This is a genomic window from Marinobacter sp. 2_MG-2023 (assembly GCF_030546935.1).
Taxonomy (GTDB): Bacteria; Pseudomonadota; Gammaproteobacteria; order Pseudomonadales; family Oleiphilaceae; genus Marinobacter.
In genome coordinates this window covers 1-57,671 of sequence record NZ_JAUOPH010000008.1, presented here as the reverse complement: position 1 = coordinate 57,671, position 57,671 = coordinate 1, and the positions used below count along the sequence as shown (strand labels likewise).

54 protein-coding genes (1 of these 54 running past the window's edge) are annotated in these 57,671 nt (G+C 54.3%); 23 read left to right on the top strand and 31 right to left on the bottom strand.

Translation table 11 applies throughout. The features are described from left to right. On the bottom strand, positions 1-954 hold the 5' portion of the coding sequence (locus tag Q4501_RS17795; RefSeq protein ID WP_303597607.1) for a DUF2066 domain-containing protein. 369 nt of this gene lie to the left of the window's left edge; only the first 954 of its 1,323 coding nucleotides appear in the window; the start codon lies at positions 952-954; the stop codon falls past the left edge of the window. A gap of 211 nt (positions 955-1,165) precedes the next feature. Here Q4501_RS17795 and purM point away from each other — a divergent pair, with 211 nt between their 5' ends. From purM to Q4501_RS17780, 3 genes are all read left to right on the top strand, one after another. Further along, positions 1,166-2,230: a phosphoribosylformylglycinamidine cyclo-ligase gene (gene purM, locus Q4501_RS17790; protein WP_303597606.1), complete on the top strand. Its 1,065-nt coding sequence runs from the start codon at positions 1,166-1,168 to the stop codon at positions 2,228-2,230. Then, positions 2,227-2,889 (top strand): phosphoribosylglycinamide formyltransferase, encoded by a 663-nt coding sequence (gene purN / locus Q4501_RS17785; RefSeq protein ID WP_303597605.1) that lies wholly within the window; start codon positions 2,227-2,229, stop codon positions 2,887-2,889. The genes purM and purN overlap by 4 nt, the downstream gene beginning before the upstream one ends. Before the next feature lie 81 nt (positions 2,890-2,970). Further along, positions 2,971-3,723 carry a DUF3108 domain-containing protein gene (locus Q4501_RS17780; RefSeq protein ID WP_303597604.1) on the top strand — a complete coding sequence of 251 codons (753 nt, stop codon included), beginning with the start codon at positions 2,971-2,973 and terminating at the stop codon, positions 3,721-3,723. Here the strand turns inward: Q4501_RS17780 and Q4501_RS17775 are convergent. The 4 genes from Q4501_RS17775 to apbC all read right to left on the bottom strand — a co-directional run bounded on the left by Q4501_RS17775 (position 3,720) and on the right by apbC (position 7,547). Next, positions 3,720-5,000 (bottom strand): valine--pyruvate transaminase, encoded by a 1,281-nt coding sequence (locus Q4501_RS17775; RefSeq protein ID WP_303597603.1) that lies wholly within the window; start codon positions 4,998-5,000, stop codon positions 3,720-3,722. The genes Q4501_RS17780 and Q4501_RS17775 overlap by 4 nt on opposite strands. A gap of 29 nt (positions 5,001-5,029) precedes the next feature. Beyond that, complete coding sequence (locus tag Q4501_RS17770; RefSeq protein ID WP_303597602.1) at positions 5,030-5,629, bottom strand: YjaG family protein; 600 nt, start codon at positions 5,627-5,629, stop codon at positions 5,030-5,032. Beyond that, positions 5,626-6,192 carry a dCTP deaminase gene (dcd, locus tag Q4501_RS17765; protein WP_303597601.1) on the bottom strand — a complete coding sequence of 189 codons (567 nt, stop codon included), beginning with the start codon at positions 6,190-6,192 and terminating at the stop codon, positions 5,626-5,628. Before dcd ends, Q4501_RS17770 begins: the two co-directional genes overlap by 4 nt. Before the next feature lie 254 nt (positions 6,193-6,446). Continuing rightward, positions 6,447-7,547, bottom strand: a complete 1,101-nt coding sequence (gene apbC / locus Q4501_RS17760; protein WP_303597600.1) for an iron-sulfur cluster carrier protein ApbC — start codon at positions 7,545-7,547, stop codon at positions 6,447-6,449. A 138-nt stretch (positions 7,548-7,685) separates the two neighbouring features. On the opposite strand from apbC, the gene metG reads away from it, so the two are divergent. From metG to nth, 8 genes are read left to right on the top strand one after another with little or no spacing between them, the layout of a single operon-like run. Then, a complete protein-coding gene (gene metG / locus Q4501_RS17755) occupies positions 7,686-9,725 on the top strand; it encodes a methionine--tRNA ligase (RefSeq protein ID WP_303597599.1) in 2,040 nt (679 codons plus the stop codon). A 53-nt stretch (positions 9,726-9,778) separates the two neighbouring features. Next, complete coding sequence (gene rsxA, locus Q4501_RS17750; RefSeq protein WP_303597598.1) at positions 9,779-10,360, top strand: electron transport complex subunit RsxA; 582 nt, start codon at positions 9,779-9,781, stop codon at positions 10,358-10,360. A gap of 15 nt (positions 10,361-10,375) precedes the next feature. Then, entirely contained in the window at positions 10,376-10,948 is a 573-nt protein-coding gene (gene rsxB, locus Q4501_RS17745; RefSeq protein WP_303597597.1) for an electron transport complex subunit RsxB, read from the top strand. Beyond that, positions 10,948-12,786: an electron transport complex subunit RsxC gene (gene rsxC / locus Q4501_RS17740; RefSeq protein WP_303597596.1), complete on the top strand. Its 1,839-nt coding sequence runs from the start codon at positions 10,948-10,950 to the stop codon at positions 12,784-12,786. The genes rsxB and rsxC overlap by 1 nt, the downstream gene beginning before the upstream one ends. Positions 12,787-12,807: 21 nt before the next feature. Continuing rightward, on the top strand, positions 12,808-13,860 hold the full coding sequence (gene rsxD / locus Q4501_RS17735; protein ID WP_303597595.1) for an electron transport complex subunit RsxD: 1,053 nt from the start codon (positions 12,808-12,810) through the stop codon (positions 13,858-13,860). 3 nt (positions 13,861-13,863) lie between these two features. Continuing rightward, positions 13,864-14,565: an electron transport complex subunit RsxG gene (rsxG, locus tag Q4501_RS17730; RefSeq protein ID WP_303597594.1), complete on the top strand. Its 702-nt coding sequence runs from the start codon at positions 13,864-13,866 to the stop codon at positions 14,563-14,565. 2 nt (positions 14,566-14,567) lie between these two features. Beyond that, on the top strand, positions 14,568-15,281 hold the full coding sequence (locus tag Q4501_RS17725; protein ID WP_303597593.1) for an electron transport complex subunit E: 714 nt from the start codon (positions 14,568-14,570) through the stop codon (positions 15,279-15,281). 28 nt (positions 15,282-15,309) lie between these two features. Beyond that, positions 15,310-15,948 carry an endonuclease III gene (gene nth / locus Q4501_RS17720; protein WP_303597592.1) on the top strand — a complete coding sequence of 213 codons (639 nt, stop codon included), beginning with the start codon at positions 15,310-15,312 and terminating at the stop codon, positions 15,946-15,948. Positions 15,949-16,013: 65 nt separating this feature from the next. Here nth and Q4501_RS17715 read toward each other — a convergent pair whose 3' ends face one another. From Q4501_RS17715 to Q4501_RS17635, 17 genes are all read right to left on the bottom strand, one after another. Beyond that, on the bottom strand, positions 16,014-16,589 hold the full coding sequence (locus Q4501_RS17715) for a chalcone isomerase family protein (RefSeq protein WP_303597591.1): 576 nt from the start codon (positions 16,587-16,589) through the stop codon (positions 16,014-16,016). Between the two features lie 218 nt (positions 16,590-16,807). Next, entirely contained in the window at positions 16,808-17,818 is a 1,011-nt protein-coding gene (gene rpoS, locus Q4501_RS17710) for an RNA polymerase sigma factor RpoS (protein ID WP_303597590.1), read from the bottom strand. Between the two features lie 157 nt (positions 17,819-17,975). Continuing rightward, positions 17,976-18,770 carry a peptidoglycan DD-metalloendopeptidase family protein gene (locus Q4501_RS17705; protein ID WP_368498015.1) on the bottom strand — a complete coding sequence of 265 codons (795 nt, stop codon included), beginning with the start codon at positions 18,768-18,770 and terminating at the stop codon, positions 17,976-17,978. Positions 18,771-19,090: 320 nt separating this feature from the next. Then, entirely contained in the window at positions 19,091-20,014 is a 924-nt protein-coding gene (locus tag Q4501_RS17700) for a DUF368 domain-containing protein (RefSeq protein WP_303597630.1), read from the bottom strand. 74 nt (positions 20,015-20,088) lie between these two features. Continuing rightward, positions 20,089-20,745, bottom strand: coding sequence for a protein-L-isoaspartate(D-aspartate) O-methyltransferase (locus Q4501_RS17695; protein ID WP_303597588.1), 657 nt, complete (start codon positions 20,743-20,745; stop codon positions 20,089-20,091). Beyond that, complete coding sequence (surE, locus tag Q4501_RS17690; RefSeq protein WP_303597587.1) at positions 20,742-21,512, bottom strand: 5'/3'-nucleotidase SurE; 771 nt, start codon at positions 21,510-21,512, stop codon at positions 20,742-20,744. The genes Q4501_RS17695 and surE overlap by 4 nt, the downstream gene beginning before the upstream one ends. A gap of 58 nt (positions 21,513-21,570) precedes the next feature. Further along, a complete protein-coding gene (gene truD, locus Q4501_RS17685; protein ID WP_303597586.1) occupies positions 21,571-22,668 on the bottom strand; it encodes a tRNA pseudouridine(13) synthase TruD in 1,098 nt (365 codons plus the stop codon). Next, positions 22,665-23,144 carry a 2-C-methyl-D-erythritol 2,4-cyclodiphosphate synthase gene (gene ispF, locus Q4501_RS17680; RefSeq protein WP_303597585.1) on the bottom strand — a complete coding sequence of 160 codons (480 nt, stop codon included), beginning with the start codon at positions 23,142-23,144 and terminating at the stop codon, positions 22,665-22,667. The genes truD and ispF overlap by 4 nt, the downstream gene beginning before the upstream one ends. Positions 23,145-23,170: 26 nt before the next feature. After that, positions 23,171-23,872: a 2-C-methyl-D-erythritol 4-phosphate cytidylyltransferase gene (gene ispD / locus Q4501_RS17675; RefSeq protein WP_303597584.1), complete on the bottom strand. Its 702-nt coding sequence runs from the start codon at positions 23,870-23,872 to the stop codon at positions 23,171-23,173. A 150-nt stretch (positions 23,873-24,022) separates the two neighbouring features. After that, a complete protein-coding gene (locus Q4501_RS17670; protein WP_303597583.1) occupies positions 24,023-24,295 on the bottom strand; it encodes a septum formation initiator family protein in 273 nt (90 codons plus the stop codon). Between the two features lie 206 nt (positions 24,296-24,501). Further along, complete coding sequence (gene eno, locus Q4501_RS17665; protein WP_303597582.1) at positions 24,502-25,797, bottom strand: phosphopyruvate hydratase; 1,296 nt, start codon at positions 25,795-25,797, stop codon at positions 24,502-24,504. A gap of 195 nt (positions 25,798-25,992) precedes the next feature. Further along, positions 25,993-26,838, bottom strand: coding sequence for a 3-deoxy-8-phosphooctulonate synthase (kdsA, locus tag Q4501_RS17660; RefSeq protein WP_303597581.1), 846 nt, complete (start codon positions 26,836-26,838; stop codon positions 25,993-25,995). A 2-nt stretch (positions 26,839-26,840) separates the two neighbouring features. Beyond that, entirely contained in the window at positions 26,841-28,469 is a 1,629-nt protein-coding gene (locus Q4501_RS17655; RefSeq protein ID WP_303597580.1) for a CTP synthase, read from the bottom strand. Positions 28,470-28,556: 87 nt separating this feature from the next. Then, on the bottom strand, positions 28,557-29,897 hold the full coding sequence (gene tilS, locus Q4501_RS17650) for a tRNA lysidine(34) synthetase TilS (RefSeq protein ID WP_303597579.1): 1,341 nt from the start codon (positions 29,895-29,897) through the stop codon (positions 28,557-28,559). After that, positions 29,881-30,834, bottom strand: a complete 954-nt coding sequence (gene accA / locus Q4501_RS17645) for an acetyl-CoA carboxylase carboxyl transferase subunit alpha (RefSeq protein ID WP_303597578.1) — start codon at positions 30,832-30,834, stop codon at positions 29,881-29,883. Before accA ends, tilS begins: the two co-directional genes overlap by 17 nt. Positions 30,835-30,991: 157 nt before the next feature. Next, entirely contained in the window at positions 30,992-34,474 is a 3,483-nt protein-coding gene (gene dnaE / locus Q4501_RS17640) for a DNA polymerase III subunit alpha (protein ID WP_303597577.1), read from the bottom strand. 48 nt (positions 34,475-34,522) lie between these two features. Beyond that, positions 34,523-34,936: a TlpA disulfide reductase family protein gene (locus Q4501_RS17635; RefSeq protein WP_303597629.1), complete on the bottom strand. Its 414-nt coding sequence runs from the start codon at positions 34,934-34,936 to the stop codon at positions 34,523-34,525. A 126-nt stretch (positions 34,937-35,062) separates the two neighbouring features. On the opposite strand from Q4501_RS17635, the gene arsC reads away from it, so the two are divergent. Genes arsC through Q4501_RS17615 form a run of 4 tightly spaced genes read left to right on the top strand, consistent with a single transcriptional unit; the run spans position 35,063 to position 38,309 of the window. Beyond that, positions 35,063-35,416 (top strand): arsenate reductase (glutaredoxin), encoded by a 354-nt coding sequence (arsC, locus tag Q4501_RS17630; RefSeq protein ID WP_303597576.1) that lies wholly within the window; start codon positions 35,063-35,065, stop codon positions 35,414-35,416. Between the two features lie 31 nt (positions 35,417-35,447). Then, entirely contained in the window at positions 35,448-36,053 is a 606-nt protein-coding gene (gene wrbA, locus Q4501_RS17625; RefSeq protein ID WP_303597575.1) for an NAD(P)H:quinone oxidoreductase, read from the top strand. Positions 36,054-36,105: 52 nt separating this feature from the next. Further along, a complete protein-coding gene (locus tag Q4501_RS17620; protein ID WP_303597574.1) occupies positions 36,106-36,465 on the top strand; it encodes a DUF2069 domain-containing protein in 360 nt (119 codons plus the stop codon). Positions 36,466-36,494: 29 nt separating this feature from the next. Further along, positions 36,495-38,309 (top strand): GspE/PulE family protein, encoded by a 1,815-nt coding sequence (locus Q4501_RS17615; protein ID WP_303597573.1) that lies wholly within the window; start codon positions 36,495-36,497, stop codon positions 38,307-38,309. Between the two features lie 30 nt (positions 38,310-38,339). Here Q4501_RS17615 and Q4501_RS17610 read toward each other — a convergent pair whose 3' ends face one another. The 9 genes from Q4501_RS17610 to smrA all read right to left on the bottom strand — a co-directional run bounded on the left by Q4501_RS17610 (position 38,340) and on the right by smrA (position 45,965). Continuing rightward, on the bottom strand, positions 38,340-39,395 hold the full coding sequence (locus Q4501_RS17610; protein WP_303597572.1) for a DUF3080 domain-containing protein: 1,056 nt from the start codon (positions 39,393-39,395) through the stop codon (positions 38,340-38,342). Positions 39,396-39,415: 20 nt separating this feature from the next. After that, complete coding sequence (gene mtnC / locus Q4501_RS17605; protein WP_303597571.1) at positions 39,416-40,105, bottom strand: acireductone synthase; 690 nt, start codon at positions 40,103-40,105, stop codon at positions 39,416-39,418. Further along, positions 40,102-40,662: an acireductone dioxygenase gene (locus Q4501_RS17600; RefSeq protein ID WP_303597570.1), complete on the bottom strand. Its 561-nt coding sequence runs from the start codon at positions 40,660-40,662 to the stop codon at positions 40,102-40,104. Before Q4501_RS17600 ends, mtnC begins: the two co-directional genes overlap by 4 nt. Continuing rightward, the gene (locus tag Q4501_RS17595; RefSeq protein ID WP_303597569.1) at positions 40,659-41,285 is read right to left on the bottom strand and encodes a methylthioribulose 1-phosphate dehydratase; all 627 of its coding nucleotides are present in this window, start codon (positions 41,283-41,285) and stop codon (positions 40,659-40,661) included. Before Q4501_RS17595 ends, Q4501_RS17600 begins: the two co-directional genes overlap by 4 nt. Positions 41,286-41,288: 3 nt before the next feature. Beyond that, positions 41,289-42,314, bottom strand: a complete 1,026-nt coding sequence (locus Q4501_RS17590) for an XdhC family protein (RefSeq protein WP_303597568.1) — start codon at positions 42,312-42,314, stop codon at positions 41,289-41,291. Beyond that, positions 42,307-44,511 carry a xanthine dehydrogenase family protein molybdopterin-binding subunit gene (locus tag Q4501_RS17585; protein ID WP_303597567.1) on the bottom strand — a complete coding sequence of 735 codons (2,205 nt, stop codon included), beginning with the start codon at positions 44,509-44,511 and terminating at the stop codon, positions 42,307-42,309. Before Q4501_RS17585 ends, Q4501_RS17590 begins: the two co-directional genes overlap by 8 nt. 1 nt (position 44,512) lies before the next feature. Continuing rightward, positions 44,513-45,037: a (2Fe-2S)-binding protein gene (locus tag Q4501_RS17580; protein ID WP_303597566.1), complete on the bottom strand. Its 525-nt coding sequence runs from the start codon at positions 45,035-45,037 to the stop codon at positions 44,513-44,515. 92 nt (positions 45,038-45,129) lie between these two features. Next, positions 45,130-45,321: a hypothetical protein gene (locus Q4501_RS17575; protein WP_303597565.1), complete on the bottom strand. Its 192-nt coding sequence runs from the start codon at positions 45,319-45,321 to the stop codon at positions 45,130-45,132. Positions 45,322-45,383: 62 nt separating this feature from the next. Beyond that, positions 45,384-45,965 carry a DNA endonuclease SmrA gene (gene smrA, locus Q4501_RS17570; protein ID WP_303597564.1) on the bottom strand — a complete coding sequence of 194 codons (582 nt, stop codon included), beginning with the start codon at positions 45,963-45,965 and terminating at the stop codon, positions 45,384-45,386. Positions 45,966-46,148: 183 nt separating this feature from the next. On the opposite strand from smrA, the gene Q4501_RS17565 reads away from it, so the two are divergent. The 8 genes from Q4501_RS17565 to Q4501_RS17530 all read left to right on the top strand — a co-directional run bounded on the left by Q4501_RS17565 (position 46,149) and on the right by Q4501_RS17530 (position 57,534). After that, entirely contained in the window at positions 46,149-48,065 is a 1,917-nt protein-coding gene (locus tag Q4501_RS17565; RefSeq protein WP_303597563.1) for a putative nucleotidyltransferase substrate binding domain-containing protein, read from the top strand. Positions 48,066-48,082: 17 nt separating this feature from the next. Further along, on the top strand, positions 48,083-48,790 hold the full coding sequence (locus Q4501_RS17560) for a PolC-type DNA polymerase III (protein WP_303597562.1): 708 nt from the start codon (positions 48,083-48,085) through the stop codon (positions 48,788-48,790). Between the two features lie 211 nt (positions 48,791-49,001). Further along, complete coding sequence (locus Q4501_RS17555; RefSeq protein ID WP_303597561.1) at positions 49,002-49,265, top strand: DUF4212 domain-containing protein; 264 nt, start codon at positions 49,002-49,004, stop codon at positions 49,263-49,265. A gap of 4 nt (positions 49,266-49,269) precedes the next feature. After that, entirely contained in the window at positions 49,270-51,036 is a 1,767-nt protein-coding gene (locus Q4501_RS17550; protein ID WP_303597560.1) for a sodium:solute symporter family protein, read from the top strand. A gap of 97 nt (positions 51,037-51,133) precedes the next feature. After that, positions 51,134-51,640 (top strand): hypothetical protein, encoded by a 507-nt coding sequence (locus tag Q4501_RS17545; RefSeq protein ID WP_303597559.1) that lies wholly within the window; start codon positions 51,134-51,136, stop codon positions 51,638-51,640. Between the two features lie 52 nt (positions 51,641-51,692). Beyond that, on the top strand, positions 51,693-55,211 hold the full coding sequence (locus tag Q4501_RS17540; RefSeq protein ID WP_303597558.1) for a PAS domain-containing hybrid sensor histidine kinase/response regulator: 3,519 nt from the start codon (positions 51,693-51,695) through the stop codon (positions 55,209-55,211). Then, positions 55,208-56,857, top strand: a complete 1,650-nt coding sequence (locus tag Q4501_RS17535; RefSeq protein ID WP_303597557.1) for a response regulator — start codon at positions 55,208-55,210, stop codon at positions 56,855-56,857. The genes Q4501_RS17540 and Q4501_RS17535 overlap by 4 nt, the downstream gene beginning before the upstream one ends. Then, positions 56,854-57,534: a sensor histidine kinase KdpD gene (locus Q4501_RS17530; RefSeq protein WP_303597556.1), complete on the top strand. Its 681-nt coding sequence runs from the start codon at positions 56,854-56,856 to the stop codon at positions 57,532-57,534. Before Q4501_RS17535 ends, Q4501_RS17530 begins: the two co-directional genes overlap by 4 nt. Positions 57,535-57,671 lie beyond the last annotated feature (137 nt).

Genomic DNA, 57,671 nt, shown 5'->3' with positions numbered 1-57,671 from the left:
CGCACCAACACTTACAACGGGAGTCAGCCCCTCAAGCACCTTGCTGGCGTTTCCGTAGTCAGCAACCGACGTTACGCCGCGTAAAACAATATCAACCCGCGGCAAGTCTCCAACTTCACCGGCAGCAACCGCATAACGATCGGCATACAGCTCCGCCCAGCGATTTACCAGCGCCTCTGCCAGGGCTTCCCGGCTAGCAGCACTGACCGATTCCTCACTACCATTAAGGCTTGCCCCCTCAAATACCCAACCGGCACGCCATTGCCCCCCAGAGCGGCTCACTCGCACCAGCGCGAGTACATCATGTTCAACACCTTCTGAAGCATTACGCACTCGACCTGTGAACTGCCCCCAGATATCGGAAAGCAACTCGCGGTTGCCACTGAACTCTTCTGGCGGCAGTGTTACAGGCAAGCCCCGCTCCCGGGCAGCACGGGCGAATGCCGCTGACCATATGCCACTTTCACCCTGATCCGCCTGGCCGCTGCCATTACCTGTAACCAGCTGGCGAACACCGCGATCTTCCACTGCCACCCACGCAAGAGTCAGAGGGCGATTAGCACCCCAGACCGGCGCATCAACGGATGCCAGAGCCCGGTTCACGCCTACAGCGCCGAAGGCCATGCTGAGCCGGCTATTGCCATTCGCGCCGCGAAGCACTTGATAGGACAGCAGCAAGGATTCCGCGTCTTCGAGCAGAGCCTGCACTCCGTCCAGCGCAAGCACCTCACGGGTGCCCGAAATCCGCACAAAGACCCGAGCCAGTCCATCGGAATACCCCTTGGCCAGCTCACGCGGCCCGGAGCCGGCTACCGGAACTTCAACCGAATAAAGGCCGGACACTGTCACAGCAGTTGCGGGAGCCGGCACGAAGGCCAACATGAACGCACAAAAAACGGCAAGCCATACGGCTGGCGTCGGCTTAACAACCGGGATTTGGTCTGGTACTGGCATGAAACACCCTGCAGTTCGCGTTAATGGCGAACAGGATACACCATGCCCCGGAGCCTTAGTAGCCGGCCCAGGTTTAAGAAATGCAATCTTGACCGCCTGAGGGAGCACTACCACACGAATCAGCAGCCGCTCACGGCGATTGCACTTGGAGCCCTACACCGCACCTGCTAAAATCCGCCGCCTGACCCACTGGCCAACGGTTAAGAACACCATGAGCGAACAAAAGCCTTCCCTGACCTACCGCGATGCCGGCGTCGATATTGATGCCGGTAATGAACTTGTCAGCCGTATCAAGGAAACCGCCGCACGCACGCGACGCCCCGAGGTTCTGGGAGGTCTTGGCGGTTTCGGCGCCATGGTGGCCATTCCGGCTGGATACAAGGAACCTGTTCTTATATCGGGCACCGATGGCGTCGGCACCAAGCTGCGGCTGGCAATGCAGCTTGGCAAGCATGACAGCATTGGTATCGATCTCGTGGCCATGTGCGTTAACGACCTTATTGTCGGCGGCGCCGAACCTTTGTTCTTTCTCGACTACTACGCCACTGGCAAACTCAATGTAGATATAGCCGCGAACGTGGTTGCAGGTATTGGTCAGGGCTGCGAGCAGGCTGGCTGTTCATTGGTAGGTGGTGAAACCGCAGAAATGCCCGGTATGTATGAAGGTGACGACTACGATCTGGCCGGTTTCTGTGTTGGCATTGCAGAACGCAGTGAAATCATCGATGGCAACAAGGTGCAAGCCGGCGACGCCCTGCTGGCCATTGAATCTTCTGGGCCCCACTCGAACGGCTACTCGCTGATCCGTAAAATCCTCGAAGTAAGCAAAGCCGATCTCGAGCAGCCTGTTGGTGACTCTACCCTGGCAAATGCCCTGATGGCACCCACCCGCATCTATGTGAAAAACCTGCTGCAACTGATCCGTGAAGTTGATGTGCGCGCACTCTCTCACATTACCGGTGGTGGTTTGCCGGAGAACATTCCCAGAGTTCTTCCGGAAGGCATGGTAGCTGCCATAGACACCGAAAGCTGGGACCTGCCCCCGGTATTTCAGTGGCTGAAGGACGCGGGTGGTGTAGCCAGTGAGGAAATGTACCGCACATTTAACTGTGGTATTGGCATGATCGTTTGTGTACCAGAGGATCAGAAAGATCTCGCTCTGGATACTCTTAAGGCGCTCGGTGAAAAAGCCTGGCAGGTGGGCCAGATTGAAAGAGCGGACGATTCCGAAAAAGATGCAGTCGTGCGTTACGCACCGGGGCTGCTCTCAGCATGAAGGCCGATCAACCGACTCTTCCCCGAATTCTGGTTCTGGCCTCAGGTAGCGGAACCAATTTTCAGGCGCTAATCGACGCTAGCCGGGAACGGGATTTTCCCGGCCAGATCATTGCTTTAGGCTGCAACCAACCCAAAGCTTTTGCACTGGAACGCGCTGGCCAGGCCAACATCGAGACGTTTGTCGTTAACCACAAGAATTTCGGCTCCCGCGAAGAGTTCGATGCGGCGCTCATGGCCCACATCCTTCGCCACAACCCGGATCTGATCGTACTTGCCGGGTTCATGAGAATCCTGACAACCGATTTCGTTCGGGCGTTTCGTGGCAAACTGGTGAACATCCATCCGTCGTTACTGCCAAAATACACAGGGCTGAACACTCACCAGAGAGCCCTGGATTCAGGCGACCGCACTCATGGGGTTTCTATCCACTTCGTTACCGAAGAACTCGACGGGGGGCCGGTAATAGCTCAGGCCGAGGTGGCGGTGTCACCCGAGGATACGGCAGAAACTCTCGCTGAAAAAGTTCAGGCCAAAGAGCATTTGCTATACCCGATTGTGGTGCGCTGGTTCTGTGAAGGCAGAATTCAGCTGGGCGGAGAACAGGTAATGTTCGATGGTCAGGCTTTGGCGGCGCCAATGCGACTCCCGGACAATTAAGCGCCTTACCAGACTGTCACCCCGTAATGCCCGCTGAGCCGCTAGACTTTCAGCATTCATGAAGGATTGGAGGTCAACCAGATGTATTCAGCACGACAGACGATGCCCGCCCCCGCAAAAGGCCGGATGATATTTCTGCCGCTTTTGGCCATGATCGCACTGCTCCTGGGCACGGCCGCAAAAGCCGAAACGAGCCCGGGCTTGTTTCCATTTGAGGTGAGCTTTGATGCTGAACTGGATAAAGGCCTGTCCCTCAATGGCACCGCCAAACGCATCCTGACCTCCCAAGGCAATGAGGTCTGGCTATATCGTACGGACGTGAATTCGTTCATTGCTGATATTGATGAATCTCTGATCTTCAAATGGGAAAACGGCCAGGTCATTCCACTCAGATACCGCTATCGCCTGTCGGGATTCCTTATTAAAGACAGAGAACAGTCCATCGATTTTGATTGGAAAAGTGGAATCGCCACAGGGGAGTACCGTGAAAAGCCTTTCCGGATCGAGTTGGCAGAAGGCAACCTCGACCCTCTTGGCTTCCAGCTCCAGTTACATCAGGACATCCGGAGCGGCGAGCGGGAAATGGAATACCAGGTTGTGGACCGCGGCAGGGTTGATAGCGAGCGCTTTTCGGTGGTGAGTGATGACGCCAGCCGCACGGATGGCAACCAGTCCTCTTACCTTAAAGCCGAAAAAATTCGTGAAAATTCCCAGCGGGAAACGCTGATGTGGTTCGACCCGGACAATAGATACCTTCTGGTTCGCCTGCTTCAGGTCGAACCCGATGGCAGTCGTTACGAGCTCAAGCTCAAGGACGTGGATCTGGGAGATTAAACCTCCCGATCCGCTTCTGCCCACACAGCCTTTACCTCATCCGCAATAATTCGCAGCCCCTGCGCCACACGCTCATCATCCTGCGAATAGGTTACGCGCAGACATTCGTGGCGATGCCGCCAATCATCGTTTTCCGGTAGCCCCGGGAAGAAATAATGGCCCGACACCACCAGCACACCCCGGGCTTTTAACCGCTGGTAAAGCTCAAGACTGGTAATGGGCAAATCGGGGAACCATAGCCACAGAAACATCGCGCCTTCCGGCTTATGAACGTACCAGCGGCAGCTGTCCTCACCCATAGCCTCACGGAAGGCTGATACAGCAAGCTCCATTTTTCTCTTGTAAAACGGACAGACCACATCGCGGCTCAACGACAGGATCTCGCCAGAACGCACCAGCGGCTCGGCGAGCATGGCTCCGAAACTTCCTGTTGCCAGGTTCATGATCGCGTTAATGCCCGACAAGGCTTTGATCACCGGCTCGGCAGCAATCACTATACCTATTCGAGCTGCCGGCAAGCCAAGCTTGGAAAGGCTCAGGCACAGGATAATCTGATCATTCCAGGTGGGTTTGGCATCCACGAACAACAAGCTCGGGAAAGGCGTGCCATAGGCCCCGTCGACGATCAGCGGCACATCATGCTGGCGCGCCATCTGTTCCAGCCGGGCCATTTCCTCATCGGTAACCACGTTGCCGGTCGGGTTGGTCGGCCGGGACACGCAAATGGCACCGGTCTCTCCAGTCACTTCTACCGCATCAAAATCCACTCGATACTTGAATTCGTGGGCGTCGGTGAACGAAATATCCGGCTGCACAGCATGAAACAGACCCGGCTCGATACCGGCATCTGCATAGCCGATATACTCAGGTGCCAGTGGCAACAATATGTGCTTGCGCTGGCCTTCACCGTAATCGCCACCGAACATGTTAAACAACATGAAGAACGCTGCCTGGCTGCCATTGGTGAGCGCAATATTACCGGGCTTAAGATCCCAGCCGTATTCGCGGCTTAGCAGCTCCGCAAGGGAAGCAATGAACTGCTTTTCGCCTTGAGGGGGATCGTAAATACCAACCAACCGGCGAACGTCGCTTTCACTCTGGCTCATGTCAGCGAGAATTTGCTGTACCCGTTTCTGTATCTCAGGGATGTGTCCAGGGTTGCCGCCGCCCATCATGATCATGTCGTCGCCAGACGCCATTGCGTTGCCCAGGTCATCCATTAACGAGGTTATACCAGCGTCCGCGGTAAATTTGCGACCAAAAGTAGAAAGCTTCATTGGGTTTTGTCCGTGTGATCAATGGGGCTTCAATCCCCCAGCGAGATACCTAGATTGCTGACGCCTTCGTTTGCGGCGTCTTCCCGGAGCTCGGTGATAAAAAGTTCCAGTGGCGTGCGTTGGCGCTTGAGGGCCAGCACCAGGTCGCGTTGGAAGGTTTTGTCTTCTTTCATCAGCGGATGAGAATCCAGCAAGCGCACTAGCTCGTCTTCTTCGAGCCCTTCACCTTCAGACAATTCTATAAAGCTCATAACGGTGGCGGTCGCCAGCTGCGATGCTTCTGTGGCCCGGTGTTTCGAAGGATTCAGACGATTCAGCAGTGCCTGCTCCAGCAACTGGCAAAAATCAAACGCCGGGTAAACACCATAAGCGTCGTAAGCTTCGACATCCGGAGACAGAGTTTCGAGTTTCGCCAGCAGTTGCGGGATAGCTGTTTCTGTTACATCTTCCTGGAGCGTGCCCCAGGCAAGATCCAGAATCTGGTGCATTTTGCCGCCGGTTTTCAGACCAACCGCTTCGGCAAACAGCGCATAATTCGGGAATGAACGCTCGGCAAGAGCCAGCAGGAAGGCGCATTCACGCCATCCCTGCAGTTGTGAAACAGCTTTGAGAAACTGGTTGGCGTTCATGTTTTTGGAAGGGTCACGCCGGTCTGGCCAAAATATTTACCGCCCCGGTCTTTGTAGCTTGTTTCACAAACTTCGTCAGACTCGAAGAATAGCATCTGGGCGATGCCTTCATTCGCGTAAATTTTAGCCGGCAGGTTGGTGGTGTTGGAAAACTCTAGGGTTACGTGGCCTTCCCACTCTGGCTCCAGCGGGGTCACATTTACAATGATGCCGCAGCGTGCGTAGGTGGACTTACCCAGGCATACGGTGAGAACGCTGCGGGGGATGCGAAAGTACTCGACGGTACGTGCAAGTGCAAAAGAGTTCGGCGGGATGATGCAGACGTCGCCGGTGAAATCCACGAAGCTTTTTTCGTCGAAGTTTTTAGGGTCAACGGTGACGGAGTGTACGTTGGTGAAGATTTTGAATTCGTTGCTGCAGCGTACGTCGTAGCCGTAACTGGAAGTGCCGTAGGAGATAATCCGGCCTTTTTCAGTTTCACGAACCTGACCGCTTTCGAAGGGTTCGATCATGCGATGCTCTTCAGACATCCGGCGAATCCACTTATCGGCTTTGATGCTCATGGCGAAGTCTCGTATCCACTGGGAAAATTGGGGCGTAGTTTACCTGTTCAGTTGGGTTCTGTCGAAGCTTCGCTGTGTGGCCTCGAGGGTTCTGGTCTTGGGGCTGGGGTCACAGAAAGGCGCTCCAAAAACCGCTACGAGCACATCCATGTGCGCTTGTCTCCGGCCGTCCTTGGCCTACGACATTTTCGGAGCGCCTTTCCTGCGCCCGCGAACGCGCCTGGGTGCTGACAGCCACGCAAATCAGCTCTGAATTAATGCGACTTCACGGACACGCTAGAGATAGCGCCACTGAGGTTGCGCTCCCTTGTCGAAAGCTCTGCACCAACCCGGCGCGCGATATCGCGGTAGCGCAGCGCCACTTCCGACTCCGGCTCTGCCACTACCGTGGGTTTACCGCCATCGGTCTGCTCCCGGATAGTCATGTGCAGGGGCAATTGGCCGAGCAATGTTGTTTCATATTCGTCGGCAATTCGCTCGCCACCGCCGTCACCAAACAGGTGTTCTTCATGGCCGCAGTTACTGCAGATGTGGACGCTCATGTTTTCCACAACGCCAAGCACGGGAATTTCGACTTTGCGGAACATTTCGATGCCGCGTTTGCCGTCAAGCAAGGCAATATCTTGAGGGGTAGTGACGATTACGGCACCGGTGACAGGGACTTTCTGGGCCAGGGTAAGCTGGATGTCGCCGGTGCCCGGAGGCATATCAACGATAAGGTAGTCGAGTTCATCCCACAGTGTTTGCTGTAACAATTGCATCACCGCGCCGCTGACCATGGGACCGCGCCAGACCATGGGGGTTTTGTCGGTGGTCACGAAGGCCATGGACATGGCCTGAAGGCCGTGGGCCTCCATTGGCAGGAAGTATTTTTCTTCCCGCACACCCGGGCGTTTGTTTTCGGGCACGCCGAGCATCATGCCAATGCTGGGGCCATAGATGTCGGCATCGAGTACACCTACCCGCGCGCCTTCTGCCTGCAGCGCCAGGGCGAGATTGACGGCGGTGGTGGATTTGCCCACGCCGCCTTTGCCGGAGGCGACGGCTATGATGTTTTTGACACCGGGAACGGACGGAAGGTCTTTCTGAACTTTATAAGAATGGATCTTTTGGGCCACATGTACGTCGGCACTTTCGACACCGTCAACGCTTTCGAGCGCATTGGCAACCAGTTGTTTCAGGCCGCCTGCAATGCCTTTTGACGGATAAGGCAACTCGATCATCAGGGTCACATGGCCTGCTTCGTCGGCCGCCAGCGATTTAACGGCACCAAGGTCGTATAGATCCTTTTGCAGGTACGGATCTCGGTATTCACGAACGGCCGCCTGCAGCGCCTGCTCTGAAATCTGTGTCATCTGGCTCTCCGGAATAAGTTCATGCGGCTTTTCAGCATGAAAACAGGTGTTTCGGGTGAAAATTATTTGCTTGAAAGGTATCATCTGTGCCCGTTTCTGACCATACAACCCTTATCCGATGAAAGGTTTGGACACACCATGACGCAAGCGAGTTCAAAGCAACAGCGCGATATTCTGGTTACCAGCGCACTGCCCTACGCCAATGGCCCCATTCACCTGGGTCATCTGCTGGAATACATCCAGACTGATATCTGGGTGCGCTATCAGAATATGCGAGGCCACACTTGCTACTACGTTTGCGCAGATGACGCCCACGGCACTGCCATCATGCTTCGTGCCGAGCGGGAGGGCATTACGCCCGAGCAGCTGATCGACCGGATCCGTGAGGAGCACCAGCAGGATTTCAGCGGCTTTCACATCCGTTTTGATAACTACTACACCACCCATTCGGAAGAGAATCGTTATTTTTCCGAATACATCTATCGGCAGTTGCAGAAGAACGGCAAGATCGCGACCCGAATGATCACTCAGTCCTTTGACCCCGAGAAAAACATGTTTCTTGCGGACCGGTTTATCAAAGGCACTTGCCCGAAATGCAAAGCAGACGATCAATATGGCGACAACTGCGAGGTCTGTGGTGCAACTTACACGCCTGCCGAGCTGATCAATCCGCGCTCTGCTGTTTCCGGCGCTACGCCGATCGAGAAGGAGTCGGAGCACTACTTCTTCAAACTGCCTGAGTTTACGGACTTCCTGACCAAGTGGACGCGCAGCGGTGCGCTACAGCCACAAGTAGCCAACAAACTGGCTGAGTGGCTCGACGCCGGCCTTCAGGAGTGGGACATCAGCCGTGATGCGCCCTATTTCGGCTTTGAAATCCCCGATGCGCCCGGTAAGTTCTTCTATGTTTGGCTGGACGCCCCCATTGGCTATCTGGCGAGCTTCAAAAACCTGTGTAACCGGGATGATATAGATTTCGAGCACTTCTGGAAGGTCGACTCCACCGCCGAGGTTTATCATTTTATCGGCAAGGACATCATTAACTTCCACGCTCTGTTCTGGCCAGCGATGCTGCATGACGCGGGCTTCCGCACGCCAACGGCCGTATGGGCCCACGGATTCGTGACGGTCAACGGCAAAAAGATGTCCAAGTCCCGGGGCACCTTCATTATGGCTCGGACCTATCTGGACCACCTGAACCCGGAATATCTGCGTTACTACTTTGCCGCCAAACTAACCGGTGGGGTGGACGACATGGACCTGAACCTGGAGGACTTTGCTGCCAGGGTTAATTCGGATCTGGTAGGCAAGGTGGTCAACATTGCCAGTCGCAGCGCGGGCTTCATTACCAAGCGCTTTGATGGAAAGCTTGGCGAAGTGACCGAACACGACAAACTGAAAGAGTTTATTGATGCCGGCACGGAACTTGAGTCTTTCTATGAGGCCCGGGAATTCGGCCGTGCAATGCGCCGCATCATGGAGTTGGCCGATATCGCCAATCAATATGTAAACGATGAACAGCCCTGGGTTATTGCCAAACAAGAAGGCCAGGATGAACAGTTGCAGGCCATCTGTACCAATGCCCTCAACATGTTCCACCTGTTGATGATTTACCTTGCTCCTGTGCTCCCAGAGACTGCCAGGGCCTCCGAAGACTTCCTGAACACGAAGCTGGACTGGAACGATCGCGGTGCAAGGCTGGAGAACCACAGCATCAACAAGTTCAAGCCGCTGATGAATCGTGTGGACATGGCGCAGATTGAAAAAATGCTGGATGCATCCAAAGAGGAAATGCCTGCAGCCACTGGAAAGCCCTCAGCCTCAGCGCCCGAAAAGAGCGAAGCGATTGCTGCCGAAATTGAATTTGATGATTTCGCGAAAGTGGATCTTCGAGTCGTTAAAATAGTCAAAGCAGAGCATGTTGAAGGCGCAGACAAGCTTCTCCGCCTGACCCTTGACCTGGGGCATGGCGAACGCAACGTGTTTGCTGGTATCAAGTCAGCCTACAACCCTGAGGATCTTGAAGGCCGTCTTACGGTGATGGTCGCCAACCTCAAACCCCGGAAGATGAAGTTCGGCATGTCTGAGGGCATGGTTCTGGCGGCAGGCCCAGGCGGCAAGGATATCTTTATTCTCTCTCCGGATTCAGGCGCGACCCCTGGCATGCGGGTGATGTAAACATGGATCGAGGCGCCACGCCCCGATGGTGAAATGATGATGACGATGTAACGATGACAGAGTATTTACTGATATTGGTCAGCACCATCCTGGTGAACAACTTCGTGTTGGTCCAGTTTCTTGGCCTGTGCCCCTTCATGGGGGTTTCAGGCAAACTGGAAACGGCTATGGGCATGTCCCTGGCCACAACCTTTGTGCTGACCCTGTCATCCGTCTGCAGTTATCTTGCCTACACCTACCTGCTGGAACCTCTGGATCTGGCGTTTCTGAAAACCATCACCTTCATCCTTGTAATTGCCGTAGTCGTTCAATTCACAGAGATGGTGGTTCGCAAAACCAGCCCACTGCTCTATCGTGTGCTGGGCATTTTTCTTCCTCTGATCACCACCAACTGCGCCGTACTTGGCGTCGCACTTCTTAACCTGAATAAAAACAACAACTTCGTTGAATCAGTACTCTACGGCTTTGGCGCTGCCGCTGGTTTTTCCCTGGTACTCGTACTGTTCGCCGCAATGCGCGAGCGCATTGCCGTTGCAGACGTACCCCTTTCCTTCCGGGGTGCAGCCATTGGCATGGTCACCGCAGGGTTGATGTCACTGGCGTTTCTGGGCTTTACCGGCCTGGTCAGCGTTTAACGGAGGCGCGCTTTTATGTGGACAGGCATTCTGATCGCCGTTCTGGTTCTGCTTGCCCTCGCTCTGGTTTTCGGGGGCTTGCTGGGCTTTGCCTCTGAGCGCTTCCGGGTTGAAGGTAACCCTCTGGTGGAACAGATTGATGCCTTGCTGCCGCAGACCCAGTGCGGCCAATGCGGGTTTCCCGGCTGCCGCCCCTATGCCGAATCTATTGCCGAGGGTGGTGCCATCAACAAGTGCCCTCCTGGCGGTGAGTCCACGATCAAAGCGCTGGCAGATTTGCTGGATGTAGAGCCCCAGCCGCTGGATGCCGAACACGGCGTAGAACAAGCGAAGCGCGTTGCTGTGATACGGGAAGATGAATGCATTGGCTGCACCAAATGCATCCAGGCCTGCCCGGTGGACGCTATTCTGGGTGCTGCAAAACATATGCACACAGTCATTGAAAGTGAATGCACAGGCTGTGATCTGTGCGTGGAGCCCTGCCCTGTTGACTGCATTGATATGATCACCATTGAACCCGATATCAGGGGCTGGACACAGCCTGCACCCGAAATTATTGCAACAGACCGGCAGGAGGCCCACGCCTGATGCCCTCTACGATCAAGCTTTGGGATTTCAGTGGCGGTGTTCATCCTGCAGAGCGCAAGAAGCTTTCAACCACCCGTGCCATTCAGCACGCTGGCGTCCCCGGGCAACTGGTGCTGCCTCTGCAACAACACATTGGGGAACCCGCCGAACCCATTGTCGCGGTGGGTGACCGGGTACTGAAAGGCCAGAAGATAGCCGATGTCAGCCACGGTATGGGTGTCCCCGTGCATGCACCCACGTCCGGTGTAATTGAAAACATCGGTGACCGCCCAGTACCACATCCGTCTGGCATGACAGACAAATGCATCGTTCTGAAGCCGGACGGCAAGGAAGAGTGGTGCGAGCGTTACCCGCTTAGCGACTATCGCAAGCTCGACCGGGACCAGGTTCTGGACGCAATTCACTCAGCCGGTATATCAGGTATGGGTGGTGCTGGTTTTCCGACAGACATCAAACTGAAGCCAAGCCGGGATCGCAAGGTCGACACACTGATCCTCAACGGCGCTGAATGTGAGCCCTACATTACTGCCGACGACATGACCATGCGAGAAAGAGCGCATGAAGTTATTGCCGGGCTCAAGATAATGGCCTGGATTCTGCGCCCCGAACGCTGCGTTATCGGGATTGAAGATAACAAGCCGGAGGCTGCAGCTGTTCTGCATGAAGCCACCCGAGGCACCAAAATTGAAATCGCCGTCATCCCGACCAAATACCCGTCAGGCGGCGAAAAGCAGTTGATCCAGATTCTGACCGGGATGGAAGTTCCCAGTGGTGGTATTCCGGCCGATATTGGCGTCATGTGCCAGAACATAGGAACAGCCGTTGCGGTTTCCCGGGCCATCTTTGAAGGTACGCCGCTGATCGAACGCATAGTCACTCTAACCGGCGAGGCGCTAAAAAAACCAGGCAATTTTGATGTTTTGCTGGGTACGCCGGTGGACTATCTTCTCGAACACGCAGGACTGCAAAATGACCGTGTCAGCCGCCTGGTTCTTGGCGGACCCATGATGGGTTACACCCTGGCGACCACGGCAGTGCCGATTATCAAAACCAGCAACTGCATTATTGCGGCAACCTCAAGCGAGCTGCCCGCGCCACCACCCGAACAGGCCTGCATCCGCTGCGGACAGTGTGCGGAAGTTTGTCCCATGGAACTGCTACCGCAACAATTATTCTGGCATGCAAAAGCCGCAGAATTTGAAAAAGCGGAGCACCTGAACCTGTTCGACTGTATTGAGTGTGGGGCCTGCTCCTATGTGTGCCCAAGCTCGATTCCACTTGTACAATACTATCGCTACGCCAAGGGCGAGATTCGAGTTCAGCGCGCCGAACAGCTTAAAGCCGACCGGGCCAGAGAACGGTTTGAGGCCCGCCAGGAACGGCTTGAACGAGAGCAGCTGGATAAAGAGTTGCGGCGTAAGGAGCGTGCAAAAGCCGCTGCAGAAGCCCAGGCCAAAAAGAAAGCTGAAGCTGAGCAGGCTGCTGCCAACGGGAAAGCTGTCGACGAGCGTGCAGCAGGCTCCGCACTGGTTGAGCAGGCTTTGGCGCGTAAAAAGGCCAGTAGCGAAGCTGCAAAAGCCCAGGCAACTATGCCATCGACCACGCCCCTGGAAAAGCCAGACACAGAAGCACTGGAGAAACAGTTGGCTCAGGCACAGTCCAAGCTGGAAACCATGCAGGCGATGCTCGAAGAGGCAAAGGCGCAGCAAGCAGACAACGTGGAAAAACTGGAGCGTGCGGTCACCAAGAATCATGACAGGGTAAAACGGGCAGAAGAAGCTCTGGCGGACGCTCGCAAAGTGCCTACAACCCAATCCGAATCCCAGTCCATCGAATAACCCGAATCAGGCCCGATATCAATGGCGTTTGTTCAACAGTCTTCACCTCATGCTCACAACGCGCGCCCGACATCGAAGGTGATGCTATGGGTCATACTCGCAGCATTGCCGGGCCTTCTCGCACAGACCCTGTTTTTCGGCTGGGGTAACCTGATCAACGTTGTTTGGTGTATCGCTATTGCTCTGGCATCTGAAGCTACGATTCTGAAGCTACGCAGCAAGCCGATAGGGTTTATTCTCAAGGATAATACTGCTGCGGTAACCGGGCTGTTGCTCGGGCTGTCCTTGCCTCAGTTTGCGCCCTGGTGGGTATCGGCAGTGGCGGTCATTTCAGCGATTGTGATAGCCAAACAGCTATACGGCGGGCTGGGCTCCAATCCCTTCAACCCTGCCATGGTGGGCTACGCGCTGGTACTGATTTCGTTCCCGGTCGCCATGACCACTAACTGGGCAGAGCCGGGGCTACTCTGGAATGATGCAGCCGGTTTCGGGGATACTCTGGCCGCAATTGTCTCGGGGCAGCAAACTGCCGTTGACGGCTGGACGATGGCAACGCCGCTGGACGAGTACAAACATAAAATTGTCACCCACACCTCAGCCGAGGTTCTGGTGCACCCCACATTTGGCGATGGCGTTGCCAGAGGATGGGAGTGGGTCAACGCTGCCTTTCTGGCGGGTGGGCTCGTACTCATCGGCCTGAAGATTATCACCTGGCATATTCCGGCCGCTCTTCTGGGCGCGCTGGTTGTCATGAGCCTGGCATTTGGCAGCAACGCGGATCAATTCGCACCCCTATCACTGCACCTCCTTGCAGGAGGCACCATGCTCGGAGCATTTTTTATCGCAACCGATCCGGTTTCTGCCGCAACCAGCCATCAGGGTAAACTGATTTACGGAGCGGGAATCGGTGTTCTTATCTATTTGATTCGAAGCTGGGGTAACTATCCGGATGCCGTGGCGTTCAGCGTATTGCTCATGAACTTTGCCGTGCCTTTTATTGATCACTACACGACGCCGAGAACCTACGGCCACCACAAAGCCCGACGAGGGCTGCCCGGCCGGGGCAGGAGCTGAGCCATGGCGACGATGATTCAATCCATTCGGCGTAGTGCTCTCGGGCTTGGGCTGTTTGCTGTAATTACCGGTGGCACCATTGCCGTTACCCAGGCACTCACCAACGAACGCATCGCAGAACAGGCGGCGAGAGCAGAAGCCAAAGCGCTGTTTGAAATCATCCCTGAAAGCGCTCACAACAACGACATGCTCAGGGATACGCTGGTGCTGCCGGCAGGTGATCGGCTGGCAACAGAGGGACCGGTGACCGTATGGGTCGCACGTCAGGACGGGCGACCGGTCGGCATGATCATGCCAGCCGTTGCGCCTGACGGGTATTCAGGCGCTATAAAGCTTCTGGTGGGCATTGACCTTGAGGGCACAGTTCTCGGTGTGCGGGTTATTGACCACAAGGAAACTCCAGGGCTGGGTGACCGCATTGAAACCCGGAAGTCCGACTGGGTAAAAGACTTTGAGGGGCGCTCTCTGGGCAACCCGGCACCAAAGCAGTGGAATGTCAAAAAGAATGGCGGGGCCTTTGATCAGTTTACCGGCGCCACCATCACCCCTCGAGCGGTAGTGAAAGCTGTACAAAAAACGCTGATTTATTCCCGGAAAAACCAACAGATTATCCGGTCCCGGCTGAACAGAACCCCGACAGGGCAAGGCCCTGACGTCACTCCCGGGGACTTGACCAATGAATCCCTGAATCTGGAGCAATCCTGACCATGGCGACAAAAACGTCCAGAGAAATCATCCGTGACGGCCTGTGGGACAACAACCCGGCGCTGGTTCAGGTGCTCGGACTGTGCCCTCTTCTTGCCGTCACCAGCACGGTCGTCAATGCAATCGGTCTGGGGCTGGCAACCCTCATGGTATTGATGGGCTCAAACCTCGCGGTTTCACTGATCCGCAACTTTGTCGGAGAATCCGTGCGCCTGCCGGCTTTTGTAATGATTATCGCTTCCTTCGTCACCTGCGCCGAGCTGTTAATGCAGGCATATACTTACGAGCTTTATCAGATCCTGGGTATTTTCATTCCTCTGATCGTTACCAACTGCGCCATTCTTGGCCGTGCCGATGCATTTGCTTCTCGTAATGCTCCTGGCCCTGCACTGCTGGATGGCGCAATGATGGGCGCGGGCTTCCTGGTCGTACTGGTTATCCTTGGCGGTATGCGTGAACTGATCGGCCAAGGCACTCTGTTTGTGGATATGCACCTGCTGCTCGGCCCCATGGCCGCCGATTGGGTAATAGAACCGTTTGGCAACTATCCGGATATGTTATTTATGGTCCTCCCACCCGGCGCATTCGTTGGCCTTGGTTTGCTCATTGCCCTGAAAAACGGTATCGACAATCATTTGAAGGAGCGCCAGAAGGCAGATCAGCCATCGACAATACCCGGTAGCAAACGTGTGCGTGTTACCGGGAATGTCTCATAATCTGCGGCTGGAGTCGTAACGAAACAACATGAATAAAGCCAAGCGTATTGAAATATTCTCCCGCTTTCGGGAAGCCAACCCCCATCCGCAAACCGAGCTGAATTACAGTAGCCCGTTTGAGTTACTCGTTGCGGTTATTCTCTCTGCGCAGGCTACGGATGTAGGCGTTAACAAGGCGACTGACAAGCTGTTTCCTGCCGCCAATACGCCGGAGGCCATACTTGCACTTGGCGTGGAAGGCCTGAAGGACTACATCAAAACAATCGGGTTATTCAACAGCAAGGCTGAGAACGTCATCAAGACCTGCCGCATACTGATTGAAAAACACAACAGCATTGTGCCGGATAATCGCGAGGACCTAGAAGCACTCCCTGGGGTCGGCCGAAAAACTGCCAACGTGGTTCTGAACACCGCGTTCGGGCAGCTCGTCATGGCAGTAGACACTCATATTTTCCGCGTATCCAACCGCACTGGCATTGCTCCGGGCAAGAACGTTGTGGAAGTGGAAAACCGTCTGATGCGGCTGGTGCCGAAAGAGTTTCTTCAGGACGCCCATCACTGGCTTATCCTCCACGGGCGCTACACATGCGTAGCACGCAAACCCCGGTGCGGAGCCTGTATTATTGAGGATCTCTGCGAGTTCAAGCAAAAAAACGATTATCTGTAAGATACCCTCGTATAAAAGAAAAGCCGGCTCTTGCCGGCTTTTCTTTTATAAACATCAGAGTTCTGTCAGCCCTGACCCAACATTTCCTTCTTCAAACTCTTCTGAGCCGGCTCATCAGAAAGCCAGATACCGAACAAGGCTTTCTTGAACTCAAGACCTCCGACAGTATCTTTTTGCTCACCATTCTTAAGCACTTTAACACCCTCACCCGGCACATAAACCAGATCAAACACATCACCTTCCTTGATTTCTTCTTTGAATACCGACATGAACTGGTCAATTTCAGCCTGAACGGAAGCCATGTCACCACCCGTAGAAGCCTTGAAGCCCTCCATGGTCGCTTCTGTCATACGGTCACTGGTGATCATGCCGGAAATAATATGCAGCGTTATTGCCTGAGGCTCATCAGCCTCAATCACGGCATTGCCATCCCGCTGTACCTGAGGCACATAAAGGCTGCCAATATAAAGATCCATGAAAAATTTGGAGCGGGTACCTGCACCGTTCAAGGCCAACTCGGTGCTGTCTGCGTTGTAGGTCTCAGGAACATCAACACCTTCAACGGTCAACGCCAAAGCAGGAGCTGAAAGTGTGGCGGCCAGCATCAGGGATGCAAAGCCCGTCAAAAACGCTTTTTTCATCGTTCTTTCCTTTTAGTCATTATTATGAGAATTCATTCGTCACCAGGTAAAAGTCCGCAGCCCCCGGCCTCGCTATTCTAACAATGACCAAAAGGGGGCAGTCGCAACCTGGTTCTCATTTGCGCGGTTACTTGTCAGGGATACTTTTTCAGAACAACTAAAACACAAAACGCCAGCCATGAAACATGGCCGGCGTTCCGGATACTGCGTCAGAAAAGCTATTTGAACAGGAGATTTCCTGTCAGACCTTCTTTTTCGAGGATTTCGCGTAGACGTCTTAGTGCCTCTACCTGAATCTGTCGAACACGCTCACGGGTCAGCCCAATTTCCTGTCCGACTTCCTCCAAAGTACTGACAGGGTAACCCCTGAGACCAAAACGCCTGGAAAGGACTTCCTGTTGCTTGTCGCTGAGCTGGTCTATCCATTTCCCAAGGCAGGCACACATGTTGTTGTCCTGCAGCACATCTGCAGGGTTGGAGGCACCTTCATCAGCCACGGTATCCAGCAAAGACTTCTCACCGCCGGCGCCGATCGGCGTATCCATCGAGGCAACGCGCTCATTAAGACCCAGCATGCGCTTAACATCGTTAACCGGCTTGTCCACACGCTTTGCAATTTCTTCCGCCGAGGGCTCATGATCAAGCTGCTGTGTAAGTTCGCGGGCTGCCCGCAAGTAAAGATTCAGCTCCTTTACTACGTGAATAGGCAGGCGGATAGTGCGGGTCTGGTTCATGATAGCCCGCTCTATCGTCTGGCGGATCCACCAGGTCGCATAAGTGGAAAAGCGAAAGCCGCGTTCCGGATCAAACTTTTCGACTGCACGGATCAGCCCGAGATTCCCCTCTTCGATCAGATCAAGCAAGGTCAATCCACGATTCACATAGCGCCTGGCAATTTTTACAACCAGTCGCAGGTTGCTCTCGATCATTCGTTTACGGCCGGAGTCCTCTCCTTTGCGCGCCAGACGTGCAAAATAGACTTCCTCTTCAGCTGTCAGAAGCGGTGAGAAACCAATTTCGTTGAGATAGAGTTGAGTGGCGTCCAGCTGCTTCGAGCTGGCGTAATACCGCCTTTGGGAAGGAAACGCTTCGTTGGTTTCAGCAGCCTCCGGAGTGCTCTTATCGGTTATTTCTTCTGCGAGTAACTGATCCTCAGAGTCATCAACGTTCGTAGAGCCATCGACGTCTGTTAGACGATCAACAATCATATCTTCCTGTTCTGCTGACATATCTCTTGCCCCGCCTTTCAACAATCCTGGATTAGCGCCCGATACTTCTTTTTTTATTGCGAGCCTTGGTTATTTCTTTTTTCTTCAGGACTTCTTCAATGGCCAGCTTATGCGCTGTTACCATCATTTCTTCTTGTTTTAGACTCCGCAACAGTCATTAGCGTGGTGGCAGATAATGCGTCGGATCAACCGGGTTACCATTTTTTCGGATCTCGAAATGTAACATCGGACGCTCCGAACCACTGCCGCCGAGCTCTGCTATGACCTGCCCGGCCTTTACTCCCTCCCCTTCACTAACCAGAATTTTCCGGTTATGAGCGTATGCACTCAGATAATGCTCGTTATGATTCACAATAATCAAATTGCCATAACCCAGCAAACCATTGCCGGCGTAGACCACACTTCCGTCTGCGGCAGCCCTTACAGCATCCCCGGCTTTCCCGGCAATATCAACGCCTTTATTGACTTTTCCGGATGCTGAATATCCTGCAATTACGGTGCCAGAGTGCGGCCAGCGCCAGGGAATACTGGCTACCGTCTGCGTGCGTGAATCCAGGGGAGCAGACTTATCCGGACCTCGGGTGACCACGGGTTTCCGGTTAGTCGTTGTTGTTGAGGCTGGGGATTTGGCAACCGGAGCCCGGGAAGACGTATTCTGAGATGGCCTGGGGGCACTTGTCGAAACACTGCCACTGCCGGATGAAACCTTGCCACGACGGTCCAGCCGGAGCACCTGCCCGGCGCGGATCGTCCAGGGTGGGCCGATGCCATTGGCACTGCCCAGTTCCCGGTAATCGCGGCCGTAAGACCAGGCGATGCCATACAGGGTCTCGCCCTGTCGGACGACATGGCTCCCCCAGTAAACAGGCGGATTGTAAATATCATCCTGGTGAAGCGCCTGGGTGTTACACCCACTCAAGGTACCGGCCAAGACAAGGATTGCAGCGAGAATGAGCCAGAGTCTGCCCGTTTCGGGTGCACAGGCAGAAGGCTGGGCACCAAAGCGGAACCGCGGGGAGGCCGGCAGTGCGGCATGAACTAACCCACGTAGTAATCTCACTGGAATAACACCGGCCCGGTTAGGAGTAATCTGTATAAGCTCTGAATCGGTTCAAAGAAAACCCTGAAGTTTTAAAAGTAACTCGCTAATTTATTGCATATTTTGGATTGAAATCCAAGTCGCTCTGGCCCAACCCCTGTTACCCATGGCGGTCTTTGTTACGGCCGGGAACAACCGCGTGCCCATAAATGTAACACGGGGCCTATCCGGATTTAGCCTGCATTATCGGATGCCGGACGCGGCTCTGTATTCTGGTTACGCCCACCAACCCACTCGACCAGCAATACAAGAGCAAACCCGGTGATAGCCATCATCACTGCTGTCCAAACCTGTGGGTCCAGACCGGTAAGATCGAGGAATGCCCCGGGGCTGATACTGACCTCATTCAAGGGCACCTGCTCGCCAGAGCTGTTGGTGCGCCAACTAAGAGTCTCCTTCCAGGGCCATACCTTATTGAGCGCACCAATCATGAAACCGGTAAGCAGGGCCAACACAGGGTCATGATACTTGTGAAAAGCCCAGGTAATCAGCCGTGCTACCGATAGCAGGCCAACCAGGCAACCCGACATAAATAAGAGTAACACCGCAACATCAAAGGTTTTTATAGCTGCCAGAACCGGAGCATACATACCCAGGATAACCAGAATAAAACTACCGGAAATCCCGGGCAGGATCATCGCGCAAATTGCCACAGCGCCAGCGCCAAAAAAGGTCAGGGCGGAAGGGTTAAGGTCGCCACCAGACAGTGTTGAGATCCACCACGCGACGACGATGCCAGCAACAAGTGGAATGAGCAGGAATGTACGATAATGGTTTGCCTGGCGGCCAACGTGCAGAACAGAGGCAACAATCAGCCCGAAAAAAAAGCTCCAGATCTGAATCGGATATTCGTCCAGCAGGAAACTGATGGCAGACGCAAGGGTAACAACGCTGATGAGAATACCCGCCAGCAGCAAGCTGAGAAATGTGCCGTCACAGGCCTGCCAGAAGGCTTTCGGCCTGCCACGGAAAAGTTCTCTGAACACGGCTCCCGGGGCAGCATTGATCGCCTCAAGTAAGCGGAAATAGATACCGGTTATGAACGCAATGGTGCCGCCGGAAACGCCTGGAACGATATCCGCTGCGCCCATAGCCATGCCCCGTAAAAACACCGATGCGGGGTGATGTTCGCGGCCACTGCTTTGCGTGCTGGTTTTCTTTACTTGTTCGGTCAACGGATAACTCCGCCCAACAAAGGAACAAAGCGGACCGGCTCCAGCTCACGACGCTCAAACCGGTCCCCGTTGCGAATCACTTCTACAAGCACCTGATGCTCTTCACCAACCGGAGCCACCAGTACGCCACCGTCAGCTAGCTGGCCCAGCAACTCAGTTGGAATTTCCATAGGAGCGGCAGTGACGATAATGCCATTAAACGGGCCTCGCTCGGGCCACCCCATGCCTCCGTCTGCATGCTTGAGCATCACGTTGCGGATATTGAGCTGACGCAGCCGCTCCCGAGCACGATCTTGAAGAGGCTTGATCCGTTCCACACTGTAAACCCGCTCAAAAAGCTGCGATAAAACAGCTGTCTGGTAACCTGATCCTGTGCCCAGTTCCAACACTCTTTCGGGCTCATGCCTGAGCAACAATTCAGTCATTCGGGCGACAATGTAGGGCTGGGACAGCGTCTGACCATAGCCAATAGGCAGAGACGTGTCCTCGTAGGCCCGATGCGACAGAGCTTCATCCAGAAAAATATGCCGCGGCACCTGCCCCATGACGTCCAGAACACGATCTGATTCAATACCAGATTCTTTAAGACGCTGCACCAGACGCATACGTGTGCGCCGGGATGTCATCCCGATACCTTGAAGCTCACCGCTCACGCACCGCCCCCCATGGATGCCTGAAGGGAGTCCACCCAGCTTCTGAGCGAAACGAGGGCTTCGTGGCGAGTCATATCTATATGCACTGGCGTAAGAGAAACATAGCCTTGCGAGACAGCGTGGAAGTCGGTTCCAGGACCGGCGTCACCGCCCTTCCCCGCAGCACCGATCCAGTACCTTTCCTTACCCCGCGGACAGGTCATCGGAACAGCACCCTCGGCACGCTCCCGGTCACCAAGCCGGGTAACGCGAAACCCGGCAAGCTCTTCCCATGGCACATCTGGCACATTGACATTCAATATAGAGCGAGGTCCCAGAACAAAAGGCTGCGCAGTCTCCAGAAGCATGCGCACGACTCTGGCAGCCGTTTCGAAATGATTACGCCCCTCACTCACCAAAGAGACTGCAATTGCTGGCAACCCGAGGTGACGACCTTCAGTTGCGGCCGCTACGGTGCCGGAATAGATGATGTCATCACCCAGATTCGCATGGGTATTGATGCCCGAAACCACACGGTCGAAGGGCTCACGAAAAAGGCCGTTAACAGCAAGATGCACGCAGTCTGTAGGCGTACCGTCGACCGACCGGAAGCCGCTGGAATGCTGCTCAACCGTCAGAGGCCGGTTGAGTGTCAGGGCGTTACTCGCGCCGCTGTGATCCCTGTCCGGCGCTACGACTTCAAGATGACCCAGGCCCTTGAGGCCTTCGTAAAGGGCAGCCAGCCCCGGTGAATGAACACCGTCATCGTTCGATAACAGAATGCGCACAGTACTCTCCAAAAAATGCTATCCAGTAAATCACTGGGCAAAAACTCCCCTGACCCTTCTAATTTTTATGGTGGTCAAGGCTGATGTCTTCCAACTCAAAAATATCACTCAAAATCGTAGTGGCGTATTGCCCGGGTTGCAGGAAAAAATCCAGTTCCAGACCGCCGTCATCCAGCCAGGACCAGCTGAGGCCCTCTGCCTCAGCGACCAGAGGACGACGCTCAGGCTTCATCCGAGTCATCATAAACAATGAGGCCAGTTTTGGCGCCTGTGCCACTATGTCACGTTCACGTTGCCCGGCCTCGCCGCTGGCAACTGTCCCACCATCACCCCACATGGGCCCCGTTGCAGTCTCCGTTGGCTCGCCTGGGAGCGGAGTCCGCCAACTAGCGTCAGCCACCCGTGACGCGAGAACCTCATTAAATAACCAGGAACGTGCAGCCGAAAAATACAATACGTTTTTCCGGTCATCTCTTCCACCGCCAGACCTGCTGCTACCCCGGCCTCGTCGCCGACCCTTACCTTGCCCGCCACGGCGGTTCAGCGCCGCAGGATCAATGTGAACAGCACGATCCAGATTAGCGCCTCCGAAACCGAAACGCTGAGGGCCGAAGTAATTGGGTGCACCCTGTATTTTCAATCGCTCCAGGGCACATTCGACAGCTTCACGATCAGCACTGATCTGCCGGAGTCTGATGGTAAAATGGTTCCCTTGGTGGTCTCCGCGGCGAAGTTTTCGCACACTGCGACAGGCTGACTTTACCGGCCAGCGTGCCGAGACCTGCTCGATTAATGCGGAATCGTCCTCCATCATACCGGGCCTGTAGAGGCTGAACCATTGGCTGGTAACCGCGTGGCGATCCTTTAGCCCGCAAAACCCCACATCGAAAGGTCGACACCCAGCCAGAGTAGCGAGTTCTCCCGCGACAAACTCTGTGTTGTCACCGGTTTTCTCTAAACGCAAACACAAATGCTCGCCCTCACCGGCAACGCTCGAAATACCGGATTGCTCCGTATGTTCGGGAAACGCCTCCAGCACCTCACTGACCCGGAAATCATCCGGCACGGTTTTCAGATGAGCACTACCCACACGGACGCCTGCTGAAACAGGCCAGTCCAGGCGCCAGCCTTCCGCACCTGCATCCGCCTCGCTCAAGGTGCCACCTGCTCAAGCAAGCATATTGCCTGGCATGCAATACCCTCCCCACGGCCGGTAAACCCGAGTTTCTCGCTGGTAGTCGCCTTTACGCTTACACAGCTGGCCGGGATACTCAGGTCCTCAGCGATATTCAAACGCATGCGCTCGATATAGGGTGCCATTTTTGGTGCCTGAGCGATGATCGTAGTATCAACATTCACGATACCGAAGCCCTCCTCCGCCACCCGGGCCACAACCCGGCACAGCAGATCACGGCTATCCGCACCAGCCCATTCCGCGCTGGTATCCGGGAAAAAATGGCCGATATCTCCCAGGGCAACCGCACCCAGAAGGGCATCTGCCAGTGCATGCAAAAGCACATCGCCATCAGAGTGGGCTTTCAGCCCCTGACTGTATGGTATAGAGACGCCGCCAAGAATAACGGCATCGCCTTCGCCGAAGGCATGAACATCAAAGCCCTGACCAATTCGCATAACTTACTCCGGGATAACGAGAAAACTCAGAACCGGCTGAGAATAAAACCAGCGAGGTCCAGATCCGCAGGTACGGTAATCTTGATATTGTCCGATCGCCCCTCGACCAAAACGGGCATGTTACCGGAAAACTCCATGGCAGAGGACTCGTCTGTAACAGCCTGCTTCTCGCCCAAAGCCTTCTCCAGTGCCTCAACCAACATCTGATAACGAAACATCTGAGGCGTAAGCGCACGCCAAAGCTGGCTGCGATCCACCGTTCCGAGGACTTCAGGCATAGGACCTGTTTCCGCCTTTTTAAGTGTATCTGCAACTGGCGCCGCCAAAAGACCACCCACAGGGTGATCCACTAAAGTTGAGACAAGGTTCTCGAGATCAGCCGGATAAACACAAGGACGAGCCGCATCATGAACCAACACCCAGTCACCGGCTGCAACCTGCTCCTCCAGTGCATGTAATGCCGAGAGCACAGAATCTGCCCGTTCGGCACCACCCGTGCAGGTCTGAATACGGTCATCAGTGCTGGCCTCTGTATCCGGCCACCAATGATCCGCAGAATTAAGCGGAACCATACAACCAACAAAGAGGCCGGAATCCAGCAACCGGGAAAGAGTGAGATCCAGAATAAAGCGGTTATTAATACGGAGGTACTGCTTGGGACGTTCAGCCTGCATGCGTTGACCGATGCCGGCGGCGGGAACAATCAACCAGAATCGTGGAGAAGTCATAAGGTTTCCGCACAAGGCCGGGAGAGCGCCGGGTAGACCTTTTCCGGGAATGTCGGTGGCCAAGGATGGCCGCCGTCAAGCGCACATGGATGTGCTCGTAGCGTTTCCCGGGAAAGGTCTACCCGGCGCTCAGAGCTCCAACCCCAGAAGTCACTGCTCAACAACAAGAAAAAACGTCTCATCGTTGCGAATCAACCCAAGATTCATCCGGGCCCGCTCTTCCACCGCACCCTGCTCATTGCGAAGGTTACGCACCTCCGCATACAAGCGCTCATTACGAGTGGCCAGTTCGGCGTTTTCCTCCCGCTGCTCGGCAATCGATTTTTCCAGCGTCCAGACCTGCGCAAAGCTGCCCTCTCCAACCCACAGACGTACCTGCAGCAGGAGAATGAGAACAACCATGAAAGCCCAGAGCAACTTCATTAATACCGATTCCGTTCACGAGTTAAACGATCAAAAACCAAACACCGGACGCTAAGTATAGACCTTAGAGTAGATTAGCAACAAATTCTTCTAACTGATTGGACAAAAAGGCCATCGTGGCTGAACTTTCATTCAATACACGACGGCCTTAATATTCCATTCCCTGAACCCCGGAGTTTCAGGGACAAAGGTAAAAGCTACTGATGTCAGCCCTGGCCTTTAATCTCAACCAGACCACGGTAAGGTGCTTTACCCTCGAGCGCCTCTTCAATACGCAGCAGCTGGTTATACTTGGCGACGCGGTCAGAGCGGCAAAGAGAACCGGTCTTGATCTGGCCAGCACAGGTAGCAACGGCAAGATCCGCAATGGTTGTATCTTCCGTTTCACCTGAACGGTGAGAAATAACCGCAGTAAATCCTGCATCCTGAGCCATCTTGATAGCGTCAAGGGTTTCACTCAGGCTTCCGATCTGATTGAACTTGATCAGAATGGAGTTGCCCACACCCGTATCGATACCACGCTTGAGGATTCTGGTGTTGGTAACAAACAGATCGTCGCCCACCAGTTGTACCTTTTCACCGATCTTGTCGGTCAGTACTTTCCAACCGTCCCAATCGCTCTCATCCATGCCATCCTCGATGGACACAATCGGAAAACGCTCAGACAATCCCGCCAGGTAATCTGCAAAACCGGCAGAATCATAGCTCTTACCTTCTCCGGCCAATACGTACTGGCCATCCTTATAAAATTCAGATGCAGCGCAGTCCAAGGCCAGAGTGATGTCTGTACCAAGCTTGTACCCGGCTTTTTCAACTGCTTCCTTGATAACCGCCAGAGCCGCCTCGTTAGACGGGAGGTTAGGCGCAAAGCCACCCTCGTCGCCTACCGCAGTGTTCAGGCCCTGAGCCTGCAGCACTTTTTTCAGACTGTGGAAAATCTCGGCACCAATGCGCAGAGCTTCCGAAAAGCTCTTGGCGGCAACCGGCTGCACCATGAACTCCTGGATATCAACGTTGTTATCCGCGTGCTCGCCGCCGTTCAGAATATTCATCATCGGCACGGGCATACTGAACTTACCGGAGGTACCGTTGATGTCAGCGATGTGCTCGTACAGCGGCTTACCCAAAGACTCGGCCGCAGCTTTAGCCGCTGCCAGAGATACTGCCAGAATAGCGTTAGCACCCAGGTTGGCCTTGTTTTCAGTACCATCCAACTCCAGCATGATGTTATCCAGACCACGCTGGTCAGCCGCATCTTTCCCTTGCAGTGCATCCTTGATCTTGCCGTTAATGGCTTCGACTGCCTTCAGTACGCCCTTACCCAGATAACGGGATGCATCACCATCGCGCAGTTCCAGTGCTTCGCGAGAGCCGGTAGAGGCTCCGGACGGTGCACAGGCACGACCAAGCGTTCCATCTTCAAGGATCACGTCTGCTTCTACCGTGGGATTACCACGGGAATCCAGGACCTCACGGGCTTTAATGTCGGCAATCTTGGTCATGCTAGGGAGTCTCCAGGTTCTCAATTTCAAAGGTCAATATAAGAAGTCTGATCAAGAGCGAGCTGGTAGGGCCTTACGAAACTGTGCGAAGCCATGGATGGCGTAGCCAAGCGTACATGGACGTATTCACAGCGTGTTTCGTAAGGCCCTACCAGCTTGCTCGTGCCACCAAGGCTAAAACACGAAAACCGCCAATCAGGCGGTATCGATAGGTTTAAAACTCTTCACAAGGTCATCAACAGCCTTAACTCGCTGCAAGAATGGCTCGAGCTGGCTCAGGCGCAACGCACAAGGCCCATCGCACTTGGCCTCATCCGGGTTCGGGTGAGCCTCCAGAAACAGCCCGGCCAGCCCCTGCGACATGCCGGCAAGCGCCAGATCTGTTACCTGAGCACGACGGCCACCGGCAGAATCTGCTCGACCACCCGGCATCTGCAATGAGTGGGTCACATCAAACATAACCGGCACATCCATGGATTTCATGATGCCAAAACCAAGCATATCGACCACAAGGTTATTGTACCCGAAGCTGCTGCCCCGCTCGCACAATATAACCCGGTCATTTCCGGCTTCTGCACACTTGGTGATGATGTGTTTCATCTCCTGTGGCGCCAGGAACTGGGCTTTCTTGATATTGATGGCTGCACCGGTTTTCGCCATGGCAACCACCAGATCAGTCTGGCGGCTCAAAAATGCGGGTAGCTGAATGATGTCACACACTTCAGCGGCAGGTGCCGCCTGTGCAGCTTCATGGACATCAGAAATAATCGGAACACCGAACTTGCTCTTGATATCAGCAAGTATCTGCAAGCCTTCCTCAAGGCCCGGCCCACGGAAAGAGTTAACCGAAGAACGGTTCGCCTTATCAAAAGATGCTTTGAACACATAAGGAATGCCAAGCTTACGGCAAACCTCAACGTAGCTTTCAGCAACCTCGAACGCCAGATCCCGGGATTCCAGAACATTCATGCCGCCAAACAGCACAAACGGCTTATCGTTGGCTATATCAATGTCAGCAACAGTAACGATGCTCTGGGCCATAATCAGGATTCCTTACGGTTAGCCAGCGCAGCTTCCACAAAGCCCTTGAACAGCGGGTGGCCATCACGCGGCGTTGAGGTAAATTCCGGATGGAACTGACAGGCAACAAACCAGGGATGATCGACCACTTCCACTACTTCCACCAATTTGCCATCGGTGGAGCGCCCGGAAACCAGCAAGCCCGCGGCTTCTAGTTGCGGCAAGAAATGATTGTTCACCTCGTAACGATGACGATGGCGCTCGCGAATGGTTTTTCTGCCATAGCAGCTGGCAATGTTCGAACCTTCAGTGAGCACGCAATCCTGAGCACCAAGGCGCATGGTGCCGCCAAGATCGGAATCATCGGTACGTTCTTCACGCTCACCGGTCGCATCCAGCCACTCGGTAATCAAGCCAACGACAGGCTCCGGTGTGTGCTTACGAAACTCGGTGCTGTGCGCATCAGTCAGGCCGGCCTTGTTGCGGGCATATTCAATAACCGCTACCTGCATCCCCAGACAGATACCCAGATAAGGAACCTTGTTCTCACGAGCGTATTGCACAGTGCGTATCTTGCCTTCCACTCCGCGCTCGCCAAAGCCGCCAGGAACCAGGATCGCATCGGCACTCTTGAGCACGTCGGTACCATCACGTTCAATGTCTTCAGAATCAATGTAATTGATCTTTACCTTGGTACGGGTCTTGATACCAGCATGAAGCAGAGATTCAATCAGCGATTTGTAGGCCTCAAGCAGCTCCATGTACTTGCCGACCATGGCAATCGTTACTTCCTGCTCCGGGTTCATCAATGATTCGACGACATTATCCCATTCACCAAGATCCGCCTCGCGGGCGTCAAGGTTGAAGCGTTCGATAACCAGCTGATCCAGACCATGCTCGTGCAACATGCGGGGAATAGCGTAAATGGACTTTGCATCACGCATTGGAATAACAGCACGCTCTTCCACGTTTGTGAAGAGTGCGATCTTCCGGCGGGAGCTGGCATCCACTTCATGCTCCGAGCGGCACAGCAGAATATCCGGCTGCAAACCGATAGAGCGCATTTCCTTTACGGAGTGCTGGGTCGGTTTGGTTTTGATTTCACCGGCAGTAGCAATGTAAGGCACCAGGGTTAAGTGCATGAACAGCGCACGGGAGGCGCCCACTTCTACCTTCAGCTGGCGACAGGCTTCAAGGAACGGCAGGGACTCAATGTCACCAACGGTGCCGCCCACTTCAACCAGAGCCACATCTGCGCCAGCTGCGCCTTCCACGACACGCCGTTTGATCTCATCGGTGATATGGGGAATAACCTGGACGGTTCCACCGAGATAATCACCGCGACGCTCTTTGCGTATAACCTCTTCGTAGACCCGGCCTGCCGTGAAATTATTACGGCGACTCATCGGTGTACGAATAAAACGCTCGTAGTGACCAAGGTCAAGATCGGTTTCAGCACCGTCTTCGGTGACGTAAACCTCACCATGCTGGAACGGACTCATGGTACCCGGGTCCACGTTTATGTATGGGTCCAGCTTGAGGATAGTAACCTTCAGGCCACGTGCCTCGAGGATCGCTGCCAGTGAGGCAGATGCGATTCCTTTCCCCAGTGAGGACACAACACCGCCGGTGACGAAAATATAACGCGTCATGCAGATTCCATGATTATCAGGTTCTGTGAAGGAGGGAGATTGTCATCTCAAGATGGGACGCCAGACTACCAGAAAGCCCTCAGCGACTCAATCACAATCCCGCTCCACAATCAGCCGCCAGCCTGCCGCAGGGGCGTTTCCGCAGTATTGTTCAGAACACCATAAATCGCCAATGCCAACAAGCTCACCAGGGCCCGCCATACCCACAAAAATCAGCGGCAGGCGGGCTCTTTGCCATGGTGGAACAGCCTTCTCCTGAAGCCATTTTTTCAAAGATTTTGACGGGCCATCCGGGTGAAAACGGATGCGCTCTCCACCCTGCCTCGTACATATTCGTATAGGCGGCACATCAGTTTTCGCTGTAGCCACCGACTCAAGGTGAATTTTCCACTCACCCCAGGCCACTTGCTGGCCCGGTTCCAGCCAAACAGCCTGTGTCGGCAATTCTGGTTTATCAGAAACCAGGTAGAGCTCGCGATTAAAGCGCTGCAGGCTATACCCCTCTGCCCGTAGCTCAGGCGCCCTGTCTTCTGCTGCCTGTAAAAGATCATGCAGGACCTGAGACCAGTCACTGATCGACGGGGGATGATACCCGGCCCGCCGGATCCACCAGCGCAGAAGATTTTTCTGCTCCGCGAGAGCTAGCTTGCTGAGCTCCGGGACGGGCAACCGGTATCGATGCGCCCCCAGCATTTGCCAATGCAACTCGGCCAGGCGCTGATTCAGGAAATCGCTGTCCGAACACGCCCCCGCAGTATGCCGAAGCCGCTGATTAAAGCCCTGCCAGCGTTTTTTGAGCAAAGGGAGAATGCTGAGGCGCAAGAAATTGCGATCAAACTTTTGATCTGTATTACTTGGGTCTTCGACCCACGAAATGCCGGCCTGACGCGCCTGGCCTTCAAGTTCTGACCGCTCAACGTTCAGCAGCGGCCGGACAAGTTGCCCGTCCCCCAACACTCGCCTTCTGGGCATTCCGGCAAGACCGGCCACGCCGCTACCACGAAACATTCGAAAAAGAATGGTTTCGGCCTGATCATCAGCATGATGGGCCATTAGCAGAATATCACCTGGTTCAAGGAGTGCTTCGAAGGCCTCATAACGAGCCTTGCGAGCAGCCTCTTCAAGGCCTTCGCCCGGGCCGCCACTGAGGTTGACCGACACAGGAATAACCGTCAACGGCACCGCCAGCCGGGAGCACAGATCGCGACAGAAGCCTTCTGTCGTGCCGGCATTAACCTGAAGCTGATGATTTATGTGCACCGCCCTCACTTTGGAATGGTAAAGCGAGGCAAGATGCAGAAGAAGGGTGGAATCCAGGCCGCCACTGAGGGCAACCCAAAGCCGCCGGTAGCCAGAAACGGCTTTTACCGGCGTACTCAAAGTTTCAGAAAAGGCAAACCCAGTCAGGGGCTTAGCGCCCGTTGTCATAGCGGGTCAACCGCTCATACCGCCGGGATACCAACTCATCCAAAGGTAAGCGGCTAAGCTCAGCCATACCCTTGGTGAGCGTTTCGCGCAGGGCTTCAGCCATTTTCTCTGGGTTGCGGTGCGCACCACCCAAGGGCTCAGTAATGACATTATCTGCCAGCCCGAGATCCTTCAGGCGATCTGCAGTGACGCCCATGGCCTCAGCGGCCTGGGAGGCATACTCCGCACTTTTCCAGAGAATGGAAGCACAACCTTCCGGGGATATAACGGCATAGGTCGAATATTGCAGCATATTTAACTGATCGCATACGCCGATGGCCAAAGCACCACCAGAACCACCCTCACCAATCACTGTAGAAATGATTGGCGTTTTCAGCCGTGACATGACTGCGAGATTGAACGCAATGGCCTCACTCTGGCCACGCTCTTCGGCACCTATACCAGGATAGGCTCCCGGGGTGTCAATAAACGTGAGAATAGGCATTCTGAAGCGCTCGGCCATTTCCATCAGGCGCAAAGCTTTGCGGTAGCCTTCAGGACGGGGCATACCAAAATTGCGCTTGACCTTATCCCGCACTTCACGGCCCTTCTGATGGCCAATCACCATTACAGGCATATCGTTCAGCCGCGCTGTGCCGCCGACAATGGCCTGATCATCTGCATAACGCCTGTCGCCATGGAGCTCATCGAAATCATCAAAGATCATTTCGACATAGTCCAGGGTATAAGGCCGGCGCGGATGCCTCGCAAGGCGGGCAACATCCCACGGATGCAAGTCCGAGAATATGTTCTCAGTCAGGCTAACGCTTTTCTTCTTCAGTCGGGTAATTTCATCAGAAATGTTGATGTCGGTGTCGTTCCCTACCATGCGAAGCTCTTCAATCTTGGCTTCAAGGTCGGCAATCGGCTGTTCGAAATCGAGATAATTAGGGTTCATGATGTTCCATCATTTTTTTGCCAGGCAAAGCAAAGCTCCGCCAACACAGAATTTGGTACAAAGATAGCAGCGCCCGGATCACGTCTAAAGCGGACATTGGTATGAGTCCGCAATCTGACAAATATTTAATATTCGGGCAGCATCCCACCTTGTTCACTCAATCATAGACCAGTTCCACGCACTGGTCGCCCATCAGATATTTAAGCTCCAGCAGCAGGTTGTCGTCCGGCTGCACCCGCCAGCTTTCCCCCAGTTCAATCCGGGTGCTGGCGTCCGGGCTGCTGTATTCAATCCAGACCGGGCTACCGTCACAGCGAAATGGTCTGAGCGTACTGTCGATTTTATCAAGCAGGCCATTCTGCAGCTGATCGGCATGCAAATTCAGTTTCAGGCCTTTGCTGAACTGCCTCCGGGCACTTGGCACGTCCATGACCGAGCTCACGCGCATTTTCATCTGGCCGGAATAGTCATCGTGGCTCACCTGCCCCTCAACCACAATCACCTGATCCGATTGCAGCAGCTCCCGGTTTTCAAAGAATGCTTCCGAAAACAGCGTAGCTTCAATCCGCGCACTCCGGTCATCCAGGGTGATAAAGCACATGGTGGAACCGGTTCGAGTTTTCATAGTTCGCTGCGCAACCACGAGCCCTGCAACCCTTTGAGGTGATTTGTTCGGCTTGAGATCGGAAATGGATGAGCGCACGAAACGCCTGACTTCCCGCTCATATTCGTCAAACGGGTGCCCTGTCAGGTACAGACCAAGCGTATCCTTCTCACCTTTCAGGCGTTGCTTCTGCGGCCATTCCCGCAAGCCGACAACGTCTGCGTATGGGTCTCCACCGTCAGTGGCTTCCAGCATTTCGCCGAACATGTCCATCATGCCAACGGACTCATTGCGTGACTGCTGATCCGCCTGCTGAACCGCTTTCGGTATGCTCGCCATCAGTTGAGCACGGCTGGCACCCAGCTTGTCCATGGCGCCGGAACGGATAAGGGCCTCCATGGCTCGCTTGTTGATTTTCTTGAGATCAACTTTGCGACAGAAGTCGAACAGGTCCTGGTAAGGCTCGCCGTCGGCCCGCCCCTCCACAATGGCCTGGATCGGACCTTCACCCAACCCCTTTATCGCACCGAGCCCGTAAACAATCTGGCCTTCATCGTTCACTGTAAACGTGTATTCCGAACGGCTTACATCTGGCAGCACCAGATCGAGCTTCAGGTTGCGGCACTCCTCGACCAGCGTGACCACTTTGTCTGTGTTCTGCATATCTGCGGTCAATACCGCAGCCATGAACTCAGCGGTATAGTGCGCCTTCAGCCACAATGTTTGGTAGGAGACCAGTGCATAGGCTGCTGAGTGGGATTTGTTAAAGCCGTAACCCGCGAACTTCTCCACCAGATCAAAGATATTTTCCGCTAGGGTTTTGTTGATACCGTTGCTTTCGCATCCATCAAGAAAGAACTGCTTCTGCTTGGCCATTTCTTCGGGTTTTTTCTTACCCATAGCTCGCCGGAGCATGTCCGCATTACCCAGGGAGTAGCCACCCATCACCTGAGCAATCTGCATGACCTGCTCCTGATAAAGGATGACCCCATAGGTGGGCTCCAGAACCGGCTTCAAGCCTTCGTACTGATAATCCGGATGCGGGAACGACATCGGCTGCTTGCCATGCTTCCGGTCGATAAAGTCATCAACCATGCCCGACTGCAGGGGGCCGGGGCGGAACAAAGCCACCAGGGCAATCATGTCTTCCAGGGAATCTGGCTGAAGGCGGCGGATAAGATCCTTCATGCCGCGTGATTCCAGCTGGAACACCGCAGTTGTCTCGGCCTTTTTCAGCATCACAAACGACGCCGGATCATCCAGCGGAATCTCGTTGATATCCAAGGGTGCCAGACCACGGCCCGCTCGCCGTGGATTAATCATTTTGAGCGCCCAATCAATGATGGTCAGCGTTCGGAGGCCGAGAAAGTCGAACTTCACCAGCCCGGCTTCTTCCACATCATTTTTGTCAAACTGGGTAACCAGGCTACCGCCTTCATCATCACAATACAGCGGCGAGAAGTCGGTAATCTTTGTGGGTGCAATGACAACGCCACCGGCGTGCTTACCAGCATTTCGGCACACGCCTTCAAGCTTGAGAGCCATTTCCCAGATTTCCTGGGCTTCTTCGTCCTGCTCAAGGAATTCCTTCAGCGTGGGCTCCTGTTCAATTGCCTTACCCAATGTCATTCCCACTTCAAAGGGAATCATCTTGGAGAGTTTGTCTGCCAGACCGTATGACTTGCCCTGCACCCGGGCAACATCACGAACCACCGCCTTGGCAGCCATGGTTCCAAAGGTAATAATCTGGGAAACCGCTTCACGGCCGTATTTTTCAGCCACGTAGGCAATGACACGATCCCGACCTTCCATGCAGAAATCGACATCAAAGTCGGGCATGGACACCCGTTCAGGGTTAAGAAAACGCTCGAACAGCAAATCGTATTCCAACGGATCCAGATCGGTAATCAGCTGGGCATAAGCCACAAGCGAGCCGGCACCTGAACCACGACCCGGCCCCACAGGAACACCGTTGTTCTTGGCCCACTTGATGAAGTCCATTACGATCAGGAAGTAACCTGGGAACCCCATCTGGATAATGATATCCAGCTCGAAATTCAGACGCTTATAGTAGGCTTCACGCTTGCTGTCGTAATCGGGATCGTCCTTGGGAAGGGTTTTTGCCAGACGATCTTCCAGGCCATCCTCAGACACCTTTCGGAAGTATTCGTCCATGGTCATGCCTTCAGGCACCGGATAATTGGGCAGGAAGTACTCGCCCATACGCACGGTCACAGAGCAACGCCGCGCTATCTCAACCGTGTTCTGGATGGCTTCAGGAATATCACTGAATAACTCAATCATTTCCTCCGCACTGCGGAGGTATTGTTGGTCGCTGAAGCGGCGGTCCCGGCGCGGGTCGTCCAGAGCCCTGCTTTCACCGATGCAGACCCGGGCCTCATGAGCCTCAAAGTCGTCGGCTTCGAGAAAGTGCACGTCATTGGTAGCAACAACCGGAAGCCCGATTTTCTCGGCCAGCTCAACGCTCATATGCAGGCAGTCTTCATCACCAGGCCGGCCAGTTCTCTGCAGTTCCAGATAATAAGAGCCTGGATACAGGTTCATCCAGTATTCGGCTCTGGCTTTTGCCAGCTCTGGCTTATCAGACAGCAAAGCCTTACCCACATCGCCCATTTTCGCGCCGGACATGGCAATCAGACCATCAGTTCTGCTTTCCAGCCATTTGCGCTGAATGATGGGCTTGCCGTAACGCTGCCCTTCGGTATACCCAAGAGAGATGATTTCTGTGAGGTTGAGATAACCCTTGTCATCACGGGCCAGTAGCGTCAAGCGGAAGGGAACTTCCGGTTCGTCCGGGTTCTCCAGCCATAGATCCGCGCCAATAACAGGTTTTACACCCGCGCCGGTTGTCGCCTTGTAAAACCGGACCAGCGAGCACATGTTGGACTGCTCTGTCAGGCCTACGGCCGGCATGCCAAGCTCTACAACGCGCTTGACCAGCGGTTTAACGCGCACAAGGCCGTCCACCATGGAGTGTTCAGAATGCACGCGAAGATGTACAAATGTCTGCGACATAAACTCAGGTAGTTCCTGCATGTAAATTCGTTAAAAAGCCGGCCGTGTTCAGCCGCCAATCAATGCCCGTATCTCTTCTTCTGTCTGCGGGCCAAAGCGGGCCTCCAGAAGGTTTCCGTCGGGGTTCACGATAAAGGTAGCCGGTAAGGCAACCGGAAGCTTCCAGTCGAATTCCGGGCCCGGATCCTCTGCCAGCATGGTGAACTCAATACCCATGCGCTTGCCGAGATCCACCAGGGCATCACCCTTCACAGCATCAAAATTGACACCCAGAACGGTAATATCCGGTGCCTTATCCAGCTCGTTGAGCTCCGGAATTTCTTCCAGGCAGGGCTTGCACCATTCGGCCCAATAGTTAACCAGCACCCACTGGCCGCGCAGAGTGTCCCACGCTAGCTTCTGACCTTCTGCTCGCTCCAGTTCGACTTTCTGACAGCCTGCCAGCAAAGCCACCAAAGCCAACGCACCTGCAATAGCTACCCTCCGGATCAGCCGGGAGACGACAGGGTTCTGCACGGGTAAACCTCCTGTTAGACTGCGGGCCACACTCTATAGTTGCAGCATCCATTTCAACAAACAGGCACGAAGATGACAGAACCCACCCGGATTTTCCACAACCCCCGCTGTTCGAAATCCCGTCAGGCTCTTGAGTTACTGACCAACCAGGGCATCGAGCCGGAAATTATACGCTACCTGGAAACGCCGCCAACAGAGCAGGAACTTTCAGATATTCTTGATGCACTCGGCTATCAGCCCCGTGAACTGATGCGCACCGGTGAAAAGGAATACAAGGAACTTGGCTTGAACAACCCGGATCTGAGCCGCGAGCAGCTCATTGCTGCTATGGTAGCAACTCCGAAACTGATTGAGCGGCCAATTGTTCTCGCCAATGGCAAAGCCGCCGTGGGCCGCCCCCCGGAAAACGTTCTCTCGATTCTTTGATTTTACCACTGTCGACTTAAAGGACACTAAAATGCCCGAGCAACTGCCCTATGTTCTGATTCTCTATTACAGCCGCAACGGGCAGACTGCAGAGCTGGCCACCCAGATAGGTCGGGGTGTCGCAAAAGTGAACGGAATCGAAGCCAGGCTACGTTCCGTTCCAGTGGTCTCACCAGATACAGAAGCCTCACTGCCTCCCGTTCCGGATGCCGGTGCGCCCTTTGCCAGCAAGTCAGACCTGGCAAACTGCGCGGGCCTGGCCATCGGCAGCCCGACAAGATTCGGCAATATGGCAGCGCCTTTAAAGCATTTCCTGGACACCACCGGCGATCTTTGGGTAAGCGGAGCACTGGTCGGTAAACCGGCAGGCGCCTTTACTTCGACCGGAAGCCTGCACGGCGGCCAGGAAACTACGCTGTTAACCATGATGATGCCGCTGCTTCACCACGGCATGCTACTGTGCGGCCTGCCTTACACAGATAAAAATCTTAGCGAAACGACAACCGGGGGTACACCTTATGGTCCATCGCACTGGGCCGGGACTGCCGAACAGCTGCCCCTGAGCAAACATGAAAAAGCCCTCTGCCAGCTCTTTGGCGAACGCCTGGCAAACCTGGCACTCAAACTGGCAGACTGAGACGAATACAGCCACGCCACGTAAAGCTCTTTATACCTTTTGGAATCTCACAATGCTGTACAATCCCAAAGCCCGATACACCGCACGGGCAACCCAGTTTCTTTATCTGTCCGTTTTGGCTGTCCTGCTGGTTACAACCTTCTATCCTGCACCGGTCGAAGGCGTTTCGATAGCGTTGATACTTTCAGTCAAATTAATCCCATTGTTGGCATTGGCAATACCGGTTTTCAAAGGCAACAATCGTGGTTATATCTGGCTGGCATTCGTGGTTATCTTTTATTTCACTCAAGCGGTAGTTTCAGCCTGGCTAAGCCAGGGTGCAGCAGGCCCCGTCATTCTTATGTTGCTCACCTTACTGCTGTTTATCGTGGCAATGGTGCATCTTAAGGTGAATCGGCGAGTGACAGGCTGAAATACTCCAGCACCGGAAAGTGATACTTAATGGCCGAGCCCAACAAAACAACGCAACCATCACGACCGCCAGCGCCACCCAGAAGCACGCTGACTTTGCGGGATATCTGCACAGCACTGGTGAGCGACGGCGAAATCAGCCAGGAAGACGCAGAACGCGTGCTTTCTGCCAACCTGGGCGCAGCCAGCAATCAGTCAGCAAAACGTCATCCTTTGGAGCTGGTGGCGATTGCCGCTCTTTCCAGTGAAAAAAGCGGTGCGACCCTGGATCTTGAGCGACTAACGCAATGGCTGGCAGGCTGGGCTGACCAGCCCTATTACCACATTGATCCGCTGAAAATAGATACACCTGCGATTGCCCGAGTCATGTCATATGCGTTCGCCCAGCGCCACGGCATTCTGGCTGTAGAGATCAGGCAGGACGAGATCCTGGTAGCCAGTGCCGAACCCTTCAAGAATGACTGGGAAGGCAACCTGCGGCAGGCCTTGCGCAAAGACATCCGCCGCGTGGTAGCGAATCCTGAAAATATCCGCCGTTATTCCGTGGAGTTTTACCAGCTTGCAAATTCCGTCAATAAAGCCAGCGGCAGCCAGGCGCCGGGTAATAGCGCAGGCCATCAGAATCTGGAGCAGCTTCTGGACCTGGGGGCCAGTGACAGTGCAGATGCCAATGACCAACACGTTGTGCGCATCGTCGATTGGCTGTTGCAGTACGCCTTTGATCAGCGCGCATCCGACATTCACATTGAACCAAGACGAACGCTGACCCATGTTCGTTTCCGGATTGACGGCGTTTTGCACAGCGTTTATGAGTTCCCTGAACACGTAGGCATGGCTATTACCAGCCGGCTCAAGATTCTGGGGCGCCTGAACGTCGCCGAAAAGCGCCGGCCACAAGATGGCCGCCTGAAAACCCGAAAGCCCGACAACAAAGAAGTAGAGCTGCGACTGGCCACCATGCCGACGGCATTCGGGGAAAAGATGGTGATGCGGATATTTGATCCGGACGTCTTGCTGAAATCCTACGAACAACTGGGGTTCAGCCGAGATGACCGGGAGCGCTGGCAGGAGGCAACCTCGAAGCCCCACGGAATAGTGCTGGTCACTGGTCCTACGGGCTCCGGCAAAACCACAACGCTGTACTCCACACTGAAACAAATTGCGACTGCCGAGCTTAATGTCTGCACTATTGAGGACCCTATCGAGATGGTTGAGGCCGCATTCAATCAGATGCAGGTCCAAACCAATATAGACCTTACCTTTGCCTCCGGTGTCCGGGCTTTGCTGAGGCAGGATCCGGACATCATCATGATCGGTGAAATCCGTGACCTGGAAACCGCTGAAATGGCAGTGCAAGCAGCACTCACCGGTCATCTGGTACTCTCAACCTTGCATACAAACGATGCGCCAAGCGCCTTGACCCGAATGATGGAGTTGGGTATTCCTCCGTATCTGATTCGTGCAACAGTACTGGGGGTTATGGCCCAACGCCTGGTGCGCACCCTCTGCCCCCATTGTAAAGCGCCGGCCCCGGTTGATGTTCAGGCGTGGCAGACTCTCACAAGACCCTGGAAAGCACCTGCACCACAAGAGTTCCACAAGCCGGTTGGTTGCCTGGAGTGTCGCAATACAGGTTACCTTGGTCGCGCTGGCGTATACGAGATCATGACGCTTTCAGGCGCGCTAACGAGTCAGATTACCGATGAATGCGAACTGGAAAAGCTGCGACTGAGCGCCTACCGGGAGGGTATGAAATCACTGCGTCTAAGCGGCGCACAAAAGGTAGCCAGCGGCCTGACCACCGTTGAGGAAATTCTCAGGGTAACGCCGGAAAGCCAGCGCTGACAGCGGATATAACCAGAAGAGTCACGAAGGTTAGGCCCCGGGCCTCAACCCACACTGCTCCAGCAGCGCTTGCCAGGCTTTGGTATGAGTATTTACTGCGGCATCCAGGCTCGCCCATACGCTTTCACGCCCGCCCAGAGCCAGCGCTGATTGATACCACACGCGAAACTGATCGGGCATAACATCAGCCTGCATGGTTGCCAGCTCGGATAGTGGCTTAATCAGATCTGTGCGTGCACGCCGCAAGTCCGCGAGATAGGGTTGTACTTTCTCGATATAGATACTGAAAAACATGCTCTGAACTATGTCAGACTGGTTATTTGGCTTGCCATTAAGGCATAGCGGGCGGCTATCAAGCCGCTGACGGATAATGCCTGTGGCATCCCCGAGGCGGGCTGTGACAAGCCGGGCGCTGTTAATCAACTGGCCTGCCCGATACTCCGCCTGCCAGCGTTGATGCACATCACCCCAAAAGCCCAGGTCCACCTCAAGATCCTGCTCCATCAGTACCGCCACAGAGCCGTTTAGTTGACGAACGTCCCGAGCAAGATCCGAGAGCGGATCGTCAGCCGCAATCGGGTACTCGCCCTTGGCAAGCGTGAACAGTGTTTCCACTTCTTCCACGCCCCAAGTCGCATTCCAGACAGCAATTGGCAGTGTTTCGCGTTTACTGGCAATAGCCTTTTTTAAAACTTCCTGAAGTTCATCATTTTCGACCGTTTTCAGGCAATCACCGGCAGCGCGGATAAAGCGAACTTCATAGCGCAGGCGGTTAAGGGGCTGCATCACCTTGCCCATAACGGAATTTTTCTCGCCAACCACGTATTGCAGCTCACAACCGTATAACGACAAAAAATCCAGCATGCTCAGTTCGAGCTCGGGCATAGGCAACACACGGTTGCGGCGCCTTGGCATCTGGTCCGTGGCAGGAATCCGGGAATACTCGGGCTCTGTGTCCAGCACACGGCTAACCCTCTCTACGTATTCGTCCATCATCGGACGAACCTCTGAAAAAGGGTTGCAACCCGCCAGCAGAAGCAGAATCACGCAGGAGGCAAACAGCCTGACAGGTCGGTTTCCGGGCATGGTTACCTCACAGCTGTTGGCTATCGCTTTTGCAGCAGGGCGTCCACTTCGGCAAAGTTTCGGGCAACAAATCGTTCTGTTTCTGGCACCTCAGAGTCCCGAATCAACCAGGCGGTTTTCATACCTGCGGCCTCCGCGGCCTCAAGCTCAGCTTCGACATCGGACAGGAACATTACGGTTCCAGCCTCTACACCAAGTTCACTGAGAATATTACGATAGGCATCTGGCTCTTTTTTGCCACCGATCCGGGTATCGAAATAACCGGAGAAAAACGGCGTACAATCGCCGGCACTGGAAAAGCCAAAAATCAGTTTCTGGGCTTTTACCGAACCGGAGGAATAAACGTATAAGCGCAGCCCACGATCGTGCCACTGCTGAAGGTACTTTGCGGCATCTTCATAGATATGGCCTTTCAACTCACCATGCTGATAACCCTGCTCCCATACCAAACCCTGGAGCGTCTTAAGCGGCGTTGCCTTCCGGTCTTCACGAATCCAGGACTGGAGCGTTTCTATCAGCGCTTCCACATCGCCCCGGTCCGTACCGGATTGTTCTGCTAACAGGTCAAGCTGCTCTGACACTTCGGGATCATCCTGCTGATCACGAATAAATCCCGGCATATGCTCAGTGGTGTAGGGAAACAACACATCGTGCACAAAAGAAATCGAGCTGGTTGTGCCTTCAATATCGGTAAGAATCACGCGTATCATAGAGTTGTCCTCTCCAGCGCCTCAAAACGCGGCAGGCGCTCGGCAATATCTTCTCCGGTAAACTCTGCAACCCAACCCTCAGGATTGGTAAACAGCCGAATGCAGGTGAACTCAGGCTCCGGCCCCATATCAAACCAGTGGCGGGTACCTTCGGGTACGCTGATCAGGTCGTTTCTCTGGCACTGCACAGCAAACACCTGATCACCAAGGTGCAAATAGAATATTCCCTGCCCGCGTACGAAAAAGCGCACCTCATCTTCACTGTGGGTGTGCTCATCCAGGAACTTCTGCCGGAATGCCTCTTTCTGCGGGTTGCCCGGGTTGAGGCTCACAACATCGGCAGTCTGAAAACCACTCTCTGCCTTCAGCTTCGCAACCTCCTCGCTGTAGGCCTCCAGGATCTGCTCAGGGGACGCGTCCGCCGGCAAATCCTGCGTTGGCCAGCGCTCAAAGCGAACACCGACATTGTTTAATAATTGACCAATTTCTACTGCATCACTGGTCACTGTTCCAGCTGCACTGGGGTTATGTGTATGAAAAATGCTCAGAGTCGTCATGGGCGAACCCTCATAGTTGCAAGTTCACATTCAAACAGAAATTCAAAGGCTTCCACGTGCCGAAGGCAATCCGCCATAGTTTTACCCCAGGTGTATAGCCCGTGCCCGCGGATCAGGTAGCCCGGCTGTTCCGGGTTTGCCATAAACCATTCCCGGGTTTCCCGTGCCAACGCCTCAATGTCCTGAGTGTTCTCGAAAACCGGCACTGTCAAAATCGATTCGTGGGTATCAATGCCATCAAACGCTTTTTGCAATTCATAGCCTTCAAGCTTCAGTGAGGCGCCTTCAGGCAACAGCCGACTCAGAACCGTTGCGCTCACGGAGTGTGTGTGGAGAACGGCTCCTGCATCTGGAAAGATCTGATACAGCGACGTATGTAACAAGGTTTCTGCCGAGGCACGGCAATTACTCTGCACCGGCCTGCCATCAAGATCGACTACCATGACATCACCCGCCTCCAGTTCGCCCTTATGCCGGCCTGATACTGTGATGGCGATGTGGTCACTATCCAAACGGGCCGAATAGTTGCTGCTCGTAGCCGGAGACCATCCCCGCCCGAACAGAAAACGCCCGGCGTCCATGATGGACTGGGCAACAATGGCGAAACGGCTTACATCAAACACGGATTATTTTCCCAAGGTTGAAGTGTAGGGCTCGAAGGCTGTTCGCAAATGATGCCGCTCTTTGATCAGATCAGCAACAACAGAAATGGCGATTTCTGCAGGGGTTTTACTGGGAATATCAACACCTATCGGCGCCCGTAATCGCTTCAAAACATTTTCATCAACGCCAAGGGAGGCCAGGCGAGCGCGCCGCGCCTCAGACGTTCGAGCGGACCCCATTGCACCGATGTAGAAGGCGCTGGACTCAAGCGCCGCCAGCAAACCCATGTCGTCGATTCGCGGATCATGGGCCAGTGCGAGCACGCCACAACATGGGTCGTCAAAAAAACCAGTAATCAAGTCGTCCGGCAAACGCCGATCAAGTGGCAGGTGGTCGTAACCCCAACCGGATGCAAAGGCTTCCCGCGGCTCACACAGAGTTACGTTAAAGTCCGCGGCGACCGCAAACTCAGCCACATAACGGGCTACCTCACCGGCTCCGATCAGCAACAGCCGGCACTCAGGCTGCAGCGTGTGGCGTAACTCTTCACCATTAAATACAACTCCCGGGCGAGCACCAGGCACTGCAAGTTCCAAAGCAATGCTACCCTGCAGGCTAACGCGACGCATGGCTGAGCCCCGGTCTTTCAGCGATTCCGCCAACTGTCGCACATGCTCAATTGCTGCACTGTTTGTACCAGAAGCATTACCCAACGGCTCTACCAGCAACCGGATACTGCCCCCACACGGCAAACGGAAATCGTCACGGTCGTTATCAGTGATGCCGTAATCGACGAGAACCGGGTAGTCCGCGCCCTCCTCGACGGTACGGCGCAGGAGATCTTCCTCCAGACAGCCGCCCGACACGGAACCACTCCATTGCCCTGAATCATTGACCGCCAGCCACGAGCCTGCCGGGCGCGGTGATGATCCCCAGGTGTCCACAATGGTGCACAACCATACCCGCCGGCCTTGCTCAAGCCATGACAAAACATCTTTGATGACCGATTCATGGGCTCCGGCCATCGGACCCGCTGAGGTGTCAGGCATCAGCTTTCAGAGGCAAGCTGCGCTGACGTTTGCCGGTCAGCGCAAATAGCGCATTACCCAGAGCCGGTATGACCGGGGGCACACCTGGCTCGCCAACGCCTGTTGGCGCTTCGCTGCTCTGCACAACATCTACCGTTATTTCTGGCAATTCATATTGGCGCATCAGTTGGTAATCGTGAAAGTTGCTCTGCTGCACCTCACCATCTTCGAGGGTTATCTCGCCGTAGAGTGCAGCGGTCAGTCCGAAGATAATCCCGCCTTCTATCTGGTCTTCTACGATGCGCGGGTTAACCACCTGGCCGCAATCCACGGCACAAGCCACTTTGTAAACCTTGATGCTTCCGTTCTCCACACCAGCTTCCACTACCTGAGCAACAAAGGTTCCAAAGCTCTTGAAAAGGGCTATGCCACGCCCGCGACCTTCCGGAACAGGCGTATTCCAGCCGGCTATGCGGGCAGCTCTGTCGAGCACTTCCAGATGACGGGGCTGACCCACCAGCAGTTTGCGGCGGAACTGATAGGGATCTTGTCCGGTTTCGTAAGCCAGTTCATCCGTGAAGGTTTCAACAGCAAAGCCATTGTGGGAGTAGCCCACCGAGCGCCAGAACGTCACGGGGACGCCGGGGTCGGTATGGGTGTGGCGGATGTCTATATTGGCTACGTTGTAGGGGTACTCTATGGCGCCTTCAATGGCGGACATATCCTTGGGCGTGGCGATACCTTCGGCGAGCAAGCCTACCTTACCCAGGGTGTCGTACATGAACTTCGGCGCCCAGGGATACTGAGCTGGTGCGGCGTTGCGTACATACCAATCCAATAGCTGGGGGCCTATGATTTGATGGTGCCAACCGGTCAGTTGGTTGCCCTCAAGGCCAGCCTGCATCCGGTGCAACATGGCCGGGCGATACAAATCGTGCTGCGTATCTTCTTCCCGCGACCAGATCAGCTTTACCGGTTTTTTCATCCGATATGCAACGGCTGCGGCTTCTTCGATGTAGTCCTGAGTCAGGCGACGACCAAAGCCGCCACCTAGAAAGGTGGTATTGATCGTAACGTCACTCGGAGAAAGATTGGTTACCCGGGCTGCGGCAATACGGCCGAGATCCGGAGCCTGGGTCGGCGCCCAGACTTCGATGGTGTTACCGCGGTACCATGCGGTGGCATTCATGGGTTCCAGGGTGGAGTGAGCCAGGTAGGGTTGGCTGTATTCCGCCTCAAATACCTTCCCTGCTTCGCCAACAGCAGCTTCATAGTCGCCTTCGCTGCGCTCAGACTCCCCGGGATCCTTATCGGCGGCCTTGCGGTAGGATGCAAACACCTCGTCGGTAGAAAGCGACAGCGCATCCTCATTATCCCACTCAGCCTTCAAGGCATCCTGAGCTTTTCGCGCGCGCCAGTACTTGTCGGCGACGATCGCGACACCGCGCTCAATCTCAAACACATCGAGGACGCCGGGCATGGCGCGGAGTTCGTCCCCATTGAACGCCTTGATTCTGGCACCGTAACGGGGCGGCCGGCTTACCACGCCATAAACCATTCCGGGCAGCTCAACATCAATGCCATAAACTGCTGTACCAGTAGACTTGGCGTGGGCATCAAGCTTGCCCCCCTGCTTGCCAATGTACTTCCACTCGGCAGCCGGTTTCAGTGCGATATCACCGCGAAGGACTTCTTTCGATGCCAACTCTACCAACTGCCCGTAGCGCATGGACTCCCGACCATTGGGGTGAATCACCCGGCCTTCGCGAGCCGAACATTCGGCTGCATCCACCTGCCATACTCTCGCTGCTGCCATAATGAGCATCTGCCGCGCCGACGCACCTGCCGTGCGCAACGGCTCCCAGCTCGTCGCTATACTGGTACTGCCACCGGTTAACTGTAATTTGTACAAAGGATTGCGATATTCCGGCGCCACAGGCGCAAATCTGGGAGTGATCGCCGCCGGTTCAACTTCCAGCTCTTCTGCAATCAGAGTGGTAAGCCCGGTATAGGTACCCTGCCCCATCTCAACCCGGGCCAGTGTAAAATGAACTTCGTCGTTATTCGTTATTTCAAGCCAGGCATCCGGCTTCCACTCACCCGTCTCCTGCTTGTATCCAGTCGGCATTCCGGAACACCCAGGGAGCGATAGGGACAGCATCAAAGTGCCAGACGTTCCAGCACTTACCTTGAGAAAGTCGCGTCGGTTCATCGTCATATCAGCTTATCTCCCTGACGACTGCCGCATCGTAAGCCAGAGAGCTATCTACCGAAGAGTTTTCCACCGAAGAGCTTTCAACCACAGACTCAACTGCGGCAATAATTCGCGAGTAGGTGCCGCACCGGCAAAGGTTGCCGGTCATAGCCGCCACAACATCGTCCCGGGCTGGCGCCGGATTGGTTGCCAAAAGGTGAGCCGCACTCATGATCTGGCCAGACTGGCAGTAGCCACACTGCGGCACACCCTCTGCAATCCAGGCATTTTGCAGGGCGTGCAGCTTACCATCCTCTGCCAGACCTTCAATGGTCGTCACTTCACCACCCACTGCGGCCTCTGCCCATGTAGAGCAGGAACGCACAGGCTGCCCATTCAGATGCACCGTGCAGGCACCGCAAAGGCCCGCGCCACACCCGAACTTGGTGCCCTTGAGCCCCAGTTCATCGCGTAATACCCACAACAAAGGGGTATCACCCTCTATATCCAACGAGTGCAGCTCGCCGTTAACTGTAAGGCTCAGTGCCATGCCTACTCTCTCCCGTTATCGTCCCGGCTCTGTCTTCCGGGTTATTAGTTTTATCTTTGCCGAAACGTATCTGTCAGGCATCTTGCACGCCTTTATTTAATAACTTTCTCGCCCTCTTTGTTGGTCCAGATGTCCCGTTCTCCGGTTTTCATTTTTCCATTAGAATCCCAGATCTCCCGGTTCTCTGTCGCACTTTCAACCTTACCGTTATCGTCCCAGATGACCCGATCCTGACAACCTGCCAGAACCAGAACCGAAAACATCATTAATAACGTTTTCTTCATACTAAACTCCTGCTTAACAATGAATTGGCCAAATATTTACGGTAACCGACACCTTGTAGTTCTTAGCGTGTACCGTGGATCTCCCGGTTACTCTGCTTTTCCCGCTCACCTTTCCGCACCATGACATAGACTGCACCGGTTCCACCATGGTGTTTTTGGGCCGAATGAAACGCCAGCACATCTGAGAGTTCCGGAAGCCATTTCGCGAGATAGCTCTTGAGCTGTGCCACCCCGTCGGGATTACGTTCTCCCTTTCCATGAAGGATGATGACTGAACGCAGGCCATAGCGGACACAATCACCAATAAACCTGAATACATCCCTGCGTGCCTGCTCGACCGTCATCCGGTGCAGATCCAACCTGGCTTCGATGGGGTACTGGCCCAACCTGAACTTGCGAAAAACCCCATGCTGAATACCGGGCCGCTGCCAGCACAGTATGTCGTGCGCCGTTAAAGGATCGACAATGTCAGAGGTCAGTGGGTTAGCGTCGCTGAATGGTTTCTCAACAGCGGCCCGCTGACGCTCCAGATGGCCGGGCGTCAGCTCACGGGGTGTGGCTATCTCGGCGCGATTGGGCTTTCGGATGCGCCGGACATCCTTCATTTCCTCAAGAAAGCTGAGGCGATCATTTTTGGTAGTCATGGCCGTGCTTTAAATAACCTTTTGAATGGGAGAATTTTACCACCCGGCGCGTTCCCCATAAAGAAAACGGGGAGATTGCGCGGTGCTATGATCATCACATTGCGACCAAAATCGTAGAGTGAACACCCACACCTGTGGACTACACTGTTAGTTGACAATAATAACGAGCAAGTGGAACCGGCTATGGCAGCAGCGAATCAGGACACGACACGCCCCCAGAATACCCGTTCTATTATGGGGTTCCTGCAGGCGCATGCACCCTTCTCAAATATGGACGACGACCATCTCGCCCACTTCGCCGAACACGCCACACTGCGCTTCTATGCAGATGGCGATGTGGTCCTTTCTGCTGAAGACGGAATCGTTAACAGGTTTTACGTTGTAAAACAGGGACGGATCCGTGGCGAACGTCATAATGAAAAGGCTGAAAAGACAGAAACCACGTTTGAGATCAGCCAGGGAGAGTGTTTTCCTCTAGCCGCCATCATAGGCGAACGCCCAACTCGAACGCTACATCGTGCGACTGGCGATACCTTCTGCCTGAGCATAGAGCAGAACACCTTTGTTACCCTGATTTCCGAAAGTGAACCCTTCCGGGATTTCTGTTTGCGCGGTGTCAGCAGCTTGCTCGACCAGGTTAACCAGCGTATACAAACCGGCGCCATGGCATCCATAGGGTCCAGCATATCTCTGAGCACACCTCTCGAACGCTATGCCCATCGCAACCCCATTGTATGCTCTCCGGATTTGCCGATACGCAAGGCCGTTGCGCGAATGCACGAAAACAACGTTGGCAGCATTGTCATTACCGATGACAGCCGGCATCCAACAGGCATTTTCACCCTACGCGACCTGCGCACCATGATTGCGGAAGAGACCTGCACCCTGGACTCGCCGGTTCGCCAGACAATGACCAAAAACCCCTGCTGCCTGAGAGCCCATGCGGATGCTTTTGATGCAGCCATGTTGATGGCCGAGCATCACTTCGCTCACCTTTGTGTGGTCGATGAAGACAACCGCCTGATAGGAATGGTTTCGGAGCGGGACCTTTTCTCTTTGCAGCGCGTCGATCTGGTTAATCTCGCCCGCACCATAGGTACCGCAACGCATTTACGAACCCTGGTCAGTTTGCGCACCGACGTCTCCAGACTGGTCGATGCCATGATGGCCCATGGTGCCGACTCCGGTCAGGTTGTGAAAATTATTACCACGCTCAACGACGTTACTGTGCGACGGGTACTTGAGCTCAACATCAAGAAAAACGATCCGGGCATTCCTTTCACCTGGCTGACCTTTGGCAGCGAAGGACGGCAGGAGCAAACGCTGCTGACAGACCAGGACAACGGCATACTTTTCCAGACACCGGAGGGCATGACGGAAGACCAGGTCAGGGAAAAACTGCTGCCGTTCGCCCGTGTCGTCAACGACGAGCTTGCAGAGTGCGGCTTTACCCTGTGCAAGGGAAACATTATGGCCAGCAACCCAAAACTGTGCCTGAGCGATCGCGAATGGGATGACTGGTTTGTCCGCTTCATCGATGCATCCACACCGCAAAATCTTGTCTACTCCTCTATTTTCCTGGATATGCGCGCGGTATTCGGACCAAAAGAGCAGTTGGACGAATTGCTGGACAGAGTTTCAACAAGGGTCCGCAAAAATGCCCTTTTCCAGAAGATGCTAGCCGGGAATGCGTTTCAGAGAAAACCGGCACTGACTATGTTCCGGAACTTTCGCTTTGTGTCTGAGGGTAAAAAGCATAGCCTCGATCTGAAACGCCAGGGCCTCGCACCTTTCGTTGAGGCCGTACGCGTTTTTGCACTTGCCAACGGAGTTAAAAGCGCAAATACGCTTGAGAGAATGGACGAACTGGTTGAGAAAGAGGTCTTCGAAGCAAAAGACGCCGCTGCCTGGAAAGATGCTTACAGCCTGATTCAGGCCATCCGCATGCGGTCACATCAGGAAATGCTTGAGCGGGGCGAAGAGCTCTCCAACTACATAGATCCGGATGATCTGAACCAGTTAGACCGGCGCATTCTCCGTGAGTCTTTCCGGCAGGCCCAGCGCTTGCAGCAGAAACTCGAAGTTACCTACCAACTCTGAATCCAGGCTGCCGCCCCATGTTGGAACAGATCAGACAGTGGATTGAACGTCGCCGCGCTGGCCAAACCGGTAACACCGCGCCAGAGAACATGCCCAACCCTAAAACCCCGGGTGATCAGCTGCTTTCCGAATGCCGCTTGATCGTCCTCGACCTGGAAACTACAGGGCTACATCCAGCCAAGGATGAAGTCATTGCTGTTGGTGCCGTCGCGATCAAGGGGGGAGCAATTGACCTCAGCGATCAGTTTGACCTGATCCTGAAGCGCCCCGAGCTGGACATCACGAAGACTGTCCTTATTCACGGTATAGGACCCGAGGCGCTGACCCAGGGACATGAAACCGAAGATGCACTGCTGTTTCTACTGGAATGGATGAATGGCGACCCGGTACTCGCCTACCACTCGGCATTTGACCAGAAGTTTCTGGAGAAAACCCTGAAGGCAGAGCTTGGCTACACCCAAAACCATACCTGGATGGACGTAGCTGACATTCTGCCCGCATTTTTCCCGGACGCCCTTACCAAAGGTAAAGGCCTGGATAACTGGGCGGACCACTTTGGACTGGAGGTCAGCGCAAGACACCACGCAGCTTCAGACGCGCTGGCGACTGCTGAACTGACTCTGATTGCCCTGAACAAAGCCCGTAAGAACGGTCTGAAAACCCTCCGGGAACTGCACGACAAATTGCGGTACCAGCGCCGCCTGAAAGATATACACCGCATATAGCCCAAGTATTTGAAACCACTAAAAAACAGACGCCTGTCACAGCAAACTTCCCAGAATTAGACTTTTTGCCAATATCTATAAATCGATTGACAGGTAGAGTCGTAGAGGAGAACAAGTAGGGGAAGTACTAATATGAATAATAAACTCTCTGGCTCGCTCAGCTCACCGAAAAACCACCATAGATCAACAACAACAAGACAGGAGTAATCCTATGTCAGGTCATAGTTACGACGCTGAAAAGTACTGGAAGGCGAATCTTCGCCTTATATTCGGGAGCCTGATTGTCTGGGCTCTGGTTTCTTACGGCTTCGGAATTCTTCTGCGGCCTATGCTCGCCGGTATCCCTATCGGCGGCACAGATCTGGGTTTCTGGTTCGCTCAACAAGGCTCCATCCTCACGTTCATTGCTCTGATTTTCCACTACGCGTGGCGCATGAACAAAATCGATGAACAATTCGGCGTGAGCGAGGAATAAGCGTATGAGCCAATTTGGAATCAATATCATGTTCGTAGGTGGGTCATTCCTCATCTACATTCTTATCGCCATCTGGGCCAAGGCTGGCAGCACCAAAGACTTCTACGTTGCCGGTGGCGGCGTTCACCCTATAACCAACGGCATGGCAATTGGTGCCGACTGGATGTCTGCGGCATCCTTTATTTCCATGGCAGGCATCATCGCTGCTAGCGGCTATGCAAGTTCTGCCTACCTGATGGGCTGGACAGGCGGTTATGTTCTACTGGCTATGCTCCTGGCACCTTACCTGCGCAAGTTTGGCAAGTTCACGGTTCCGGAGTTTATCGGCGATCGGTTCTACAGCAAAAATGCGCGCCTGGTTGCGGTTATCTGCCTGATCGTTGCATCTTTGACTTATGTTATCGGCCAGATGGCTGGTGCCGGTGTAGCTTTCTCCCGCTTCCTGGAAGTTGACTCCACCACAGGCCTGATGATTGCAGCTGTCGTCATCTTCATCTACTCCGTACTTGGTGGCATGAAGGGCATCACCTATACACAGGTTGCTCAGTACTGCGTACTGATCATTGCCTACACCATCCCCGCAGTGTTCATCTCGCTGCAGCTGACCGGCAACCCGATTCCTGCACTTGGCCTGTTCTCTACTCATATTGATTCCGGAATGCCGATTCTCGATAAGCTGAATCAGATCATCAGCGACGTCGGCTTCAACGAATACACTGCGGATGTTGATAGCCACCTGAACATGGTGCTGTTCACTCTGACATTGATGATCGGTACTGCCGGTCTTCCGCACGTTATCATTCGCTTCTTCACCGTTCCCAAAGTTGCAGATGCTCGCTGGTCTGCTGGCTGGGCACTGGTATTCATCGCGCTGCTGTACCTTACAGCCCCGGCTGTTGCGTCCATGGCTCGACTGAACCTGATGACAACCATCTATCCTGATGGCACTGCCGCCGAGCCGATTGAATATGACGCTCGTCCACAGTGGGTCAAAGAGTGGGAAGTTACGGGTCTGATACAGTTTGAAGACAAAAACGAAGATGGCCGCATCCAGCTTTACAACGATGCACCGTCATTCCAGGCTGAGGCTGATGCTCGCGGCTGGGAAGGCAATGAGTTGGACGTAAACCGTGACATTCTGGTACTTGCCAACCCGGAAATTGCCAATCTCCCTGGCTGGGTTATCGGTCTGATAGCCGCAGGTGGTCTGGCTGCCGCACTATCGACAGCAGCAGGCCTGCTTCTTGCGATATCGTCGGCAATCAGTCACGACTTGATCAAAGGCTCAATCAACCCGGGCATTACGGATAAAGGCGAGCTGTTGGCAGCCCGTATATCGATGGCCGTAGCGATAGTTGTGGCAACATACCTTGGCGCCAATCCTCCCGGATTCGCGGCTCAGGTTGTGGCACTGGCATTTGGTATCGCCGCCGCATCCCTGTTCCCGACTCTGATGATGGGTATCTTCTCCAAACGCATTAACAACACCGGCGCAATTGCAGGTATGCTGTGCGGCTTGGCGTTCACCCTGACCTACATCTTTGTGTACAAGGGATGGTTCTTTATACCGGGTACTGCAAATCTTGCGGATACTCCGGCGAACTGGGTACTCGGCATCTCCCCACTGTCGATTGGTGCAATTGGTGCCATCGTCAACTTTGCGGTAGCCTTCGCTGTATCCAACGCGACTGAAGAGCCGCCCGTTGAAATTCAGGAGCTGGTTGAGAGCGTTCGCTACCCACGTGGTGCGGGACAAGCTCAAGACCACTAAGCAACAACCCGACCTGCTTTACTCATTGAGTTGACAGGTTATTACTGAACGGGCTTCCTCTAAGAGGAAGCCCGTTCTTTTTTAAGGAATCACATTTATGTTCTGGACTCTTGTAGCCACTGTATTCTGCGGGCTGGGCGCCGCCGGCATCGCCCTGGGAATCCGGGCGGCCACCCGCAGCAGGGCGCCTAAGTGGATTATTCCGGTATTTGCCGGAGCTGGTATGCTTGGCTATCTTATCTACGGCGAATACATCTGGTTTGACCATAAACAGTCACGTCTGCCAGATGAAGCTGTGGTTGTGAGCACAGAGAGCAAAGGGATTTTCTGGCGCCCCTGGTCGCTGGCATTCCCTTATGTAACAGCGTTCTCCACTGTGGATACGGACAGCATCGCACAGGACACCGACAACCCGGAGATCATCCGGTTCACGCTCTACCGTTTTGAGCAGAAAATGACAGATACGGTTTCACACCGGGTTCATATTATTAACTGCAAGACCCGCGAAGTCGTCCCCATTGGCTCCGATGGAACGCCAAGGGTAGACAACCTCAAAGTTCTTGACCGAAACGACCCACTTTTCTCTACCGTATGTGCTGGCTGATATTTCGGTAAGGAACCAGGTAATTCGCACGACCTGACGGAAGTTTATAAATATGATTAGTGCCTGGCTGCTGGTTTTAATCTCTATAACCTACATTTCGATTCTGTTTATCATCGCGTGGGCAGGAGACAAGCACCCCGGGCTCTATCGCAAACGCCTTGCACGAACCCATGTGTATTCGCTGTCACTGGCGGTCTACTTTACTTCATGGACATTTTACGGCGCCGTTGGCCGTGCCACCCAGGAAGGGCTGGGCTTTTTGCCAATCTACCTGGGGCCCCTGCTGGTCTTTATTTTCGGCGCACCACTCCTGCGCCGCATTATTCACATAAGCAAACGCAACAACAGCACATCCATAGCGGATTTCATTGCTTCCCGGTACGGCAAGTCACAGCTGTTAGCCGCCATGATCGCGGCCTTTGCGTTGATTGGCAGCGTGCCCTATATCGCATTGCAGCTGAAAGCTATTGCCATGGGCTTCAGTGTTTTATCGGACACGGGCTCCGATGCAGGGGGGCTGACTACTGCGGCCTGGAACGATGCCGCCTGGTACATAACCCTGGCCCTGACAGTATTCACGGTGCTGTTTGGCACTCGCCATCTGGAGTCCACCGAACACCATCGAGGCATGATTCAAGCCGTTGCTTTTGAATCGCTTATCAAACTTGTTGCCTTTGTTGCCGTCGGACTTTTTGTTGGATACGGGCTCTATAACGGCTTTGGGGACCTGTTTGCAAATATACAGCAGGCTGACCTGACTGGCATTCTGACCACTGATGCTATCGAAGCTCCTGCCTTTATTACCCAAACCCTGGTGGCGATGCTCGCCATCATCTGCTTGCCAAGACAGTTTCACGTCATGGTCGTCGAGAATGCCGACCCCCGGGATTTTGAAGTTGCGCGTTGGGCTATGCCAATCTATCTGGTGGTAGCCAGCGCTTTCGTTTTGCCTATTGCTGCTGCAGGTTTGTTGGCGCCTGAGGCCGTAGGCGGTGACCCGGATATCCTGATCCTGCAGTTACCAATCATGGCGGGCAAAGAATGGCTGGCCATCCTCGCCTTCCTGGGTGGCGGATCCGCTGCTGCTGCCATGGTAATCGTCTGCTCCGTCGCCATTGCCACGATGGTGAGCAATGAAATCATCATGCCAGCGCTGCTCAAGTTTTTCCGTCCAAGGATGAACCGCCAGGCGGATCTGAGTTTTTTGCTGCTTGGCATTCGCAGGGTGGCGATTTTCGTTGTTCTACTGACGGCCTACGGCTTCTACCGGATGGCAGGAGAGGATTACAGCCTGACATCATTCGGGTTGCTGTCATTTGCCGCTGCCGCGCAGTTCGGCCCTGCCCTGGTCGGAGGTATCCTCTGGCGTCGCGGAAACGCTACAGGTGCAACCTGGGGGCTCGGTTTGGGCTTTCTAATGTGGTGTTACACGCTACTGCTCCCGGCACTGGCTTCTACAGGCTGGTTCACCGACTCCCTGATCAACCAGGGTATCTGGGGCCTGAGCTGGACAAGGCCCACAGCGCTGTTCGGGCTTGAACTCGACCAGACCAGCCATGGCATTATCTGGAGCCTCGGTATCAATACTCTGGTGTACATAACACTCTCACTGCTCACCCGCCAACGAGTGCGCGAGAAAATCCAGATTGCCTCATTTTTTCATGAGCCCAGCCCCAAAGGGGATACGGTTCAGCATCAAAGCTGGCAGGGGGAAATACTCACAGCAGACCTGCAAGCTCTTACTGACAGGTTCATGGGAGAGGAACGCTCGGAGATCATTTTCCGTAATTATGGACGACGCAACGCCATAAGACTCCACCCACATCGCCCGGCTTCATCTCATTTGATGAAATATATAGAACGCCAACTGGCGTCTGTAATAGGCGCCTCCACCGCCCGGGTGGTTCTGGAATCGACTCTCACGGGTCGCGACATGCAGATTGAAGATGTGGTCAGTATCGTTGACGAAGCATCTCAAGCCATGACTTTCAGCAGGGAGTTGCTGCAGTCAGCGATCGAGAATATAAGCATTGGCGTCTCTGTCGTTAACCAGCAACAGCAGCTGGTGGTCTGGAACCACCGTTATCTGGAGCTCTTCACTTACCCGAAAGGCTTTGTACGAGTTGGGCGCCCAGCCGAAGACCTGATGCGCTACAACCTCACCAACGCAAACCTTCCGGCTCGCCGTATCGATGAAATCATCACGAACCACTACGCCAGTATGCGTGAAGGTCAGCATATTTCTTACGAACGCCAGCGGCCAGACGGGACAGTCGTGCTTGTAGATGGTAGTCCGATCCCGGGTGGGGGCTATGTCACGACATTCCAGGACATTACGGCGATGCGCCGCACTGAACAAGCACTGAAAGAAACCAACATCTACCTGGAACAGCGGGTTAGAGAACGCACGCAGGAGCTCCAGGTAATCAACGAGCAAATGCTCAAAGCGAAGTCTGTTGCCGAGCAGGCAAACCAGAGCAAAACCCGCTTTCTTGCGTCTGCCAGTCACGACCTACTGCAGCCACTGAATGCGGCACGGTTGTTTACCTCTGCCCTTGCCGGGAAAGCCAATAATGCCGAAAACAAGGAACTCGTAGATCACATCGACAGCTCGCTCGGAGCTGCAGAAGAAATCATCAGTACCCTGCTCGACATTTCCAAGCTTGATGCCGGGGCGCTTGAGCCAGACATTGGAGTATTCCCGGTTAGCGACATTATGCGCCACCTGGCTACCGACTTTACCGCCATTGCCGAAGACCAGGGTCTAAAGCTTCACGTCGTGCCAAGCAGTGCCTGGGCTCGCTCCGACTCCAAGCTCTTACGCCGTGTGGTACAGAACTTCCTGTCCAACGCCATACGCTATACGCCAGAAGGAAAAATTCTGTTGGGTTGCCGCCGCTTGAAGGGGTATCTGCGCATAGAGGTGTGGGATACCGGCCCGGGCATACCGGAAGACCAGCTGACCTTCATTTTTGAGGAATTCCGGCGCTTTCAGCAAGGCCGGGACAAAAAAGGGCTGGGCCTGGGGCTGGCAATCGTTGACCGTATCAGCGGGATACTGAACCATCCCGTAAGTGTCCAATCCGTTCAGGGCAAGGGTAGCGTATTCGGCATAACTGTTCCTCTCACCTCCTCGCATCAGCCAAGCCAAGTTGCTGAAGCAGCGGCTCCCAGCTCCCGGAGAGTCTCCAGCCTCGGAGGGCTGAAAGTACTTTGCATCGATAATGACCCTGCCATTTTGCAGGGAATGGTGGCGCTTCTGGGGAATTGGCAGTGCGATATTACCGCAGCTCATAGCCTCGATGATGCCCTGGAGCAATTACACTCCAAACAACCCGACATTATACTTGCGGACTACCAGCTTGATGATGACAAGAATGGTCTCGACGCGATGGACGCCATACGCATCGCAGTTGGGCACGACATACCGGGCATCTTGATAACCGGATATATGGCAACGGAAGTTCGCGAAGATGCGATCGAAAGAGGTTATCAAATCCTCTACAAACCGGTTAAACCCGCGGCGTTGAGGGCCATGGTGAACAAACTGCTGAAACAGAAGCGCTCATGAGTGCACCTGACATCAAGTCCGGCTCTGATGCGAGTGCATTCGGCAAACTCGCCTACCTTGTAATCGACGACTTCGAGAACTTCCGGCTTTCTATGCGTCACATGCTTCGCAGCTGCGGCGCAGATAACATCGAACTGGTTACACGCGCCCAGGCTGCTGTTCAGTACTGCACATATAATCACGTTGACGTGGTTCTCTGCGACTACAATCTTGGGGAAGGCAAGAACGGCCAGCATATCCTGGAAGAACTTCGTCACAAAAAGCTGCTCCAACGGTCATCCCTGTTTCTAATGGTGACATCAGAGACGTCAAGGGAAATGGTTATGGGCGCCCGTGAGTACCAGCCGGATGCCTACCTTACCAAACCAATCAACCTCGCTATGCTGGAAAAACGTCTCGGTAGCCTGATTAGCCAACGTAATGCTTTGCTTCCGATCAACCGGGAGATCGACCGGGAAAATTACCCGGAAGCTATCTCACTATGCATTCAGGCTATTCCCCGGATGCCACGCCATAAAACCTGGCTCATGAAAACCCTCGGCGAGCTCTATTTTCGGCTAGGCGATCTTACCCATGCGATTAAAGTATACGATGAGGTCCTTTCCCAGAGAGAGCTGTCTTGGGCGCGGTTCGGACGCAGCAAAGTACTGCTGGCTAACCATCGCTACGATGAAGCTGTCGCGGGTCTGCGGGCACTGATCGCCAGCCATCCAGACTACATGGAGGCTTACGACCTTCTCGCGGAGGGGCTAGAGCGCCAGAACAAGCCGAGCCAGGCACAGAAAGTTCTCGAGCGGGCGACTAATTATTCACCCAATGCCCTGCTTCGCCAGAAGCACTTGGCAGAGTTGGCAGAGTCGAACCAGGACTTGGTTACAGCAGCAGAGGCATGGCGGCGAACTGTTGACCTCGGGACGCACTCCATTCACGACAGTCCAAACAATTATCTTGCACTCAGCCAAACGCTAGGTGACCTCAGCGACGGTAATACAGAGATCGAGGGAATAGCACTCGCCAAAGAGGCTATTAAAACTCTCAACAGTATGGAAAAGCGATTTCCCGATAGCGACGCTGTCGTTCTCCGCAGCGAGATTATTCAATGCCGAATATACGCCGGCCAAGAGCAGGCCCACAAAGCCGAGGTAATACTTGAGCGCATTCGCCCCTTAGTTCAGAAGATGCCTTCACCCGACCTTGAAACCAGCCTGGACTATGCAAAGACACTCTTCCGCCTTGGTTACGGCGAGGAAGCAAAATCGCTTCTTGGAGACTTGTCGAATCAATTCGGCGATGACCCAGTCACTCTCAAGAAGATCGAAAGCCTGCTGGATGAACCCGTTAGCTTTCGGATGAAAGTCAGAGCTCGTGGTCTGAACCGGGATGGGATAGAAGCATTTGAGTCAGGTAATCTCAAGAAGGCCAAGAGCATATTTGGGAAAGCACTTGAGATGATTCCGGACCACCCTGCCCTGAATCTTAATCAGGTTCAGGTTCTGATGAAGGAGTATGAAGGCGACACGTCGAACAAAGAGCTCCTCAAGAGCTGCCAGCAGTATCTCAATCAATTGACTAAACTGCCGGAGCAGCACGGACAATATCGCCGCTACCGCGCTCTGCAACGCAAATTGAAGGCACTGAACCTATGAAAAACCGGAATATCGACTTCTCCATGGTTCTGGCTCTTGCCGTACATGACATGAAGAATTCTCTGGGAATGCTGCTAAATTCTCTCGATGAACTAAGGGCAGAGAACGAGGACAAACTCAATGACTTCACCAAGTTTAATACTCTGCAGTATGAAGCTGAACGGATACACAACGACCTCGTACAGCTTCTGGGAATCTACAGACTGGGTGACAACAACCTTTCTGCACACATTGAAGAGCACTTTGTTCCCGACTTTCTAGCTCAGCACCTAGCCAGACACACCCCGCTCCTGAAAGGCTTGGGCATCGACTACGACATTGATGCCGACCCAATCAATGGTTTTTTCGATGCTGACCTGCTTACAGGCGCCCTTAATAACACACTCAACAATGCTATTCGTTATACCAAATCGAGAATCAGGCTAACCGCCAATGAGCGTGATGGTTATCTCGTTATCGGTGTGGAAGATGATGGTGAGGGTTATCCGGAAAGCATGCAGCATACCGGCACGCTGAGCTTCAAATCCCTGGACTTTAACACTGGCAGCACAAGCCTTGGTTTATTCTTCGTTTCTGCTGTAGCAGACCTCCACAGCGAGGGAGAGCGAACTGGTTACATCAAGCTGCACAATGACGGACCCCTTGGGGGCGGTGTATTCGAGATCTGGCTTCCATAACAGCAGCAACGACTACTACAGCTCCCGGAACAACTAAACAGTCAATTTTTTGAGCCATAATTCAAACAAAAAAAAGCCCCGGCAGCGAAGCTGTCGGGGCTTTTCGGTATTAAGAGTCTGACGATGACCTACTCTCA

Excerpts from the sequence above, each read along its gene's own strand:
- Q4501_RS17715 (WP_303597591.1), bottom strand. The coding sequence starts at position 16,589 with ATGAAAAAAGCGTTTTTGACGGGCTTTGCATCCCTGATGCTGGCCGCC.
- Q4501_RS17590 (WP_303597568.1), bottom strand. The coding sequence starts at position 42,314 with ATGCCTGACACCTCAGCGGGTCCGATGGCCGGAGCCCATGAATCGGTC.
- smrA (WP_303597564.1), bottom strand. The coding sequence starts at position 45,965 with ATGACTACCAAAAATGATCGCCTCAGCTTTCTTGAGGAAATGAAGGAT.
- rsxC (WP_303597596.1), top strand. The coding sequence starts at position 10,948 with ATGCCCTCTACGATCAAGCTTTGGGATTTCAGTGGCGGTGTTCATCCT.
- dcd (WP_303597601.1), bottom strand. The coding sequence starts at position 6,192 with ATGAGCATCAAAGCCGATAAGTGGATTCGCCGGATGTCTGAAGAGCAT.
- Q4501_RS17700 (WP_303597630.1), bottom strand. The coding sequence starts at position 20,014 with ATGGCTATGGGCGCAGCGGATATCGTTCCAGGCGTTTCCGGCGGCACC.
- purM (WP_303597606.1), top strand. The coding sequence starts at position 1,166 with ATGAGCGAACAAAAGCCTTCCCTGACCTACCGCGATGCCGGCGTCGAT.
- mtnC (WP_303597571.1), bottom strand. The coding sequence starts at position 40,105 with ATGATACGCGTGATTCTTACCGATATTGAAGGCACAACCAGCTCGATT.
- Q4501_RS17575 (WP_303597565.1), bottom strand. The coding sequence starts at position 45,321 with ATGAAGAAAACGTTATTAATGATGTTTTCGGTTCTGGTTCTGGCAGGT.
- ispF (WP_303597585.1), bottom strand. The coding sequence starts at position 23,144 with ATGCGAATTGGTCAGGGCTTTGATGTTCATGCCTTCGGCGAAGGCGAT.
- rpoS (WP_303597590.1), bottom strand. The coding sequence starts at position 17,818 with ATGTCAGCAGAACAGGAAGATATGATTGTTGATCGTCTAACAGACGTC.
- Q4501_RS17535 (WP_303597557.1), top strand. The coding sequence starts at position 55,208 with ATGAGTGCACCTGACATCAAGTCCGGCTCTGATGCGAGTGCATTCGGC.
- Q4501_RS17530 (WP_303597556.1), top strand. The coding sequence starts at position 56,854 with ATGAAAAACCGGAATATCGACTTCTCCATGGTTCTGGCTCTTGCCGTA.
- Q4501_RS17600 (WP_303597570.1), bottom strand. The coding sequence starts at position 40,662 with ATGACGACTCTGAGCATTTTTCATACACATAACCCCAGTGCAGCTGGA.
- Q4501_RS17780 (WP_303597604.1), top strand. The coding sequence starts at position 2,971 with ATGTATTCAGCACGACAGACGATGCCCGCCCCCGCAAAAGGCCGGATG.
- tilS (WP_303597579.1), bottom strand. The coding sequence starts at position 29,897 with ATGACAACGGGCGCTAAGCCCCTGACTGGGTTTGCCTTTTCTGAAACT.
- Q4501_RS17725 (WP_303597593.1), top strand. The coding sequence starts at position 14,568 with ATGGCGACAAAAACGTCCAGAGAAATCATCCGTGACGGCCTGTGGGAC.
- arsC (WP_303597576.1), top strand. The coding sequence starts at position 35,063 with ATGACAGAACCCACCCGGATTTTCCACAACCCCCGCTGTTCGAAATCC.
- apbC (WP_303597600.1), bottom strand. The coding sequence starts at position 7,547 with ATGACACAGATTTCAGAGCAGGCGCTGCAGGCGGCCGTTCGTGAATAC.
- Q4501_RS17545 (WP_303597559.1), top strand. The coding sequence starts at position 51,134 with ATGTTCTGGACTCTTGTAGCCACTGTATTCTGCGGGCTGGGCGCCGCC.
- rsxD (WP_303597595.1), top strand. The coding sequence starts at position 12,808 with ATGGCGTTTGTTCAACAGTCTTCACCTCATGCTCACAACGCGCGCCCG.
- wrbA (WP_303597575.1), top strand. The coding sequence starts at position 35,448 with ATGCCCGAGCAACTGCCCTATGTTCTGATTCTCTATTACAGCCGCAAC.
- Q4501_RS17775 (WP_303597603.1), bottom strand. The coding sequence starts at position 5,000 with ATGAAGCTTTCTACTTTTGGTCGCAAATTTACCGCGGACGCTGGTATA.
- Q4501_RS17560 (WP_303597562.1), top strand. The coding sequence starts at position 48,083 with ATGTTGGAACAGATCAGACAGTGGATTGAACGTCGCCGCGCTGGCCAA.
- rsxA (WP_303597598.1), top strand. The coding sequence starts at position 9,779 with ATGACAGAGTATTTACTGATATTGGTCAGCACCATCCTGGTGAACAAC.
- rsxB (WP_303597597.1), top strand. The coding sequence starts at position 10,376 with ATGTGGACAGGCATTCTGATCGCCGTTCTGGTTCTGCTTGCCCTCGCT.
- accA (WP_303597578.1), bottom strand. The coding sequence starts at position 30,834 with ATGAACCCTAATTATCTCGATTTCGAACAGCCGATTGCCGACCTTGAA.
- ispD (WP_303597584.1), bottom strand. The coding sequence starts at position 23,872 with ATGACTTCTCCACGATTCTGGTTGATTGTTCCCGCCGCCGGCATCGGT.
- Q4501_RS17655 (WP_303597580.1), bottom strand. The coding sequence starts at position 28,469 with ATGACGCGTTATATTTTCGTCACCGGCGGTGTTGTGTCCTCACTGGGG.
- nth (WP_303597592.1), top strand. The coding sequence starts at position 15,310 with ATGAATAAAGCCAAGCGTATTGAAATATTCTCCCGCTTTCGGGAAGCC.
- dnaE (WP_303597577.1), bottom strand. The coding sequence starts at position 34,474 with ATGTCGCAGACATTTGTACATCTTCGCGTGCATTCTGAACACTCCATG.
- Q4501_RS17610 (WP_303597572.1), bottom strand. The coding sequence starts at position 39,395 with ATGCCCGGAAACCGACCTGTCAGGCTGTTTGCCTCCTGCGTGATTCTG.
- purN (WP_303597605.1), top strand. The coding sequence starts at position 2,227 with ATGAAGGCCGATCAACCGACTCTTCCCCGAATTCTGGTTCTGGCCTCA.
- Q4501_RS17550 (WP_303597560.1), top strand. The coding sequence starts at position 49,270 with ATGAGCCAATTTGGAATCAATATCATGTTCGTAGGTGGGTCATTCCTC.
- metG (WP_303597599.1), top strand. The coding sequence starts at position 7,686 with ATGACGCAAGCGAGTTCAAAGCAACAGCGCGATATTCTGGTTACCAGC.
- Q4501_RS17615 (WP_303597573.1), top strand. The coding sequence starts at position 36,495 with ATGGCCGAGCCCAACAAAACAACGCAACCATCACGACCGCCAGCGCCA.
- kdsA (WP_303597581.1), bottom strand. The coding sequence starts at position 26,838 with ATGGCCCAGAGCATCGTTACTGTTGCTGACATTGATATAGCCAACGAT.
- eno (WP_303597582.1), bottom strand. The coding sequence starts at position 25,797 with ATGACCAAGATTGCCGACATTAAAGCCCGTGAGGTCCTGGATTCCCGT.
- Q4501_RS17565 (WP_303597563.1), top strand. The coding sequence starts at position 46,149 with ATGGCAGCAGCGAATCAGGACACGACACGCCCCCAGAATACCCGTTCT.
- Q4501_RS17585 (WP_303597567.1), bottom strand. The coding sequence starts at position 44,511 with ATGACGATGAACCGACGCGACTTTCTCAAGGTAAGTGCTGGAACGTCT.
- Q4501_RS17620 (WP_303597574.1), top strand. The coding sequence starts at position 36,106 with ATGCTGTACAATCCCAAAGCCCGATACACCGCACGGGCAACCCAGTTT.
- rsxG (WP_303597594.1), top strand. The coding sequence starts at position 13,864 with ATGGCGACGATGATTCAATCCATTCGGCGTAGTGCTCTCGGGCTTGGG.
- Q4501_RS17540 (WP_303597558.1), top strand. The coding sequence starts at position 51,693 with ATGATTAGTGCCTGGCTGCTGGTTTTAATCTCTATAACCTACATTTCG.
- Q4501_RS17555 (WP_303597561.1), top strand. The coding sequence starts at position 49,002 with ATGTCAGGTCATAGTTACGACGCTGAAAAGTACTGGAAGGCGAATCTT.
- Q4501_RS17580 (WP_303597566.1), bottom strand. The coding sequence starts at position 45,037 with ATGGCACTGAGCCTTACAGTTAACGGCGAGCTGCACTCGTTGGATATA.
- Q4501_RS17670 (WP_303597583.1), bottom strand. The coding sequence starts at position 24,295 with ATGAAGTTGCTCTGGGCTTTCATGGTTGTTCTCATTCTCCTGCTGCAG.
- Q4501_RS17770 (WP_303597602.1), bottom strand. The coding sequence starts at position 5,629 with ATGAACGCCAACCAGTTTCTCAAAGCTGTTTCACAACTGCAGGGATGG.